Here is a 49,771-nt window from a genome sequence, read left to right on the forward strand (position 1 = left end):
TGAAGCCGAAAATCAGGAAGCAAAGAGAAAAATGGTCGCCATGACCGCTTCATGAAGCTGAAAACCAGGAAGCCAGTAGAAAAATGGTCGCCATGAGCACTTCATGAATCCGAAAGTCAGGAAGCAAAGGGAAAAATGGTCGCCATGGACGTTTCATGAAGCCGAAAGTCAGGAAGCAAAGGGAAAAATGGTCGCCATGAGCACTTCAGGAAACCGAAAATCAGGAAGCAAAGGGAAAAATAGTCGCCATGGACGCTTCATGAGCCGCAAATCAGGAAACAAACATGAAAAAGTCGTCATGAATCGCTTCCGCCAGCCAGTATTCTTATTTCTTCCGCTTGAGCAGCTGTAAATCAATGTACAGCTGGCATCTTGTGTTAAAGTCATCAAAGTCGATGGATGTTAAATCAGTAATTTGTTTCATTCGGTATTTTAATGTATTGGTATGGATGAAAAGCTGTTCCGCTGTCGGCTTAAGGCGGCAGTTGTTCAATAAATACACTTCAAGCGTCTTCAGCAGGCTGGTTTGGCTTTCCAGGTCTTTTTTCTGCAGCTTCAAAAGGTCTTCATTTACATATTTAGTCAGGCTGTTATGCTGAGCAATAGGTTCTAAATAACGGAATACCCATAGCTTTTTATATTCATACGGCAATTCTTCAGGTGATCCAATGAATTTGGCGGCTTTGATGACCTCCAGAGCCTCTGCATAGCTTTTGCGCAGTTTTAAGATGGAGGAATATTCTCCTCCGATCCCTGCATACACAGTCTGCGGTCTGAATTGGCTAAGAACGGTATTGGTTAATTCATGTGCGTCTTCTGATAGGCTGCCGGGTGCAGGTGAACTGCTGCCGATCATGACGATAATTTCATGCTGGTTTGTAAATATGTGAGCTGGATGGCTGAGGGCATTTGCAAACAGCCGAACGGTTTCATTCAATTCCGCAAATATCTCTTCATCTGCCTGCACGACAGAAAATACATTGATGATAAAGGCCTCAGGGAGGATGATTTTAACATTGGCCGCCTCCCATTTGATCTGATCTTCCGTCTGATAGGTACGATCAATAATCTTTTGATAAAATTGATGTTTTTCTTCTTCCTTGCGCAGTTTTTTCAGGTTTTTCTGATATAATAGCTTTCCAATATGAAAGGAAACATCATGCAGAAAGTTCATTTCGCTTTCAGATAGAGCGTCTTCTATTTCCTGAACCCAAATAAAACCCAGTATCTGCTCTTTATATTTTGCACTTACAACCACGCGCTGGTTAAGGCCGATTTCTTCCATTTTCTTAATTCTAAAAGGCTCAGGAATTGTCTTTAACTGATCAACAATGCCTTCATCCATAAATTTCTCCAAAATGGGTATGGGCCATCTCTTAGAAAATATGGTCTGCTGGTTCGCCAAATCAAAATGTTCAATATAATACGAGCTATAGGCCAGCAGTGAGAATTGTTCATCCTCGATGACAACAGGCTTCTTTAAAAAAGTACTGACCATTTCTGTAATCTCATCTATATCTGTCATATTAAGGATTTTCTCCAGCGGCTGACTCATTAAGACTCCCTCCTAAACATTGCTGTTCTTATTATAGTGAAAAACAATGGGAGGCACCACTCGAATTTTGCCGAAAGAAAAAGGACCGGGCATTTTCTTGGCCCAGTCCTGAAACGTTTAGGTTATTTTAAGGATTTTTCAAAGTCAGCAAATTGTTTTTCGATTTCTGCAGATGGCTTTGCAGTTAGAAGGCTTACCACTATGATGGCAATTAAGCTGGCAGCAAAGCCTGGAATCATTTCATAAAGTACTTCAGATAATCCGGCTTGAGACCAAATGATGACAGTGCTTGCCCCAACAATCATTCCGGCTAATGCTCCCCATCTTGTCATGCGCTTCCAATATAAGCTAAGAATGATAAGAGGTCCGAAAGCGGATCCGAAACCAGCCCATGCATAACCCACAAGGTCTAGAATCGTTTCATTTTTCTCCCATGAAATAATCAATGCAATGATAGAAACTAGTAATACAGATAATCTTCCTATTGTAACCAATTCTTTATCTGTAGCTGAGCGGCGGAAGAACGTTTTATATAAATCTTCCGTCAATGAGCTTGATGTTACAAGCAGCTGTGATGAAATGGTACTCATAATAGCTGCCAGAATGGCTGAGATTAAGAATCCAGTGATGATCGGGTGGAATAAAACCTCGCCAAGAAGAATGAAAATGGTTTCAGGGTCCGCTATTGAAATGCCTGTATCAGCAACATAAGCAATACCCACAAAACCAGTCAGCATAGCGCCAATACTCGAGAAAATCATCCAGCCCATCCCAATGCGGGTGGCTTTCTTGATTTCTTTAACAGAACTGATAGCCATAAAGCGGACGATAATATGAGGCTGCCCAAAATAGCCAAGTCCCCAAGCAAAAAGGGAAATGATGCCTAAAAGACTTGTTCCTTTAAAGATATCAAGGAAAGCTGGATTGATTGTTCTTGCAGTATCAATTGCCGGCCCAAATCCGCCTACATGGAAAAGTGTTACTAATGGTACAAGAATGAGGGCGATAAACATAATCAAACCTTGAACAAAGTCTGTCCAGCTAACCGCAAGAAATCCACCGAATAGTGTATACGCTACTACTACACCAGTAATGATCCATAAACCTGTGTGGTAATCCAGCCCAAAGGTGCTTTGGAATAATACTCCCCCGGATACCATGCCTGATGATACATAAAAGGTAAAGAAAATTAAGATAACTAATCCTGAAATCAGGCGCAGAATTTTGGAAGCATCCCCGAAACGGTTTTCTAAATAACCAGGGATCGTAATAGAATCATTGGCTACCTCAGTATACGTGCGAAGCCTAGGTGCAACATAAAGCCAGTTCGCCCATGCCCCGAGTGTTAAGCCAAGGACAATCCAGGAAGCGCTTAGGCCAGTGGCATACATGGCTCCCGGGAGTCCCATCAGCAGCCAGCCGCTCATATCGGATGCACCCGCACTTAAAGCGGTTACCGCAGGACCCAGTGTTCGTCCTCCGAGCATGTAGTCTGATAGATTGGAAGTCCTTTTATAGGCATAATAGCCAATCCAAAGCATCCCAATCATATACACGGTAATGGATATAATTAATGCATAATCCATTTGTAAGCCTCCTTTTTGTTAGTTTACAAATATTTAGATAAAATAAGCGATGAGAAAGCAGTGGGCTGCTTTCTCATTACTTAGAAATCACAAATGGTTGGTTATTATTATAGCTGTATTTTATTGTTTTGGAAGAAAAATAATTTTAAAGTTTTACTTTTTGAAAATGCCCTTAAAAGCAAAAGCAATATTAGCAGGGCGTTCAGCGAGCCTTCTCATGAAATATCCATACCAGTCCATTCCGTATGGTACATAGACACGCATCTTATAGCCTTGCTTCGCCAGTTCCAGCTGTGTTTTATTCCTCATGCCATAGAGCATTTGGAATTCAAAGCGATCGTTTGGAATGTTATGCTTCTTTGCCAATTCTTTTGTGTACTCAATGATCTGATCATCGTGGGAAGCTATTGCTGTATAATTTCCGTTTAACAGACTTTGCTCAATTAATTTCTTATAGTTTTCATCTACATCTGTCTTTTCAGGAAAAGCATGCTCCGGTGATTCTTTATAAGCACCTTTTACCATTCTTAAAAAAGGCTGATATTTCCCCAAATCCTCGAGGTCCTTTTCAGTCCGATACAGGTAAGCCTGCAGAACTGTACTTACACAGCTGTACTTCTCTTTAAACTGCTTAAACAAATCGATAGTGGCCTGGCAGCGCGGTACATCCTCCATATCAATTGTCACCATAATTTTATGCTTCTCGGCAGTATCAAGAATTCTTGTCATGTTTTTCACAACAAGATCACAATCGATATCCAGACCAAGAGAGGTCATTTTTAGGGATACCTGTGAATCAAGTCCTTCTTTGCTGATCATTTCAATGGTTGAAATACATTCCTCTGTCCGTTCATTAGCCACTTCAACAGAATCAACAAATTCTCCCAAATGGTCCACTGTTACAGAAAGTCCTTGATTATTCAGATCTCTGATAAAGCGGACGCTGCTTTTGAAATCACCCCCGCCAATTAATTTACCTGCCGCAAAACTTCCGCCTCTGTTCTGGGCAATTTTATTCAGTAAGCTATTTTTTGATAAATATAGAAAAAAGTCTCTTGTAATCGCTTCCATTTCTTCGGGCACCTCCAATGGTTATATCTTTAGATTAATCTTACAATTCTGTGACAAGTTACGACAATGTTCATAAAAAACAAAGATTCTATATTTCTATTGTTGACAGAAGACAATGAAAGGCTGCATTTTCCAGACGATGAAACATCTGCTTCAGTTCCAGGCAACTTCCGCTTTCCGTTGTCAATTAATATGTAAGAAAAGTTTCCATATTATTGTTTACATTGACAAGCATTTGTATTTAAATAGTAATATAGTTTTGAATATTTACTTATTTCTGATAACGGGGGTTAGAGAAAATGAGAAAGCAGTTAAAGAAATTTGCGCAATTTACAGCATTGTCCAGTTTGCTTGTCCTCTCTGCATGCGGCGGCAATCAGGCAGCAGGGGATGAGGATGGGGAAAGCAGCGGAGGAGCAGTTAAAGCCGATATTGGAGTTATTTCTTATATCAGCGGGCCGGGTGCAGCTTATGGCGAAGCAATCACAAATGGCTTAAAGCTCGCACAGGAAGAAATCAACGGCAAGGGTGAAGTCGAGATAAACCTTGTTATAGAAGATTCCGCCGGCAAGCAGGATCAGGCATTGACAGCAGCACAAAAGCTTATGAATTCAGAGAATGTGACAGGCATTATCGGGCCTACATTAAGTACAGAAATGAATGTAGTTGGTCCAGAAGCCGATCTGAACGGGGTACCGATTATGGGGACTTCAACAACTGCAGAAGGGATTCCGCAAATTGGGGACTATGTCTTCCGAAACTCGCTGCCTGAAGCATTGGCGATTCCTGCTTCAATAGATAAAGCCATTGAGAAATATGATGCTAAAAAAGTAGCAATTCTATATGGAAATGATGATGTTTTTACAAAATCCGGCTTTGACACGATGAAAAAAGCAGCAGAAGAGAAGGGGCTTGAAATCTTAACGATTGAAACGTTCCAAAAAGGACAATCAGACTATAATGCGCAATTGACGAAAATTAAAGGTTTAAAGCCAGACCTTATTCTGGCCTCGGCTCTATACAATGAAGGTGCAGTCATAATGGATCAGGCAAGGAAAATGGGCATTGATGTCCCGTTTGTAGGAGGAAACGGCTTCAATTCTCCTGAGGTCATCAATATCGCAGGGGATGCAGCAAATGGACTGATTGTGGCAACTCCATGGTATGGTGAAAAAGAAGATGATAAGGTCAAGGAATTTGTCGGTAAGTATGAGGAAGAATACGGCAAAAAGCCTGACCAATTTGCAGCACAGGCTTACGATGCACTATACATTATGGCTGAGGCATTAAAAAATGCGGGTGAAGCTGATCGTGATGCACTTCGTGATGCTTTGGCCGAAATCCAAGGCTTTAATGGAATCCTTGGGGAGTTCTCTTTTGATGAAGAAGGGGATGTCGTAATGGATCCGACCGTTTTGGTTATCGAAGGCGGGGCATTTAAGGAATTTAATTAAGAAAGCTGCAAAAGTGAAGCTCTGGCGCTATCAGTGCCAGAGCTTACTTTTAAGAAAATGATTCATATAAATAAAGTTAGTAGGTGAATACCGTGTTAATTGAACAATTAATAAACGGAATTACCCTTGGCAGCATTTATGCCATCGTTGCACTTGGGTTTACATTGGTTTTCGGGGTGCTTGGCATTATCAATATGGCACACGGAGAAATCTTTATGTTCGGGGCCTTCATTGGTGTTGTTGTCACTTCCACATTCAAAGGGCCGCTTTGGCTGGCCTTTATGGCAGCGATTTTGGTAACTGCCGCAATGGGATATCTGCTTGAGCGATTTGCCCTGAGACCTCTCAGGAATAAACAGGGAGTATCCCATCTGGCGCCATTGATCAGTACCATTGGTGTTTCGATACTGCTGGAGAACCTGTCGCACCATATTTTTGGTCCAGGCAACCATCCTTTCCGTGCTTCTTTTGCGGAAATAAGTTTCCAGATTGGTTCGATAACCGTATATCTTGTGCAGATTGTTATCTTTATCATTTCTGTCCTTCTCATGTACGCCCTTTCTTTTTGGCTAGGCAAAACAAAGGCAGGAAAAGCCTTAAGGGCAACTGCTGAAAATCTTGAAACTGCAAGCCTGCTTGGTGTTGATGTGAAAAGAACGATTACGATGACTGTTATTATCGCATCTGCGATGGGCGGGATTGCCGGGATCCTGGTCGGAATGGCATTTAACTCTGTTACCCCTCAGATGGGATTATCCATTGGGCTAAAAGGACTTGCCATCATCATTCTTGGCGGCATGGGGAATGTCAAGGGAGCGATGGCCGGAGGCCTTATCCTTGGCTTGGCGGAAACCTTTGTCGTTGTTTACGGCAATTCGGGATACAAGGATGCAATAGCTTTTGCGGCAATTATCGTCATCCTTCTCATCAGGCCGCAGGGGTTGTTTGGCCAAAAAATTTCAGCGTAAGAAGGTGAACTCATGCTTGCAGAATTAATAAATCCATATTATTTACAGGTAGCTTCTTTTATATTAATCAACATTATTTTAGGGGTAAGTATATATATTACTCTATCAACTGGTCAGCTCTCGCTTGCCAATGCAGGATTTATGGGGATCGGTGCCTATACATCGGCCCTTCTGACGCTGAACTTTGACCTTCCTATTATTGTGGGGATACTTTCGGGCACTTTATTGGCGGGTTTATTCGGAATCCTTATCGGGATACCGACATTAAGGCTTCAGGGGGTTTATCTCGCCATTGTGACTCTCGGGTTTGGAGAGGTTATCCGGGTTATTTTTGTAAACTGGGAGTCTATGACAAAGGGAGCTGTAGGTTTATCAGGCATTCCTCATATGGGCCGTGAACTGCTGAATACTTTAAAAGAATTTGGCTTTGATCCGAAAATACTTGGACTCCAAAATAACCAGTTTGTATTTCTCGCTATTTTCCTCATTTTGTTAGGGGTTACAATCAGCATAATCACGTTTTTCAGAAGGCAGAACCGCTCCAGAGTGGGACGGGCTTTCGCAGCGATTAAGCTGGATGAAAAAGCAGCAGAGTCAATGGGAATCAATATTACTTATTATAAAGTCCTGGCATTTGCACAGGGGGCACTGGTAGCCGGATTTGCAGGTGCATTATTTGCACATGTTCTTGCCTACATAAGTCCGGCCGATTTTGCCTATCACCGTGCGGTTGAGATACTGATTTTCGCAGTTTTCGGAGGAAGCGAAGTAATTTGGGGACCGGTGTTTGGAGCGCTCTTCTTAACTGTAATGCCCGAAGTGCTCAGGTTTATAAGCGAATACCGCTACATGATTTACGGTCTGATCATTATTATTATGATGGCTGTCCGGCCACAGGGATTAATTGATGTAAATATTTTAAATTGGCTCAAACTTAAAGCATCAAAGAGGAGGCAAAAGCATGGTACTTCAAATCAAAAAAGCATGTAAAAACTTTGGCGGGCTGAGTGCCCTGTCTGATGTCTCGTTCTCTATTAACCGGGGAGAGATCTTTGGGCTGATCGGTCCAAACGGAGCCGGGAAGACAACGATGTTCAATCTGATTACATCGATGTTTACGCCTACCTCAGGCGAGATTATCTTTAATGAAGACAATATCAATGGCTTAAAGCCGCACCTTATCACGAAAAAAGGCATTTGCAGAACATTCCAGAATATTCGCTTGTTTCCCCAGATGACAGCAGAAGAAAATGTGATGGTTGGGGAGCATTGCCGGAGTAAATCCGGGGTGTTCAGCAGTGTATTCAGGACAAAATCACAGCGGAAAGAAGAAGAAAGAATCCGCAGCAAAGCGAATGAACTATTAGAGTTTGTTGGGCTGGGAGGTTTTGCGGATATTGTTTCTGACAGCCTGGCATACGGCCAGCAAAGAAGGCTGGAAATTGCCAGGGCACTGGCAAGCTCTCCTCAGCTGCTGCTTCTGGATGAACCGGCAGCCGGAATGAACGAAACAGAAACAAGCGAATTATTTCATCTCATCAAAAAAATTCAGGAACAAGGCGTTACCGTCCTGCTGATTGAGCATGATATGCCGCTTGTCATGAAATTATGCGACCGTATTGCCGTGCTAAACTTCGGCAAGAAGATTGCTGAAGGAACACCTGCTGAAATCCAAAATAATTCGGATGTCATCGAAGCCTATCTCGGCAGTGAGGAGGAAGATTTGTATGCTTAAGGTAAACGGGATTAACGCCTTTTATGGAAAAATCCAGGTTCTGAAAAGCATCAGCCTCGAAGTGGAAGAAGGCAGTATTGTTACGATACTTGGCGCAAACGGAGCAGGAAAGACAACGACTATGAAGACCATTTCCGGATTGCTCAAGCCTCAAGCCGGCAGCATTCAATTTCAGGGGCAGGATGTAACGGGACTGCGGCCGGACCAGCTGCTGCGCAAAGGGATTGCCCTTGTTCCGGAAGGCCGCCAGATTCTTTCAGGAATGACAGTGCTTGAAAATCTTGAGATGGGAGCGTACCATCGGAAGGACAATGAAATTGACCAGGATATTAAGAATGTAATGGAACGTTTCCCAATCCTTGAAGAAAGACAGAAGCAGCTTGGAGGAACATTATCCGGGGGCCAGCAGCAGATGCTGGCCATTGCGAGAGCGATCCTCAGCAAACCAAAGCTGCTTCTTCTTGACGAACCTTCAATGGGGCTGGCCCCTCTAATAGTGGCAGATATCTTTAAAATTATTAAAGAAATTAACGAAGCAGGCACAACTGTTCTTCTGGTGGAGCAGAATGCAAGACAGGCACTAAAAATATCCGATTATGGGTATGTCCTGGAAACAGGGAAAATGGTTGCTGAGGGAAGCTCACAAAAGCTCCTGAATGATCCTAGAATCATGGAAGCTTACCTGGGGCGGAAATCAAGCTAACAATAAAAGGCCGAATCTTTAGATTTGGCCTTTTATATTTTTACCAATTGTGCATTATGGTAAAATCGGATGAGAAAAGAATTATTTGTGCAAAAACCGGAGGACAAATGAAAAAGGTAAAGAAGATTTTAAAACGGCTGATCATAATCTTATTAATTCTCGGCGCATTTATGTTTTTAAACAACACCTCCCTGCTTACAAAAGAAAGAAATGATAAGCCGCTGCTTCTCGCCCATAGAGGAATGGCCCAGACCTTTCATATGGAAGGGATAACAGGGGAGACCTGTACGGCTGAAAGAATTTACGAGCCTGAGCATTCCTTTCTTGAGAATACGATTCCTTCCATGGAAGCAGCTTTTGCGGCAGGTGCAGATGCAGTTGAACTGGATATTCAGCTTACAAAGGATGGACAGTTTGCGGTGTTCCATGATTGGACGCTGGAATGCCGGACAAATGCAAAGGGAAATACCAGAGATTATACAATGAAGGAATTAAAAAAGCTGGACATTGGATATGGCTACACAGCTGATAATGGAAAAACCTATCCGTTTCGCGGTAAAGGAATCGGGATGATGCCAAGCCTTGATGAAGTCATGAAAGAGTTTCCGGAAGGAGATTTCTTAATCCATATTAAAAGCAACGATCCCCAAGAAGGAGAAAAGCTTGCTGAATACCTGTCCATGTTTTCAGAAGACAGATTGGAGAAAATATCTGTTTATGGAGGAGACGAACCTATTGCTGCTCTGATAGAAGAAATGCCTGCAATGAGGGTGATGTCCAAGGCAACTTTGAAAGAATGCCTTCTCCCTTATTTAGGAACGGGGTGGACAGGATATGTTCCAAACTCCTGCCATAACACACAGCTTCATATTCCTGAATCATATACAAAGCTGTTATGGGGCTGGCCAAATAAGTTCTTGAATCGAATGGATGATGCAGGCACAAGAGTTATTGTGGTTGCAGGGGACGGGAGCTGGTCGGAAGGATTTGACAGACCGGAAGACATGGAACGGCTGCCTGATGATTATTCAGGAGGCATATGGACAAACAGGATCGACCTGATTGCCCCCATATATAAGAATGAATAGGCGCTTGGTCTGATCCAGGCGTTTTTTAATTTTTTTAATGGAATTATTTAAAAATTTTGTAAAAAGGATTATGATATTAATAGGTTTATTTAGTTTGCCGAAGGATTTTAGTTGTCTTATTATACATATATTATAAATTGCAATTACAGCTTGGGGGACTATAAATGGCGAAAGTTTTAGCATTTCTTAAGCCTTACCGGATAGCGGTGGCAATAGCATTATTCTTAATGCTGACGGAGCTTGCTGTTGAGCTTATTCAGCCATTGCTAATGGCAAAGATCATAGATGAAGGCATCCTTCAGAATAATCTTCAGGAGGTAGTGAAGTGGGGAGGGATTATGCTGGCTGCCTCTTTTGCCGCCTTTGCGGCTGGAGTCATTAATTCCTTTTATGCTGCCCATGTCAGCCAAAGCTTTGGTTTTGATGTAAGGAAAAGATTATATGACAAGGTACAATCCTTCTCTTTTGCCAACTTTAATCTTTTTCCGACATCTTCATTAATTACCCGAATGACTAATGATATTACGCAGCTTCAAAATACCGTTTTTATGAGTCTTCGAATCATGATGAGAGCCCCTCTATTAATAATTGGCGGCCTTATAATGGCTTTTGTGGTAAATGTGAAACTTGCTCTTATCTTATCAGCTGTGGCCCCATTCCTTTTTCTATTTCTGTTTTGGGTAATGGGAAAAGGAGGCGTGCTCTTTAAAGCAGTCCAGGAAAAGCTGGACTCTGTGAACAGCGTCATGCAGGAGAATCTGACAGGGATTCGGCTAATTAAAGCGTTTGTCCGCAGAAATCATGAAGTGAAACGATTTACGCGCACGAATGAGGATCTTAGAGATGGAACGGTTAAAGCATTGCGCCTAATGGAAGTGACCATGCCTGTTTTGCTCTTAATCATGAATCTTAGTATTCTTGGCGTGCTTTGGTTTGGCAGCATACAGGTAAATACAGGGGATGTAAAGGTTGGAGAGATTGTTGCAATTGTTAACTATGCTACCAGGATAACGGCCGCTTTCTCCATTTTTTCCTGGATTATCATGGCATTCTCAAGGGCGCGGGCCTCTGCGAATCGTGTTGCAGAGGTGCTGGAGACTGATGTGGATTTAACAGACAGCTCAGAATCCAGGAATGCCCTTACAGTAAGTCAGGGCAAAATTCTATTTAATAATGTATCTTTTCATTACCCAGGCACTTCTGAGAAGGTACTGGACGGCATCAGCTTTACAATATATCCCGGGGAAACAGTAGCGATATTAGGTGCAACAGGCTCAGGGAAGACCTCTTTATTTCAGCTCATCCCCCGGCTATATGATGTGACCGGAGGAAAAGTTGAAATTGATGGGCATGATGTCAGGGAAATGAAAATGGAGAATCTCCGCAGGAAAATTGGCTTTGTACCTCAGGAAGCCCTGCTTTTTACAGGCAGTGTGAAAGAGAACATTTCATGGGGCAAGGAAGATGCAGTGATGGAGGAAATAACTGAAGCAGCTGTCAATGCACAAATACATGAAACGATTATGAAGCTGCCACGAGGTTATGAAACAAAAGTGGGACAAAAGGGTGTTAATTTATCGGGCGGGCAAAAACAGCGTCTATCCATTGCCCGGGCGCTAGTAAGAATGCCGAAAATCCTTCTGCTTGATGACAGTACAAGTGCACTGGATATGAAAACAGAGGCAAAACTTTTGAGTTCTTTAAAAAAATATACCTGTACAACACTGATTATCACACAGAAAATCAGTACAGCAATGGAAGCAGACAGAATCTTATTGCTTGAAGATGGAAGGCTTCTGGCTGAGGGAGACCACGAGAATCTCCTTAAAACATCGGGATTGTATAAGCGGATTTTTCAATCCCAATCTGGAGAGGAGAACAGAAATTATGCTTAAACAGCTCAAAGAACCTTTCCAATATAAAAAGATACCTCTCGACTTGAATGGTGAATTTACTAAAGGGAAAAAGCCGAAATCTGAGAACATTAATTTCACATTAGAAAGAATCTGGACATACTTGGCCTACAATAAAGGGTTGTTATCTCTTGTTCTATTAATGGTGGTTATCAGCTCAGCAATGGGGCTGCTTGGTCCTTATTTAGTCGGGATGGCGATCGACGAGTATATTGTCACAAAGAACAGCAATGGATTTATTGCCTTACTGATCTGGCTTGGAGTCATATATGTGCTGAACTCGCTTGCACTTTGGTTTCAGAATTATTGGATGATCGGCATCGCACAGGATACTGTATTTACAATGAGAACGAAGCTTTTCAAACATTTGCATAAGCTCCCTATTCCGTTCTTTGACAAGCGGCAGCAGGGGGAACTGATGAGCAGGGTAACAAACGATATTGAAAATGTCAGCTCGACTCTGAACAGTTCAGTGATCCAGGTCTTTTCCAGCCTGCTGACTTTGATTGGCACAGTTTCCGTTATGCTTTGGCTCAGTCCTTTGCTGACGATCATTACTCTGATCATTGTGCCGCTGATGTTTTTTGGAATGAAATGGATTACAGCACGGACAGGAAGGTTATTCAAAGAGCAGCAAAAGAATCTTGGAGAGCTGAACGGTTTTATTGAAGAGACCATATCAGGACAGAGGATCATCAAGACCTTTTCACAGGAAAAGAAAGTTATAGCCGAGTTTCGGGAAAAAGGAGAAAAACTTAGGGGGGCAGGGTTCTGGGCTCAGACATATTCCGGATTTATCCCGAAGCTGATGAATGTTCTGAACAACATGAGCTTTGCCATTATTGCCGGGGTTGGAGGCATTTTTGCCCTGAATGGTATGATTTCAATCGGTGTCATTGTCATATTCACGGAGTATTCCCGGCAATTCACACGTCCGCTTAATGACCTGGCAAACCAGTTTAACACACTTTTATCAGCGATTGCAGGAGCAGAGCGGGTATTTGACATTATGGATGAAGATGAAGAATTCAGAAATGAAGAGCAGCTAAAAGAACTTACCGGAGTAAAAGGCGAGGTAGAGTTCCATAATGTATCTTTTTCTTATGAGGAAGATGGAAATACGGTAAGGGATGTAAACCTTCATGTAAAAGCAGGACAGACTGCTGCTTTAGTTGGTCCGACAGGTGCAGGGAAGACAACAATGATCAATTTGCTCTCACGGTTTTATGAACGGGACTCAGGCCTTATATTAATTGACGGTGGAGATATAGCCAATGTGAAAAAAGAAAGCCTGAGGAAGCATATGGGTTTTGTGCTGCAGGATTCCTTTCTATTCCGCGGCACTGTGCGCGAAAATATCCGCTACGGCAGGCTGGAAGCCTCAGATGATGAAGTGGTGGAAGCGGCTAAGCTTGCCAATGCCCATTCCTTTATCATGAAACTTCCTCAGCGGTATGAGACAGTGCTGAGTCAGGACGGAAATGGCATAAGTCAGGGGCAGAAGCAGCTTCTTTCCATTGCACGTGCATTTCTGGCTAACCCGGGCATTTTAATTTTGGATGAAGCAACAAGCAGCATTGATACAGTGACAGAGCTTAAGATTCAGGATGCCCTTCAGGAACTGATGAAAGGCAGGACCAGTTTTGTCATTGCCCACCGTCTGAATACGATTCAGAAAGCGGATAAAATTTTTGTTCTTGAAGAGGGCAGGATTATTGAGGAAGGTACTCATGATTCTCTGCTTGAACAGGAAGGCTTTTACTATCGGCTTCACGGTAAAGCGGCAGTGGGTGCTAATGCTTGAAATGACAGTTGGATGCAAAATGGGTATATGGCCAGCAGGGATGCAAAAGGCGGACTTGATTAATATCAAATCCGCCTTTTTGCTTATCTATAAAATGACATTCTTTTCCTTAGCTTCTTTTAGCCAGTCAGGGAATTCATTCAGCAAGAGGTCATAAAGTTCGTTATCAGAAATGGTCTCGATATCTTTAATGTGGAAAAAGTTTGCGTTATCGATATAGCGGCCATCCATTTCATCCAATTTTTCCAGTACTTCAAAGTTTGAATCGCCTATGCCGACAAACTGCCAAAATAATGGTTTATCAGAGGATGCTGTAACCGGCTTTTTGATCGTTCTTTTACAGCCCCCATCATTAATGAAAACAATGAAGGCAGGGTCTTTACTAGGATCTTCTGTGGTATATTTCTGAATGACATCCTCCATTACTGGCGGTTCATCATTTCTTCCGAATTTGTGAATCAGATCATTATTTAATATATATTGATCCACATATCCTTCAAAGTCATGTTCTGTTACCGGCTTCAGCCTGGAAAATTCATTATCATAGACCCAAATATCAAGTGCACCGTCATCATCAAATTGGCTGGCAACTGCTAAGATTCTCTCCACAACCCTTTGGACAGTCCCGTTTTTATATAACTTGCGCATGGAGCCGGAAATGTCCAGTACAAGTCCAACTCTGGCAGTAACATTTGTCAGGTTCTTTTTCTGCAGCACAATTCCAGCAGATTTTTTCAATAAACTAATAGAGCTCATTACTCTGAATCCCCCTTTAATCATATACCGAAAATTTACCATATTGGGAGACTATTAGCATTTAATTTGCATCTTAATTCGAGAATTTCATGGCAAAGTCGATGAGCATTTTTTCATATAAATGAATGGAATGCGGCAGGACATATTCATTATCACCGTGCCAGTTCATGCCGGTTGGGCCAAACTCGATAGCTGGTATCCCGTAATTGGCAAAGAACACAGTATCAGCAGAACCATGCTGTCCAAAGAAAACGGCTTTATCTTCTGTGTGTTTTTCAACAATAGGTTCAAGCATTAAGATGAAAGGATTGTCTCTGGCTGTCACAAGCGGCTTGCTGAACATATTCATAATTATTTCTCCATCTGTGATATTCTCGATTTGTTTGATGATCTCTTCATGATCCTGTTCAGGCAAGTACCGGATATCATACGACATGATACATTTTTCAGGCACCTTATTATAAACATCTCCTCCAGTTATTTTTGCCAGATTAATCGAAGGCTGCGGAAAGAATTCAGACGCTTCTTTTGCAAAAGGCAATTTTAATAGTTTTTGATGTACTTCGAAAGCCTTTTCAATGGCATTGACTCCTTCCCATGGACGGCTGCCGTGGGCCGGATCTCCGTCTATCTGGATGTCCAGCCTGATAACTCCTTTTGCTTCCAGCGCAATTCCGAGCTGAGTCGGTTCAGAACAAATGACAAAATCCCCGCGATACCCCTGTTCTGCTAAATACCCGGAACAATTAAAACCGCCGATTTCTTCATCTGATACAATTTGAAGCTGAATTTTTACGCCAATTGGCTTATTGCAGAGTTCTTTTACTGCACACATCATGGCCGCAACCCCGGCTTTCATATCTGCTGCCCCGCGTCCATATATTTTATCGCGGAGTTCTACAGGAATGAACTGTTCATCCTTTCCTGAGACAACATCCACATGCCCATTAAAAATAACGGTCTGATCACCGCTTCCAATTTCACAGACTGCCATTTTATATCCATTATTTTCAATTATTCTAGAAGGAAGGTCGTGACCCGACAGCCATTGATGACAATATTCAATAGCCTGGTTTGCTCCTTCCTTTGAAGAGCTATTAATAGCAATGAGATCTTTCAGCAAGCTTTCAAGCATGTGTCAAAGGTCCTCCTTTAATGCAGCAATAATTTACACAGTACTATTCCTATTCCCGCTTTGGCCGGATGAAAACAGCCTTATTAATGATAGTCCGATATTTTGTGAAGAATTAGTGAAGTATATTGCGAAAAGGGATGGAAAGAAGTATATTATAAGTGAGGAAAGTTAGTGAAGTATTTCACAAATAACTTCACGGCAGCAATCTTTCCTCTCGAGAGCTGGCCGGCTTTTAAATTCCCTGATAGGGAAAAATTTTTAAATGAATATGTGAAATTCCTCACAATAATAACGTGGAGATGATTATCATGAAATGGTGGAAAACTCCTAAGACAGCAGTCGTGTGGACAATATTAAGGGTTTGGCTTGGTATACAATGGCTGGAAGCAGGATGGCATAAGGTAGCAGGCGGATTTAATGCAGGTGGGTTCATGCAGGGGGCCATAGCACAAGCCGCTGGCGACCATCCGGCAGTGCAGGGCTGGTATGCGGGCTTCCTGGAAAATGTAGCATTGCCAAACGCAGATTTATTCAGTACTTTAGTTGCATGGGGTGAAGTCCTCGTTGGAATTGGACTAATACTTGGAGCAGCGACCATTCCGGCATTAATCGCAGGAGCTTTCATGAATCTAAATTTCCTATTAGCAGGAACAACAAGCACTAACCCAATACTATATACAGCAGCAATCATCCTTCTATTTACAGGTGCAGGTGCTTACTGCTGGGGTGTTGACAGATTCGCCATCCCCTATATTAAAACAATGATAAAAGGCGGTCACGGAATAGGCAAAAAAGAAGCACACACTCACTGAGCAGAAATATGAAAAGCAGGAACCTGAGGTTCCTGCTTTTTTTGTCCTTTAATAATAGAAAAGCATAGAATTCTGAATGCCGATAAATGTCTAGCTCCAGTGCCTGCCCCCTCGAGGTCACAAGCTTGTCTAGCTGCGGCTCCTAGGGACGTCATAAGCCATTTCCTTTCAGAAGGAAGAACGCCTTCTTACAGGAACCGATTATGCCTAAGGCCCGCAGGATGCGGGTTATGCAGACGTTGCCACAGGACGTGGCATTCTTAGTCTGCGCTCCTTCATGGGCAAGGCGCTTCCGCTTTTCTATTTAGGCTAGCGTTTTTGTCTGCTCTTTGCCCGCTGATCAGCAGCCTTGGAACGTGCCATTGCCTCGAGATCATCATGATCGGCAAGTTCGCGGTTAAATTCTACGTCGATGCCGTCAGATTTCATGTTTTTTGGTACTTGTGGAAGTGATGATTTGTTTTTATCACGAGTTTTATGTCCATGTGCACGGCCCATTGCAAATAACCCCTTTCAGCAATAAAGGTGCGGAAACTAATTGTTTCCGTACCTTTATCATGTGCCTTTAATAGGGATGGTATGGGTGGAAATTAATGTTTTGACTGTCTGCCTGCAAATCCGCCTGCTTTGTCAGCTCTTTTGAATTCTCTTGAATAAGTTACTTCCTGCATGCTTGATAAAGTGCTTTTGGATTTGTCTTTTTTCTTTTTGTCCACTTTGTATCATCCTTTCAGAATAAGGTTCACACTTCCCTTATTTTTCCCTTATTTGAAAAAAATGATACAAATTTCATTTATAAATATCGCTAAGAGCTGCCTTTAATTCTGGATATAAAAATTCATAACCGAATGACTGCAATTTTTCAGGAAGTACTTTTTGCCCCTCTAATACCAGGGTACTCATCTCTCCAAGAGCTATTTTTAGAGCAAAGCCCGGAGCAGGCATCCAGTGCGGGCGATTAAGGACTTCTCCAAGTATTTGCCCAAATTCCTTCATAGTCACAGGATAGGGCGATGTGAAATTTACGGGACCATGAAGCTGTTCGTGTTCAATGCAAAAAAGGATTCCGCTTACGGCATCATCTAAATGAATCCAGGAAACCCATTGGCTGCCTGATCCGACAGTCCCTCCCGCAAATAATTTATAAGGAAGGGCCATTCGCGGAAGAGCACCATCGTTTTTCTCAAGAATGATTCCAAACCTGCAGAATACTGTCCTGACTTCAAATTCTTCTGCTTTGGCTGCCTCTTCCTCCCAGCGTCTTACTGTTTCAGCCAAAAAATCAGTACCGCTTTTCCTGGAAGATTCGGTGAAAGTTTCAACCTGGGAAGTGCCATAGTAACCAACGGCGCTGGCATTTATAAGTGTATACGGCTTTTCTTCAAGGCGGCTGATAATCCGGCGAACTTCCTTCGTGGCTGTAATGCGGCTGTTTAATATCCGTTTTTTGCGATCTTCCGTCCATCTTCCACTGTTAATGGACTCACCAGCCAGGTTGATAAACACGTCAATGCTTTCCAGAACATCTTCCGGTGAATCATCATCGTTCAGCCATTGTACATAATTCAGATTTTTAGAATGCTGCTTATGAGATATATTTCTCGTTAGAATAAATATTTCATGTTTTTTCTCCAGTAATTTTTTCACCAAGGCGTTTCCAACAAAGCCAGTTCCGCCTGCGATGGCTATTCTCATGGGCGATTCCCCCTTTCAAGTGCAAATACCTTGTTACAGTTTACGACGTTCTCTTTCAAAATCCTTTTTTGATAAGGCTGTTTTCGCAGGGTTTGTTGCTTTTTGTATATTATTTATTGAGTTTATTGCAGCAGGCGGTAAGACCCTGTCGAAGAGACTCACCGCCCGTGCCCCGCAGAAAGCGAGCAGCCTGGAGCGGAAAACAACAATTAATACGAAAAGAGGCTTTGATTATGTTACATTTAAGAAAAGAGGTGGAGAAAATGCCGATCATTACGAAAATCACATTTCAGAAAAAAAACACAGACCGCTACAATATATATATGGATTATGGGAAAGGTGAAGAATATGCATTTAGTGTGGATGAAGATGTATTAATAAAACATCAGCTCAAAAAAGGAATGGAGCTTGATGAATTTTCACTAAATGAAATTGGCTATCAGGATGATATCCGGAAATCCTATAACATGGCTATTCAGTATTTATCCAGAAGGATGCGCTCAGAAACCGAAGTCCGCAAACATTTAGCTGACAAAGAAGTTGAAGAACCGGTTATTCAGGAAGTTGTTCACAAATTGTATGATTACAAATTTTTGAACGATGAAGAATATGCAAAAGCTTTTGTGCGTACACAAATGAACACATCAGATAAAGGGAAAGGTTTAATCCGCACTGAACTAAAGGAGAAAGGGATATCCCCTAAATTAATCGATAAGGCGCTGGAGGTGTATTCAAGGGAAGCTGAATTAAGTACAGCAATAAGGCTGTGTGAAAAGCATGCACAGAAATATGGCCGTGATTCATCAAAGATCCTCAAACAAAAACTGGAGCAGATGTTAATGCGTAAAGGTTTTAATTTTGACATCATTCAAGAAGCAATATCTGAAACGGAGATTGAAAAAGAAGAAGATGAAGAATTGGCTGCCCTAAAGTATCAAGCGGAGAAAGCTAAGAGGAAATATGCTAATCTTCCTGAATTTGAATACAGGCAAAAAATGAAACAAACCTTATTTAGAAAGGGCTTTTCGTTTGATTTAATTGATCGATATTTAAGTGATGAAGAATAACACATGGAAGCCCATGTGTTATTTTTTAGATTCAATTACAATGGACTCTTCATTCAAATTATCCAGAATCATTACTGCCACTTCTTCAGGAGAACGAAGCCTGGATTTGTTTTTGATATGGTCGCTTTCATCCCAGAAAGAGGTATCCATTCCGCCCATATAAACGGCTTTAACTTTAATATCCGTGTCTTCGAGTTCTTTCTGAAGGCTCTCTGTAAACCCTCTTACAGCAAACTTGCTTGCTGCATACACAGATTCATTTACTTTTCCTTTTAAGCCAGCAGTCGAAATGATGTTCATCAGCAAGCCGCCGTTTTTTTCTTTAAAATAAGGCAGAACAGCCTGAGTCATATAAATAGTGCCCAGCACGTTTGTTTGAAGCATTTCCTGTATTTCCTGCTCTCCAAGACGTTCAAATGGCCCAAAGTGTCCAACTCCAGCATTGTTAATTAAGCCGAAAAGTTCATGGCTTTGGATTTGCGTCATCAAGCTGCTGATCTCCTGGAGTTTTGCAATATCTAATGTAAAGGATTGAGCGCTTCCGCCAGCTTCATGAATCTCCTTTTCCACGCTTTGCAGTTTGTCCAAAGTCCTTCCTGTTAAAATAATATGGAATCCTTGTCTGGCAAATAATAAAGCAAGCTCTTTGCCTAATCCGGACCCCGCGCCGGTAATGATGACGGACTTCATATGTTTCCCTCCTTTGAAGGTCTTTTAAACACCATTTTAACAAAAAAGTTCAATACTTGTGAAATAGCATCAAAACAAAAGGCAGGACCCTTTTCTAAACAGGCATTTTCTCATATACTTAGTTATGTCGAACCGGAAATCAACGGGCACATTAAAAGACTAAACAGAAGTTTCAAGAATTAACCAAAACAATATACGATTATCTAGAGAAAGTAAGAGGGGTTAATATGCAGGAGAAAAGGTACAGTACAATGACTACGTATGAGCTTCAGCAAGAAATTGCCAGCTTAAATGAAAAAGCAAGGAAAGCGGAACAGATGGGTATGGTAAATGAGTTTGCCGTACTTGAGCGCAAAGTAATAATGGCGAAATCCTACCTGCTCAATCCTGATGATTTTTCCCCTGGTGAAATTTATGAAATCGATGGAGATCCAGGAGTTTACTTTAAAATTGAATATATGAATGGCGTGTTTGCCTGGGGATTCCGGCTAAATGGAAGCAAAGGTGAAGAAGCTTTGCCGATCTCCATGCTGAAAAAACTGGAAGAAAGAGGATGAAGTAAACCATCCTCTTTCTGATTTTAGTGCAGTCTAACTCACTTTATGAATTTTTGCGAATCTGCCGTTTTAAAATAATGAGGTCTTGAGTTTGCTGGGTCTCACCATTTACTTGTGAATGTGCACGTTTAGGCCTAAAGTGCGGTGAAGTAAATGGACTGGAATAAGGGTTATCCCCAAAAAAGTTTTTGCTGTTTCCCATAACCAAGCCCTCCTCGTATTTTAAAATTCTGGTGTGTCACTTTCGCGGTTTGATGAAGCTCTCATTCGTTCCTGAGGGTGCGTATTAATTGTGCCATCAGCCCGGCGTGAAGCATATTCTGCTTTAGCCCGCGGCTCCCCCTCCAATTTTATATTGTTTTGATTTGGGAAATTTCTCGCTTTATTGCGCATAAGCAGCCTCCTAAACCGGAATAAGAGCGTGAACGGCAACTTAGCCAATCACGTAATACTATTATTTGTTTTTTTCGAAAGGCTATGATGGATACTGGTTATTAATAAATGGTAATGAGGTGACTTTTATGAATGAGTACCAGCAAAAGCTTTATGAGCTTTTATTGGAAAAAAACAAAATGCTTTCAGCAAGCCAGGCCCAGACATGGATTGAACTGCTATGGGAAGATTTTGAAGCAACTTATGCCAAGGCTGGCAGAGAATATAAAGGTGCTGAAATGACAGAAAGAATCGTAAGGCAATGGGTAGAAAACCACGGAAGCAGGCTCCATGAATTTGTTGCCAATAATCCTAAATACAAACATTTACTCGAACAGGACAAAAATGCGCTGAATTGAAAACAGGCTGCCTATTTAGCAGCCTGTTTTCATTAGCCAGGAATGATATCCAGTTTTTTTCGAAGTTTTTCCTCACTGAAAATCCAGCCTGTATAGGATGATTGAATGTTAAACTCCCGATCGAGCTGGACCACGGCTACAAATGGATAATGTCCATTGCTCCGGTAGCGGAGGTCAATGAATCGAACTTCATAATAATCATCATATTCATCCACTTCCCAGCGGTAAACAGGTGAGAAGGATAGGAATGCTGATAGATTTTTGTCTTTCTTCGCGGCTTCAATTACAGGTGTTTCAGGAACAGGAACGCGGTTAAATTGATCGAGAATCCTCACATGGTTTTTAACAGCACGCCCAACGAAAAATTGCTGCTTGCTCATCACGGCAACTCGCCATTGATTGAATTTCATAGTTGGGGCAATGATGATTTCTGTGGCATCCGGTATAATTACTTTTACAGCTCTCAGCACACTTCTCTGAGCTGCGAATCGAAGAAGATAATACACGACAATAATGCCATAGATAATTAAAAATGTATAACCAGGATGAGCCCCGAAGGCCCAGATAAATAATCCTGCGACATGGATCCCAAAAATAAATGGGTCAAATGTGTTAATGATTCCCAAAGCTACCCATTTGGAAGAAAAGGGCCGAAGTGCCTGAGTTCCATAAGCATTAAATATGTCTACAAAAACATGCAGGAAAACAGCCAAAAAAGTCCACAGCCATAAATGAAGCAAATCTGCTGTTGGAAAAAATGGGTAAACAACTGCAAGTATGGCAAGAGGCCAAAGCAGCACAGCCGGTATGGAGTGGGTAATTCCCCTGTGATTGCGAATATAAACGGCATTATTTCTTAGTTTTAAAACAGTATCTATATCTGGTATTTGTGAACCGACTATGGCTCCAATCATGACACTTGTTGCTGTAGCAGAACTTTCAGCAACAACGGGGTCAAGAGTGGCAATGCCGCCAATCGCCAGCCCCATAACTACATGTGTGCCGGTATCCAAGAGGAAAATACCTCCTTCCTTGGGACATGATTCTTGTGTTTGATTTAATCTATAGCGGACTTGATGCCGCTTTTTTAGTGTACCAGCAAATTTCTTGTATTAACAGCTGAATATGGGTACCTTTAAAGGAGTTGATGAATAATGTTCAATCATCAAGAACTAAGGATTAAAGAAGCGACTGTACTAATATATTCCCATATTTTCCGATTGTTTAACATCAGGAGGATTAAAAATTGAAAGAAGTTAATCAAAATACGATTGAATCAGTTGATATAAATGGTTTTCAAGATGATTTGCTCAGGTGGTTTGAAGCTGAGCAAAGGGATTTGCCATGGAGAAAGGACCAGGATCCTTACAAGGTTTGGGTTTCCGAGATTATGCTTCAGCAGACGCGGGTGGATACCGTAATTCCTTATTTTCATCGCTTTATTGAACAGTTTCCGACTGTAAAGGATCTATCTGAAGCAGACGAAGAAAAGGTATTAAAAGCCTGGGAGGGTTTGGGCTATTATTCAAGAGCAAGAAACCTTCAGGCGGCCGTCCGGGAAGTCCATGAAAAATATGGCGGAAGAGTTCCAGATACACCAAAAGAAATTTCTTCATTAAAAGGAGTAGGGCCTTATACAGCAGGAGCAATTCTCAGTATTGCTTACGGAATACCGGAACCAGCTGTGGATGGCAATGTCATGCGGGTCCTTTCGCGTATCCTCTCTATCTGGGATGATATCGCCAAGCCTTCTTCCAGGAAGATCTTTGAGTCTTCCGTCCGAAAATTAATTTCACATGAAAATCCGTCCCATTTCAATCAGGCCCTTATGGAGCTTGGCGCATTAATTTGTACACCAACGTCACCTTCATGCTTATTATGCCCGGTGAGAGAACATTGTACTGCTTTTTATGAGGGGACGCAGCATGAGCTGCCCGTAAAAACTAAAACAAAGAAGCAAAGAAATGTCCAGTTAGCAGCAGCTGTCCTCATAGATGATCACGAAAGAATTTTGATACACAAAAGGCCTGAAAAAGGCCTTCTTGCTAATCTCTGGGAATTTCCGATGGCAGAAATCAATATTGCTTATGTAAGCGACAAAGAGCAGATGAAAGATGTGTTCAGCACACAATTTGGCGCCGAAGTGGAAATACAAGAAATGACTGGTCAGATTGAACACGTTTTTTCCCATCTAACATGGAACATAAATGTGTATAAAGGAAAAGTAATAATACTTGAAGAAGAAAAAAATGATTTGAAATTAGTCAGCCTTGAAGAAATTAAAGAATTTCCTTTTCCGGTTTCCCACCAGAAAATATGGAAGCAATATTTGGATAGCAGAGGATAGAAAAAGGAGGCGTGCCCCCTTTTTCTATATGATTAATCGTAGCTTACCCGGGTTCCATGCGTATAATCAGCTTCCTGTCTTTTCAAGCCGCCGCGGTTTTCTATTTCTTCGATGATTTCCCTATGGATGGTTTGGCCCTCAGCATTTAAATAAGGCATGATCTGCTGAAATGAATGATGGTAAAAAGCAAGCTCACTGTCCTTCCAGTCTGATTTTGACATCATAGAGAGCTCTGTCATATCACGTCCGACAAACAATTGCCATCTTCCTTTCCTTATTTGGATTACAAATAGTGTTTTAATTCGAATTGCCATATATACATGGAAAAAGCTAAAATGAAATCGGTAAGGGGTTTTATTTAGGCTGTTTTTTAAAATTTTGGTGCTGTTAAATTCAAACAAAGTTTAACATGCAGAGTTGGTTAGAGCGGAGGACACTTGCACCAAACTAGAGAGAACAGCTTAATTTTTAAATTCCCGTTATAACAATCCCTAAAACAGTTTGGAACAGGAATACATAACAGAAAGGAAACTGAATCATGACACAAAAAGTAGCACTGATAACAGGAAGCAGCAGAGGAATTGGAAAGGCAACGGCCATCAGGCTTGCCAAAGAAGGCTATGACATTGTCATCAATTACGCACGCAGCAAATCGGCTGCAAATGAAACAGCAGCCGAAATTGAGGCACTGGGAAGAAAAGTCCTGGTTGTAAAAGCAAACGTAGGTGACGTAGAAAAAATTAAAGGGCTTTTCCAGGAGATTGAGCGTGAATTTGGAAGGCTGGATGTGTTTGTAAACAATGCAGCATCCGGTGTACTGCGCCCGGCAATGGAACTGGAAGAATCCCATTGGGACTGGACAATGAATATTAACAGCAAAGCTCTGCTTTTCTGCGGACAGGAAGCTGCAAAGCTGATGGAGAAAAATGGCGGCGGAAAAATAGTAAGCATCAGCTCCCTGGGATCGATCCGCTACCTGGAAAACTATACGACTGTGGGGGTTTCAAAAGCCGCATTAGAAGCATTGACACGCTACTTGGCTATTGAACTGGCTCCCAAAAATATCGTCGTAAACGCTGTTTCAGGTGGTGCAGTTGATACTGAAGCTTTAAAACATTTCCCTAACCGTGCAGAGCTTCTCGAAGAAGCAAAGACCAAAACTCCTGCAGGGCGTATGGTGGAAATTGAAGATATGGTTAATACAGTAATGTTTTTGATAAGTGAGGATTCCAGCATGATCCGCGGCCAAACGATTATTGTGGATGGAGGCATTTCACTGCTTGTTTAATGAGAAAATGGATATATTTGGTATTTAAAAAAGTTGGATAGTTTCCTCCGCTCTCGGTTAAATTAATGAGCGTGGAGGTGATTATAATGGCTAAACAACCAAACCAAACTCAAGCTGGAACTAACGTTCAAGAAGTGAGACAACAAAACGCACAATCTGCTGGACAAGGCCAATTCGGAACTGAATTTGCCAGCGAAACAAACGCTGCTGAAGTAAGACAGCAAAACCAGCAAGCTGAAGCTCGTAAAGGTCAAAATGCCGGCAAACAAAGCCGCTAATAACATTTAAAGAAAGAAACCGCCTTTTAAATGGAAAGGGCGGTTTCTTCTTTTTTGTGCGGATTAGAATTAAAGTCCCCAGTCAATTTTTTATCTCTGATCATCACTTCGACAAAACTTCCATAAAGTCAACATAACTAGTCAAAGGGTTAAAAAAAGGTGCATCGAAATATAAAGATAGGAAAAATAATGGGGACGGTGAAACAAACATGGAGAACTTTAACAGTTTAGTTTCAGAACAGATGAAAACGATGGAAAAGCTTCTTTATCTTCAAAGTGAATTGGAACGCTGCCAAGAGATTGAAGAAGAATTGAAGGCAATTCAGCAGGAAACGGAGCTTGAAAGTGTACAGTATGAGATTGCAAGGATGAAAGAAGAACTGAAAGAAATTCATCGTATATTTGAGGAACAGACCGAAGAGGTCATCCGCTCCTATCAGGAAGTAAATGTAACTGTTTAAAAATAACTTTCCTTCCCTAAATCCATCTGTTCTTCTATACCTATAAAATCAGCTATATATCCTTTTTTTAAAGCCGTTGATACATTTCAATGGCTCTTTGTTTTAAAAATTTCCTTTTACCGTTATAATAGTAGAAAACAGGAATCGTACTTTGTTGCCTTTTTCTTTTGGATAGTATTGAGTCATGCTGTGCAGTAAACGCCGGCATGAAGGGGAGGACGCCTATTAAATGGCGCCAAAAAAAGTATTTTCAGGTTGCAAAGCTTCCGGAATGGAAAGTAGGGGAAAAAAATGGCGGTACCCATCGAAGGCGAACCAATGCAAATACACAGCTATAAACATAATGGGCATATCCACCGCGTCTGGGAGGAAACAACCGTATTAAAAGGGACACAAAATTTAGTGATTGGCGGAAATGACCGGACAATCGTAACAGAATCTGACGGAAGAACATGGGTGACAAGAGAGCCAGCCATTTGTTATTTCCATTCACAGCACTGGTTTAATGTGATTGGAATGATTCGGGAAGATGGTGTTTATTATTACTGCAATATCAGTTCACCATTTATTTTTGACGGAGAAGCGTTAAAGTATATTGATTATGATCTTGATATTAAAGTGTATCCGGATATGACATTCAATCTGCTTGACGAAGATGAGTATGAACGGCACCGTCAGGAGATGAATTATCCCGATGTAATTGACAGCATCCTTAAATCGAATGTTGACAATCTCATCCATTGGATCCGTCAGAGAAAAGGACCTTTTGCACCCGACTTTATTGATATATGGTATGAACGTTATCTTACTTACAGACGCTAAAAAATGGCTGAATGCCGAAAAAACGCCTGTTGGACCTTGAGTCAGCAGGTTTTTATTTTTGTCCAGATCTGCATGATTACCAGGTTTAGGGGTAAGTTTAAAAAAATAATTGGAAATATCGGCTGATAGTCCAATATAAAAAAGCTGCATGATGAAGAGAGGGGGAGCGATCCGGTTGGACAGTATAAAGAGATATTTGAAATTCGTAAAGCCGTATCGGCTTCAGATTATCGGAACCATTATAATAGGCATCATTAAATTTGCCATTCCACTTTTGATTCCGCTTCTGATTAAGTATGTAATTGATGATATTATTGGCAATGAGGCATTAAGCCAAAGCGATAAGACCAGCACACTTTTAATGGTTATGGCTGTAATGATTGCTTTATTTGTCATCGCCCGTCCGCCAATTGAGTATTACCGCCAATACTTTGCCCAATGGGTGGCAAGCAAAATTCTATATGATATCCGGGATAAGCTTTTTACCCACATTCAAAAGCTAAGCTTCCGGTTCTATGCAAATACAAGAACAGGGGAAGTCATCTCCAGGGTCATAAATGATGTTGAGCAAACCAAAACATTCGTAGTAACCGGTTTAATGAATTTATGGCTTGATGTGGCAACTATTTTAATAGCAGTTGTCATTATGCTGAATATGGATGTTACGTTGACGATTGTGTCTCTGCTTTTATTTCCATTTTATGCTTTTTCAGTCAAATACTTTTTTGGGAACCTCAGAAAGCTGACAAGGGCCCGTTCTCAGGCTCTTGCAGAAGTACAGGGCTATCTGCATGAACGTGTTCAGGGGATGGCAGTTGTTAAAAGCTTTGCAATTGAAGATTATGAGCAAACCCAATTTGATGCGCAAAATAAAAATTTCCTGACAAAAGCGATCGACCATACGAAGTGGAACGCAAAGGCATTTGCAGTTGTTAACACCATTACAGATATTTCACCGCTTTTAGTAATTGGCTATTCAGGATACCAGGTTATCCAGGGGGAAATTTCTCTCGGTGTCATGATGGCGTTTGTCGCTTATATAGATAGATTGTACGGCCCGCTGAGACGGCTTGTTAACTCATCAACAACCTTAACTCAATCGATAGCATCCATGGATCGAGTATTCGAATTAATTGATGAGAAATATGATATAGACGATTCTTCTGATGCAATCCAATGCCGGAATGTTAAAGGGCATATCCAATTTGAAGAAGTAAGCTTTTCTTACAATGAGAATGAGCCTCCAGTATTAAAGAAAATAAATCTTGATGTATCAGCAGGGGAGACAATTGCCCTTGTTGGGATGAGCGGAGGAGGGAAATCCTCATTAGTAGGACTGATTCCGCGTTTTTATGATGTCAACGAAGGCAGAATCCTGCTTGATGGCACTGATATCCGTTCATTTAAGGTAAGGAGCCTTCGCGATAAAATTGGCATGGTGCTTCAGGATAATATTTTGTTCAGCGAATCGGTTAAAACAAACATTCTTCTCGGCAAACCCGGTGCCAACGAGGATGAAGTAATTGAAGCTGCCAAGGCTGCCAATGCCCACGAATTTATTATGAATTTGCCTGAAGGTTATGATACCAAGGTAGGCGAGCGCGGTGTGAAGCTCTCGGGAGGGCAAAAGCAGCGGATCGCCATTGCGAGAATTTTTTTGAAAAACCCGCCGATCCTTGTGCTGGATGAAGCCACTTCAGCCCTTGATTTAGAGAGTGAACATCTGATACAGGAAGCATTAGAAAAATTGGCTAAAGACCGCACGACTTTTATCGTGGCTCATCGCCTTTCCACCATCACTCATGCGGATAGAATTATCCTGATAGAGCATGGTGAAATTTCTGAAGCTGGAAGCCATGAGGAATTAATGAAAAAACAAGGTAATTATTATAAGCTTTTTCAAGTTCAGCAGCTTGAAAATTAGGTTTAAAAGCCGGCTCTATTACAGGGCCGGCTTTATTGTGCGCTTTTTTATAGCAATGCGTTAAATTACTATAGTGTTAAAACAGCTGCCGGCAAATAACGGTCATTAATCTCCATCTTTTTCATAAATATTAGTAGGATATTACTTACAAAATCATGTCTAAAAATATATAATGTTTACTATATTTAAATAATTTAGAAAAATAAGTAGACTTAACCAATCTTTTTTTATAGAATGAAAAAAAGATAGTGACCTAAGGTCCAATATTGTTAAAAATGTCCCATTTCATAGAAAAGGACGTTCAAGAAAGGAGTATCCGTGTGACTCAAGCTCCAGTTTTAGATGTAAAGCAGCTGAGGACTTCCTTTTTTTCTTCAGATGGAGAAGTTCCCGCCGTTGACGATATCAGCTTCTCGGTTAACAAGGGTGAAATTCTTGGAATTGTAGGTGAATCGGGCTGTGGAAAGAGTGTTACATCACTCTCCATTATGAAGCTGATTCCACAGCCCCCGGGAAAAATTACGGGCGGCGAAATCCTCTTGGATGGAGAAGATCTTGTTAATGCATCAGAAAAAAGAATGCGTGAATTAAGAGGCAATGAAGTGGCTATGATTTTCCAGGAGCCGATGACTTCATTAAATCCTTTATTTACAATTGGAGATCAGCTGGTAGAAGGAATCAAATTACATAAAAAACTAAAAAAGAAAGCCGCGAGCCAGCAGGCAGTTGAAATGCTGAAGCTTGTTGGACTGCCAAGGGCAGAGCAGATTATGAAGGAATACCCCCATCAGCTCTCAGGGGGAATGAGGCAAAGGGTAATGATTGCCATGGCTTTGTCCTGCCATCCGCGCCTTTTGATCGCGGATGAGCCGACGACCGCTTTAGACGTTACAATCCAGGCCCAGATTCTATCTTTAATGAAGGATCTAAATGAAAAACTGGATACAGCTATTATTATGATCACACATGATTTAGGGGTAGTAGCTGAAGTCTGTGAACGGGTAATTGTTATGTATGCAGGGAAAATAGTGGAAGAGGCTCCGGTAGAAGAAATATTCAAAAACCCAAAGCACCCTTATACCCAGGGACTACTTCAATCAGTGCCTGATGTAAGAGAAAAGAAGGAGCGACTATATTCCATACCGGGAAATGTCCCAAAACCGGGCTCCATCAAGACTGGATGCCGTTTTGCAGCGCGCTGTGAATTTGTCCATGACCGCTGCATGACGGAAAGTCCTCCGCTTTACAATGTCGAAAAAGCAGAACAGCATACGGTGCGCTGTTTCCTGCATGAGTCTGGGGGTGTCATTAATGACCGAAGTGCTGTTGGAAGTTAATCAGTTAAAAAAGTATTTTCCAGTATCCGGCGGTCTGTTTGGAAGAAAACAAGGCGATGTGAAAGCGGTTGACGATATCAGCTTCTTCGTCAATAAAGGTGAAACGCTTGGATTGGTCGGTGAATCAGGATGCGGCAAATCAACCACGGGCAGAATGCTGATGCGCCTGATAGAACCAACAGAGGGAAAAGTAGTTTTTGAAGGCAAGGATCTGACTGCCCTCAACTCGGCGGAAATGCGCAAAATGAGAAAGGAAATGCAGATGGTATTCCAGGATCCTTTTGCTTCCTTAAATCCGCGCCATACAGTTGAGCAGATTTTGGAGGAGCCTCTCATTGTCCACGGAATCGGCAATAAGGAAGAGCGTAAACGGAGGGTAAGGGAGATGCTTGAGGTTGTCGGCCTCAGCAGCTACCATGCCAAGCGCTATCCGCATCAATTCAGCGGCGGCCAAAGACAGAGGATTGGAATTGCAAGAGCATTGATGACCAAGCCTAAGCTGATCATTGCAGATGAGCCTGTTTCAGCTCTTGATGTATCCATTCAATCACAGGTGCTCAACCTGCTGGAAGATCTGCAAAAGGAATTCCAGCTGACGTATATATTCATTGCCCATGATCTCGGGGTTGTTAAACATATCAGTGATAGAGTTGGTGTTATGTATCTTGGAAGATTAGTAGAGATCACAACATCTGACCAGCTCTACGATAAACCGCTGCACCCGTATACAAAGGCTTTGCTTGGTGCAGTTCCCATCCCTGATCCGACTTTAAAGAAAGACAGGGAGCTATTGACTGGGGACATTCCAAGTCCGCAGAATCCGCCAACAGGATGTGCATTCCATACAAGATGCAAAGAATGCATGGAGATCTGCAAAACAGAGAGGCCGCAGCTGAAGGAAATAGAACCAGGTCACTTTGCAGCCTGCCATCTTTATAGCTGAGCTATAAAAAGGGCAGAACTGCATGGATGATAAATAGGTTAATAGCCGATACCGGCAAAAGAAAAAAGGGGGAAAACAATGAAAAAGCGCAATGGCATTTGGTTTCTTGTTGCAGCTTTGCTTCTGTCACTGGCTCTTGCCGGCTGCAGCAGCAACTCAAGCAGCGGAACGAAAGACGAAAAGGATAAAGAGAAAGGTACAGATACAGAAGAAACGTCTTCAGGCGGCACATTAGTATTTGGCCGAGGCGGTGACTCTACTTCGCTTGATCCCGCTATCACAACAGAAGGTGAGTCATTTAAAGTTACAAAAAACATCTATGAAACTCTGATTGAATTTGGTGAGCAGGATACAGAAATTCAGCCTGGCCTTGCTACTGAATGGGAAGCAAGTGAAGACGGGCTAAAGCATACATTAAAGCTTCGTGAAGGCGTAAAGTTCCACGATGGAACTGATTTTAATGCCGAAGCGGTTGTCTTCAACTTTGAAAGATGGAAAGCTGGAAACGCTGAACAGTTCTATTACTATAACTCTCAGTTCGGAGACAAGATCTCTGAAGTAAAAGCTGTAGATGATTACACAGTTGAATTTACTTTAAACAAGCCAATTGCACCATTCTTAAAGAACCTTGCAATGTCACCATTTGGAATTGCCAGCCCGGCTGCTATTGAAAAGCACGGTGAAAAGTTCCTTCACAACCCGGTTGGGACAGGACCATTTGTATTTAAGGAATACAAAGCAAACGATCGCATTACTCTTGTGAAAAATGAAGAATACTGGCAGGAAGGTCTTCCAAAGCTTGATGAGGTTATCTTCCGTGTTATTCCAGAAAACTCTGCGCGTCTAAATGCATTGGCTACAGGTGAAGTAGACTTAATCGATGGTGTTAACTTCAGTGATGTTGGCCAAATCGAAGGAAACCCGGACCTTCAAACTTTTGAACGTCCATCATTAAACGTAGCTTACCTTGGATTGACAAGCACCCGTGGACCATTAAAAGATAAGAAAGTCCGCCAGGCATTGAACTATGCTGTTGATAAGCAAGCTCTAATTGATGCTTTCTATGCTGGTGCAGCTGAGCCTGCGAAAAACCCAATGCCTTCAGTTGTAGCTGGCTATAACGATGATGTTGTAGATTATGAATACGATCCTGAAAAGGCTAAAGAACTTTTAAAAGAAGCAGGATATGAAAATGGATTTGAAATGGAACTATGGGCAATGCCGGTTCCTAGACCATATATGCCGGATGGACAAAAAGTGGCTGAAGCACTTCAAGCCAACTTTGATGCAATCGGTGTTAAAGCAAAAATCGTTACTTATGAGTGGGGTACTTACCTGGATAAAGCCAAGAATGGTGAAGCTGATACATTCCTATTAGGATGGACTGGCGACAATGGGGATGCTGATAACTTCCTATATGTGCTTCTTGACCAGGACAGCATCGGCTCCAACAACTACACTTACTATGAAAACCCTGAGGTGCATGAATTGCTTGTAAAGGCTCAGGCTAGTGCGGATCAGGCAGAGCGTGAAGAGCTTTACAAACAGGCTCAGGTTCTGATCAAAGAAGATGCTCCATGGATTCCGCTTGTCCACTCAAGGCCAATCCTTGCGGGCAAGGCTGATATCACAGGCTTCAAGCCGCATCCAACAGGTTCTGATTTACTGGCAACTGTAGAATTTAAATAAGATGCTTTTCAAGTGAGATAAGTATACTTCTTATATTCAAGGAAAAGGGAGTACAGTTCTGTAGCTCCCTTTTCTATTCCAACAAATTTTAGACAACCTTCAAGAGAGGTGAAATGGCAATGCTGTCCTATACACTAAAACGTTTGTTTTCCCTTATTCCAGTTTTGCTGGGGCTTTCCCTTATCGTCTTTTTTATGATTCGGGCAATTCCTGGTAATCCGGCACAGATTATCTTGGGACAATTGGCAACAAAAGAAGCAGTAGAGGAATTAACGAAGCAGCTGGGGCTTGATCAGCCTTGGTACCTTCAATATTTTACATACCTTGGCGGGCTCTTCACGGGGGACCTTGGAGAATCACTCCGTACGAAAACAGAAATTAGCCAGGAAATTTGGCCGTATCTGGCTGCAACAATTGAACTTACATTCGTTGCCATGTTAATTGCTGTTTTTATCGGTGTGAATGCCGGAATCATCAGTGCATGGTATCAGAATTCCTGGTTTGATTATGTGGCAATGGTGCTTGCACTTATTGGTGTTTCCATGCCAATCTTCTGGCTTGGTTTAATGGAGCAGTGGGCATTTGCCATTAAGCTGGACTGGCTTCCTACCTCAGGAAGGGAAGAAGTAAGAAATCCGATTACGGCCATTACGAACATATATATGATTGATACCCTCCTGCAGGGAAGAATGGATCAATTCTGGGATGTTATCAGACACTTGATTCTGCCGGCATTTGCCCTGGCGACAATTCCAATGGCGATCATTGCGAGAATTACACGTTCTACGATGCTTGAAGTAATGAGATCTGATTTTGTCAGGACGGCGAGGGCAAAAGGCTTAAGAATGTTCTGGGTCGTTTATAAGCACTCGTTAAAGAATGCCATCATTCCAGTTCTTACAATTATCGGTCTTCAAATGGGACTATTGCTTGGAGGAGCGATTTTAACAGAGACGATTTTCAGCTGGCCGGGTATCGGACGTTATATTTATGAGGCTATCAATTATCGCGACTATCCTGTTATCCAGTCAGGCATACTTGTCATTGCATTTATCTTTGTCATGATCAATCTAATTGTGGACTTGCTGTATGCAGCAATCGATCCGCGCATTAAATATAATTAAGGAGGGGGAACGGACTTGGAACTTTCAACACAAAAAGACCTTCAGCCGCCTATTATGCCAGCTGAAGAAAAAGCAGTTTCCCCCTGGGTGGAAGCATGGAGGAGCTTTAGAAAAAATAAACTGGCTTTAATTGGCACCATTATTGTATTATTTTTCATTCTTCTGGCTGTATTTGCACCGCTTATTGCGCCGCAGGGAATTAATGAGCAAATGCTGTCAAAAAGGCTTCAGGCACCATCAGGCGAGCATTGGTTTGGAACGGATGACTTCGGCAGGGATATCTTCTCAAGAGTTGTTTATGGGGCAAGGATCTCCTTATGGGTAGGGTTTCTGGCCGTAATCGGATCTATTGTAGTTGGCTGCCTTTTAGGTGTAGTAGCAGGGTATTATGGCAAATGGGTTGATACAATTATCTCCCGCATTTTCGATATCATGCTGGCTTTCCCAAGCATCTTGCTGGCCATTGCGATTGTGGCAGTGCTTGGCCCATCATTGAGAAATGCCCTGATTGCCATTGCGGTAATCAATATTCCTAACTTTGGCAGACTTATTCGTTCAAGGGTGCTGAGTGTAAAACAGGAAGAATATATAATGGCCGCAAAAGCGATCGGAATGAGCAACAGCCGGATTCTCTTCAGGCATGTGCTCCCAAATAGCATGGCTCCGATTATTGTACAGGGAACACTTGCCATCGCAACAGCAATCATTGAATGTGCTGCCCTTGGATTTCTTGGCCTTGGTGCAGAGGCGCCAAATCCTGAATGGGGAAAAATGCTTTCTGATGCTAAGGCATATCTAATACAGGCTCCATGGACGATGATTTTCCCTGGGCTTGCGATTATGCTTACGGTTCTAGGTTTTAACTTAATGGGTGATGGATTAAGGGATGCACTTGACCCAAGAATGAAGAACTAACAAAAAAAGCAGCTGAAAACAGCTGCTTTTTTCCTATGATTGTTAGTTTATATCCCCAGGCTATTCGGAGTTCTCCGGTATTGAAACCTCATTTTCCTCTTTATGATATGCTTGAAAACTGGAAATAAGCTTATCAAGGTGTTCCACATGTTCATCATAATCAACAATAGCTGATACAACTTGCATGATATGAGGGAGAATGGACTCTTCATCATGCTCATACTCTTTATGCTGAGCCAGGAAAAGGTTCACCAGTTCCTTTCTGCTCAGGCTGAAGTCGCCTTCCTCAAAAACTACATTCGGCCGGACTTTTCCAATAAATTTAAGCATGACGTGTTCATGATAATGGATAAGGATATCAAGCTGCTGCTGAACTGCATGCTGAAATTCTTCTGGCATTTGCAGCAGATCATTTTCATAGCGGTGAAGCTTTTTTAACGTTTCCAGTGAGCGTTTAACAGTCGATATCATTTGCCTATATATAACGAGTTTTCTGGATTTAACCTGATCATTGCGTTTAAAATAATTTCTTTCCTCTTTATACATTAAGTACAGCTGATCAAGCTTCACATTGCTTTCTTTCATTTTATCAATATCGTTTTTGAGCAGTTTGTGTTCAGACGCATGCCGTATATTTAGCCTGATCCATTTGGTAATTTCCTCTGTGCTATTGGATATTTTAAAGTAAAGTTTATTTTCGTATTTAGGAGGAAGAAATACAAGGTTAACGATAAAAGCCGATAATACACCAAGCATAATGGTTGAAAAACGAATAAGTGCAAACTGCAAAAAGGTATCGCCAGGTGTTTCCATAATGGCAATCAGGGTTACAAGTGACAGTCCAATCGTGTTTTCGATTTTAAGCTTTAGATTAATCGTGATAACAATAATAGCTGCCAGACCTATAATGAAGACATCGTTGCCGAATAATAGCACGAAAATCACGGCAATTACTGCACCGATCGCATTACCCTGGATCTGTTCAACAATAGATAGATAAGATCTGTAAATAGTCGGCTGAACAGCAAAGATAGCTGCAATTCCTGCAAAGATTGGAGCAGGCAGATGAAAGAGTTCCGATAATAAAAGAGCTAGAATGATTGCGATTCCCGTCTTAAGTATGCGGGCGCCAAGTTTCATACAATAAATGTCCTTTCTTTCTTTAAGATTTTTTATCTTGTGGTTCATTAAAAAGCAAGTTGAATTAAACCGTAATTACAGTAATTATACATACTTTAAACGGTTTTGCTCATTATTAAACAATATTGTACTATACAGGGATATGGAAAGAAGTTCAAGGGGCATTTTCATGAAATTTTTATTAAAAGTTGTAAAAAAGATAAAGGTGCCTAAACGATGTGAAAAGTTTAAGAGAACGGAGAATAGTGCGGCTGGCGAAGCACGGAAACAGTGATGGAAATCATGTGGTGGAATATTGCCGCTGGGGGAGCACTGAAACAGCGGAACTCAAGGAGCGTAATAGTGCCGCTTGGCGAAGTGGGGAAGTAGCGAAAGGAACTCAAGGAGCGGAACGCTGGACGAAGCACAGAAGCAGTGAAAGAAACTGGGAGTTGTGCCAAAACAGAATAAAAAAGCCAAACTAAGACTAAAAGCCCCATCCGCTGAAACGGATGGGGCTTGGTTGGTCATCACTCTGTGGAAACAGAAGGATCTGCCTGTTCTTTGACCGGAATGACTTGAACGAAGTGGTCTTCCGGATGATTAAGAAGGGAAGCAAGCTTTGAGGCTTCTTCTTCCTGGCCTTGATCGTTCAACAGTGCAACGTATTGGCCAAGCAGGTCTTTTACATCTTCCTTTCCTTTATCGGAAAGAGGAGTAACAGAGACTTTTGCTCCCTTGGCAATTCTGCGCTGGATGGCTTCTTTTGTTAAGCCCATTTCCGGCTGGTGTCTTAGGTAAACAACACCGCCTGTCATTCCTGCGCAGATCCATGGACCAGCATCACCCAGAACCAGGCCTCGGCCATTAGTCATATACTCAAAGGCAAACCCTTTAATATTTGCATTTGAACCGATATTGCCGTATTCCTTTTCAGGCAGCGGCTTTTGCAGCTGGCCGCCGATAATCATGTCTGCTCCAGATAATCTGATTCCGGCACGGGCGTCAGCATTTCCTTGTGCCACAAGCAAACCTTGCTGAGCGCCATAACCAAAGCCTTTACCAACAGAGCCATTATAAAACTTACCATTCTTGCCTTTTGCTTTAAAGATTTTAATTTGTCCGCCGAAAGAAGTTTTTCCGATGCCATCCTGTGCTCCTCCAGCAACTTCGATGTTGATGCCGAAACTGTTGTAAGCTCCAAGGCCATTGCCCGGGATGGATCCGCCTTTGTATTTCAAATCAACTTGCGGAAGAGTTTTATAAGAACCGTCGAGTCTGTCTCTTACACGGTGGCAGGATACTCGGCTTCCCAGTACTCGCTGCTCGGAAGTGATGCTATGGAACTCACGTGACTGATGTAATTCTTCCACACTTGCATCAAGATACTCTGCTCCAACAGCCACCTGCAGCTGGGCTTCCTTTAGTGCTTCAGGTGTTTCCTGGACTGAGAATTGGCCGATTTCAAGTGTTTTCAGAAGGTGAGTCAGATCAAGCTGATCCTGGCCCTTAATCTGTACAAGCAGGTCAGAACGCCCTACTGCATCCTGCAGGTTTTTTACACCAATTGAAGCTGCCAGTGCTTTCAGTTCGTTGCCAAAAGCAGTAAACAGGTTCATGATGCCTTGGACAGCAAGGTCGAATTGACGAGGAACAAACCTTCTTAAACCATGTTCCTTCGCCTGTGCTTCTGAATCAATTTGTGTTGCAATACCAACATGGCAAGTATCAAGATGGCAGCCGCGGCATGTTGTACAGCCGATAGCAAGCATGGAAAGTGTACCAAAGCCTACACGGTTAGCACCTAGCAGCATAACCTTCAATACGTCTGCTGCACTCTTGATTCCGCCATCAGCCCAAAGCTCCACATTATCGCGGATTCCTGCTTCCAGCAGGGCATTGTGGGCTGCCTTAACACCAATTTCAACCGGAAGGCCTACATGCTGCAAGGCATGAATTCTTGCTGCCCCTGTACCTCCGTCAAAACCGCTCAGTGTGATTATATCGGCACCAGCTTTTGCAATCCCGACTGCAATGGTTCCAATATTCGGCACAACTGGCACCTTTACCGCAACTTTAGCTTTGTCATTGGCTGTTTTAAGCTCGTGAATCATCTGTGCCAAATCTTCAATCGAGTAGATGTCATGATTGTTGGAAGGTGAAATCAAATCCGATCCAATTGTTGCATTACGTGCCTCGGCAATTTTTGCAGTTACCTTGGATCCAGGAAGGTGACCTCCTTCACCAGGCTTTGCACCCTGCCCTATTTTTATTTCCAGCAGGTTGGATGAATTAAGGAGCTCGGCATTAACACCGAAGCGTCCTGATGCCACTTGTTGTCCGCGGGTTCTCGGATATTTTCCAAGCATATCCTTGATTTCTCCGCCTTCGCCATTCAGGCTGACCATGTTCAAGCGGTCAGCACCTTCAGCATAGGCTCTGAAGGCTGTTTCATTCTGAGATCCAAATGACATGGAGGAAATGACAAATGGCAGGTCATGCTCGCCCACATGCAGGCTGATATCCTCAGGATTTAAATGAGAAGCAGTTTCCTTAAATCCGGTTAAATGACGGATTGTTGTTGGATTCTGGTCTTCCTGTTCTGTGATTTTTTCCTTATATGCATTGTAGTCACCAGTTGAGGCAACTTCGCCGATCGCTTTCCAGATTCGGGGGAAAAGGCTGAATGTTTTTCCGATCCGTTCTTTTTCATTCTGGTAATCTTCTGCTCTTGCAAATGCATCTTCCTTTAAAGCACTAAAGCTAAATGAAAGCTCCTTAGATCCGAAGAAATTCACTATATTCAGGTATTCGGCTAATTCTTCGTGAAGACCAATGGCAGAGAATAAACGTCCATAGCCTCTTAATTCATGAATGCCGATTGTTGAAATGACTTTTTCCAGTCCTTTAGTCAGAGCTGAATATAAATTCTTCAGCGGTGTTTCAGATTCGCCAAGAACTGTCATAAACATATAGTAAGGACTTATAATATCAGCGCCTAAACCGAATGCTGTGATGATATCATGAAGCGATCTGATTGAAGCTGAGCGCAGCAATAGGGAACATTCACGGCGCACAGCCTCTTTTACAAGAGCTTGATCGATCGCAGAGACCGCAAGGTGCGGATCAATCCAGTAAGCGTTCTCCTGATGAGCATTGGCGTCGTCTAGTACAAGCAGGGTTTTGCCATTTTTGACAGCATCAACTGCTTCTGCAGATAAACGGTCTAAAGCTTCTTTTACCGTTTCATCTTTCGTAAATGTGGTAGACAAATAAGATATCAGCTTTTGTTCCTGATAGAAGCAGGTTACCTGATCGTAGCTCGGCTGATTAAGTTCAACGGAACATTCAAAGCCTGCTTTGCCTTCTATTAAAATAGGAGTCTGCAATTCAATTACGGCCCCTGGCTCCTGTTTTTCAAATAAAGAAGGACGCTGGCCGATAATCGTGCGGGTTGAGAAATGCTCAGTTTCCCGGTCACGGTCAATGGCAGGGTTTGTAACGACAGCAACACTTTCCTTAATAAAATCTGCGATGTTTTTCCGCTGAGGATTTAGTGCTGCTAAAGGGGAGTCGTGTCCAAGAGAACGAATTGGCTCCGCTCCTTTTTCTGCCATTTGCTCTACCAGCTGGACATGGTCTCTCTCCCAGCCGAAAGCTTTATACTGCCCGTTATGAATCTTATCCGGATAGTTTACAGAGACGGTTTTCTCCAGTTTAGGAGATTGCAGGCGAATCCGGAAGTTATCAGTGTTCACACGCTTTGAAAATCTGTCAAAAACTTCAGCCTGATAATGGCTGTGTTCGTATACTGCAAGTGTATCTCCGTCCCATTTTAAACCAACCTTTTCACCCGGTGAAAGCGGCTTAGGTTCATTTACATATTCACTGGATGGGATGATACCAGGCTCAGAAGAGAACAGATAAGAACTTTCAGTTTCCAGCATCCAAAGCGGGCGGAGACCCAGCGCATCGACACTGAAAACAGCTTCATCGGCAAAACGGGAAATAATTCCTGCTGGACCTTGAGCAAAATGTCCCCATGCTTCACGGATATAGGCGTACATATCCTGAAGGTGATCAGGGTATGATTTGATTTCATTCACGATAGGCGGGAACATAACATCCATTGCTTCAAACAGGGTAAAGCCATCCCTGCAGATAAATGTTTCAAGTGTTCTGCTCAAATCCTGAGAATCACTGCCGTCTTTTACAAGTGGAACGCCAACCATTTTGGCTTCATCCCTAAGCTTGGCAATCGTGTTGATTTCTCCGTTATGTCCTAACACACTAAAAGGCTGCACGCGGAAAAAGCTTGATAATGTGTTAGTGGAATAGCGATTGTGCCCAAGCGTCATTGTTGAAGCAACAAGCGGGCTTGCTAAATCATGATAGTATTTAGGCAGAATGTCTCCCGCTCCCATTACTTTGTATACAGCATGATGCTGGCTAAGGGAAGCGACATGAACATGTTCGTCTTCTTCAAAGTCAACAATCAATTCAAAGAGCTTCTTGGAAAGCTCTCCGCCAGTCTCCTCTGCTAAACAGGCAAACTGCCAGAATACAGGATTCTCCTGAATGGCAATGGGACCTAAAGCTGAGGACTCGGTTACTTCATCAGATGCATAAATAACCATTAGATTTGCGTCAGCAAGCTTTTGCAGCAAAATGGCTTTAAGTGATTCAGTATCCTGCTTTCTGGACATGAACACATGTCCAACGACAAATCCTTCCTTTTCTGCTGCTTTAGGATCTGCTCCTGCTTGTTTTAACTTTTCTTTCCATAGCTCTCTTGGGATATCAATATGAATCCCTACGCCGTCGCCTTCTCCATTTATAAAACCGGCACGGTGATTCATCGTAACGAGTGCATTGATACAGCTGAAAATATTCTCGCGGGTTGGGACTTTCTTTTTCTCCATTGCAGAAACAATGCCGCACGCATCGTGCTCCTGGCGGTGAAACTCTTTAAAAAGTGAAGGACTCCATTGCTGTAATGTCATAAAATTCGGCTGAAAATAAGGCTGTGCCTTAAAGCCGTTCACCTCCTGAAAAATAGTAATCTATAAAAATTTAGTGTTTACGGGTTTTAAATGAGGCTGCTGCAAAGTTAATCTTGTTTTGAAAGGATAAATGCATAGGCATTTATTAAATGAATAGTTCGATTATTCGGGACAGTCTAATAATATATTAAACTCTTTATGCCAGCGAAATCCGCTCTTACACAAAAGATTTCTCCCATCATATCATATGAATTTTCAGAAATCAATTATTTATACAAAAAGTTGGATATGATTAGAAGGGGGACATTAGTTTGTGTATAAAAAATCGCCTTGTTTGTAAACGTTTTCATTACTGGAGTTAAAGAAAACGGAAGCATTTCTGCTCCCGTTAATGTATAAAAATATGAATATTTATTAGCCTTTTAATTGCTGAAATGCGTTTTGAACCGCATGAATTGTTGCGTGGATATCTTCCTCGGTATGCGCAATTGTCATAAACCATGCTTCATATTTTGATGGAGCCAGGTTTATTCCCTGATTGAGCATCAGCTTGAAGAATTTTGCAAACATTTCTCCATCTGTATTTTCCGCCTGTTCATAATTCACAACTTTTTCTTCCGTAAAGTAGATTGTCAGGGCGCCTTTTAATCGGTTAATTGTTATGGGAATGTTATGCTCTTCAGCAGCTGCACTAATGCCTTTTTCAAGCAATTCGCCAAGCCGGTCCAGATATTCATAGACACCAGGCTGTTTCAATACTTCGAGACATGCAATTCCTGACAGAATCGAAGCTGGATTACCAGCCATTGTACCTGCTTGATATGCAGGACCTAACGGAGCTACTGTTTCCATGATTTCCTTCTTCCCGCCATACGCACCGATTGGAAGGCCGCCGCCTATGATTTTCCCCATAGCTGTCAAGTCTGGTTTTACCCCTAGCAGGTCTTGGGCACCGCCATACATAAACCGGAATGCTGTGATGACTTCATCATAAATGACTAGTGCCCCGGCTGCATGTGTTAATTCATTAATCTGTTCCAAAAAACCTGGTTTGGGTTCAACAATTCCAAAGTTGCCGACAATCGGTTCCACCAGGACGGCAGCGATTTGGTCGCCCCATTTTTCCAGCGCTTCCTTATATGGTTCGATTTCATTGAAAGGAACTGTGATCACTTCCTGGGCAATGCTCTTTGGAACCCCGGCAGAGTCAGGAGTTCCAAGTGTTGACGGCCCTGACCCTGCAGCAACCAGTACAAGATCGGAATGGCCGTGATAGCAGCCTGCAAACTTAATGATTTTGTCCCTGCCCGTATAGGCTCTTGCAACACGGATCGTGGTCATGACCGCTTCAGTTCCTGAGTTCACAAAGCGGACTTTATCCAAATTAGGCATTGCTTCCTTTAGCATTTCTGCGAATTTCACTTCATGTGGTGTAGGAGTTCCATATAATACTCCGCGCTCAGCTGCTGTTTTTATTGCTTCTGTAATATGGGGGTGGGCATGCCCGGTAATGATGGGACCGTATGCAGCCAGATAATCAATATATTGATTTCCGTCCACATCCCAGAAATAAGCGCCCTGTGCACGTTCCATTGCAACCGGCGAGCCGCCTCCAACTGCTTTATAGGAGCGGGAAGGACTGTTCACCCCGCCGACAATATGTTCTAAAGCCTGTTTATGCAGCCGTTCAGAATTAGTAAATTGCATGTTAATCCTCCTGATAAAATCCAATTATACGTTCATCATTATTTTAACATGTTTGGAAGGGGCTTCGTCCAATCTAAGGGGAAGGCGGACTATTCTGTATTTTAGAAAGCGGAAATGGAGCAATCTAGTTGTGAAGAATGCGCTGTTTGTCTAAACTATTTCATTAGGGCATTAATTGGCAGGAGGAGTAATGATGAATGATGCAATAACAGTACGCAACTTAAAGAAGGAGTTTAAAGCATATTCAAGCCGCTCAGGATTAAAAGGTGCTTTTCGTGATTTGCTTACAAGGAATTATAAGATTGTGCCAGCGGTTAACAATATCAGTTTTAATGTAAAGCAAGGGGAGATGGTTGGGTATATTGGTGAAAATGGGGCGGGGAAATCAACCACCATAAAAATGCTGACAGGGATTCTAACCCCAACCAGCGGTGAAGTGATTGTGAATGGAATGAACCCTCATAAAGACCGTGAAAAATTCGTCAGCACGATTGGAGTTGTCTTCGGCCAGAGATCTCAGCTTTGGTGGGATATTGCTGTACAGGAATCCTTCAGGCTGCTCAAGAAGGTGTACAAGGTTACTGATGAGCAATACGACAGCCATATGGCGCATGTTATCAAAACCTTAGATATTGAACCTTTGCTCGATAAACCGGTCCGGAAGCTCTCACTCGGGCAGAGAATGAGGTGTGAGCTGGCAGCAGCACTCATCCATAATCCTCCGCTGCTGTTTTTAGACGAGCCCACTATTGGGCTAGATGTGCTTGTAAAATTGAAAATCAGGGAGTTCTTAAAGGAAATAAATGAAAAATATAATACAACTATTCTCCTGACCACTCATGATCTTTCGGATATTGAGGCGTTATGCGAACGAGTTGTTATGTTAGATGACGGTAAAATCATTTATGATGGAGCATTAAAAAGCCTGAAGGAAAAATGGGGAGAAGGGAAGGAAATAGAATTTCAATTTCTTGAAGAAGTGGGCCTTGCTGATTTAAACAAGATTACGGCATCATCTGAAGTAAAATGGGAAAAGGATGAGAAAGAAGCGATCTTTACCGCCTTTGTGGAGGATAATGATGAACTGATTTCCCTGCTTATCGCTAAAGTCGTGGCGGATTTGAAAGTGAAAGACATCAATATTAAAGAAACTTCAACAGAGGAAATAATTAGAAATATTTATGACCGGGGGATCTCTTAATGAAAGGATTTATTTATAACCGGGGGTGTTCCTGTGGATAAATATATAGAAATGATTCGGATCCGCTTTTTGATGATGCTTGCCTACCGGACGAATTACTATACAGGCATTCTGATATACAGTATTAATATTGGCGCTTACTATTTCCTGTGGAGCGCCATTTATGGAGAAAAAGATGCGATTGAGGGAATGTCTGTGATCCAGATGTCGACATATGTGGCTGTAGCGTGGATGGCAAGGGCATTTTACTTTAATAATATAGACAGGGAAATGGCTGCTGAGATTAAAGAAGGAAAAGTAGCGGTGGAACTGATCCGCCCATATAATTATTTGGGCATGAAAACGATGCAGGGATTGGGTGAAGGGATATTCCGTCTCTTCTTTTTCTCGGTTCCGGGAATGGCAATTGTCTCGTTCATTTTTCCGCTCCAATTTTCTGCGGATTGGACTACCTGGATTTTCTTTGCGGTATCGATTTTATTAAGTTTTCTTATAAATACGCAAATTAATTTATTGACAGGTATTACCACTTTCTTCTTATTTAATAATACTGGGCTTATCCGGGCGAAAAGAGTTGTGATTGATCTCTTTTCCGGTCTTCTGATTCCTATCAGCTTTTTTCCGGTCTGGGCACAGGATATATTAAGATTTCTGCCCTTTCAGGGTATTAGCTATGTGCCGAGCATGATCTTTACAAATAGCTTTTCAAATAACGAAGCTATACAAGCTATCATTATGCAGGGGATCTGGGTTCTTATTCTGATAATGCCAATTCAGGTTCTGTGGATCATAGCGAAAAAACAGCTCATTATTCAAGGAGGGTGACAGATGTTTTATATAGCCATTTTCTTTCAATATGTCGCCCAATATATGAAAACAAGAATGCAGTACCGTGCAGATTTATTTGTAGAGATCCTTTCAGATCTATTATTTCAGGCAGTCAATTTAATTTTTATCTTAGTCGTCTTTGGCCATACAACTCTCCTTGGGGGCTGGACAAGGGATGAAATTATCTTTATTTACGGATTTTTCCTTGTGCCCTATGCACTGTTTTCATCATTCTTTAATATTTGGGATTTTAATGAGAGATATATTGTAAAAGGAGAACTCGATAGGATTTTGACCCGGCCGATCCATAGTCTGTTCCAAATCGTTTTAGAACGGATGGAACTTGAATCTCTTTTTGGGGCTGTTACTGGAATTGCGGTTATGATTTACGCCGGAAACAGTCTTGGTTTAGAGATATCCTGGACAGATCCATTCTTATTCTTCTTATTTGTGATAGGTGGAATGCTTGTGTACGGTGGCATCTTTGTCATGATTGCCTGCATCAGCTTTTGGGCGGATGCCAGAACATCAATCATGCCGATGATGTACAACATCGGGAATTATGGCAGGTATCCGGTTGATATTTATAATAGTGTCATACGCTTCGTCCTAACCTGGGTGCTTCCGTTTGCCTTTGTTGGTGTATATCCAGCTTCATACTTTTTGGGGAAAGAGGAATGGTTTTTGTATTCCTTTTTAACGCCTGTAATCGGTATAGTATTCTTTAGCATTTCGATTCTGGCTTGGAATTCAGGTGTTAAGCGCTATCGCGGTGCGGGCAATTAAAGACGGGTTAAATCCCTGGCTTTTTTTATGGGAGGAAATTCTGAGTATAAGCAGAAAGACGTTTCAGAGACAGGCTGTCATACAGGACTGGCTATAAGCGTATAAATGAATTGATAAGCATTTCGAAATGAGGTGCAGTATGGCATTTTATTTATCGCTGATTTTAATCGTGCTGTGTATGATCATGAGTCTGCAGACTCTTTTCTCATCCGCCAAGATAAAGGGAAGATGGGTTTCTGTGGAGAATTTCCTTTATCTGATAAGTTTGTATGCAACGATTATGATTGGGTTTGGCCTTATATATATATGGCTTGATTTACATGGGCTGGTGGTTTTAATGGACGGCACTGACTATATGGAAACTGGTTTCCTCGAGAGACTGGAGACGGGTTTCTATTTTAGTGCGGTAACACTTTTTTCAGTTGGGTATGGAGATATCAGTCCTGTTGGTATAGGCAGGCTTATTGCCGTACTGGAAGCGTTAATCGGTTATGTGATCCCGGCAGCATTTGTTGCCAGGGTAGTATTTGATGCAGGTGACCGGGTTTCATAATGCTATCAGTTGTTTTTGACCACAAAGTTGGATAGGCTTAGAGTAAGAAACCTATTCAACAGGAGGAATTAAAATGGCAATTGATATCGGTAAAGCAGCTCCGGATTTTGAGCTCGAGGCCAGTAATGGTGAAAAGGTAAAGTTATCAGATTACCGCGGGAAAAATATTGTTCTTTATTTTTACCCGAAAGACATGACGCCTGGCTGCACAACCCAGGCATGTGATTTCAGGGACAATCATGATAATTTTGCAGATGTGAATGCTGTCGTTTTGGGAATAAGCCCCGATCCGCTCAGCAGGCATGAGAAGTTTATTGAAAAGCATGGATTGCCTTTCCTGCTGCTTGCGGATGAGGAGCATAAAGCGGCAGATGCCTATGATGTCTGGAAACTGAAAAAGAACTTCGGGAAAGAATACATGGGAATTGAACGTTCCACTTTTATTATTGACAAGGAAGGCAAACTGGTTAAAGAGTGGCGCAAGGTTAAGGTAAAAGGGCATGTCGAGGAGACACTGGAATATATAAAGGAGAATTTGTCCTAGCCGCAAATGGGTTGCCTATTTTTTAACGGAACAAGGCTTTTGTCCATTCCGAAGAACAAGTTTTGCATATCATTTTATTAGGGCATACCTCCTCAGATACTTTTTCGAAACGGACCTGAACAGGTTCGTTTTTTTTATGTTTATTATTTTTGCCAAGCGGCATGGGGTGAAACGGTGAATTAAAATAAGATGGAGTGGTAGTTATGAAAATTGTTTCTTCCATTTTGCCTCCCCCAAGAGCTGCAGGAAGAGGCAATACTGGATTTTCCTTAAGGGGATTTTCTATTTATTGACGGATTTGAAGCTGCGGGGAATCCTTTATGATGCTAAGTATTTATTACACATGGGTAAGAATTAATAAGATAAAAAAATTAAAGTGGATTATGGTGATGTCATCAGGAATAGATGAAATGCATTTCAAAACATGCAATGGGAATGAAATTCTTATGGCTGAGTTTACGCTTGGTACTTTGTTAGGGCATGTTAAATAAACTGCCGGCTGAAAATGAAAAGGTCCAAGTCTGGTTAAATTTTTAAGCATAACCTTCATACATATATATAAAATAACAAAGATTATTAATGCGATCGATTTTGAAAGAGGGTATTAAGATGAGGATTTATACAAAAACGGGAGATAAGGGGACAACGTCATTAATATACGGGCAGAGAGTCAGTAAAAATGACATTCGCGTTGAGGCATACGGTGCATGTGATGAGGCTAATTCTATGATTGGAATGGCCTTAAGCCATTTAAGAAGTGAGTATTTCAGCGGAAAAGAAAAAGTGGAGCAGGTGTTTCATAAAGTGCAGACAGACCTGTTTCATGCAGGAGCAGAGCTGGCAACGCCTGCAGGAAAAGAAGTTAAATGGACGATAAAGCAAGAGGATATCACCTTCATGGAAAAGCAAATTGATGAGTGGGAAGCTGACCTTGGAGCGCTTAATAACTTTATATTACCCGGCGGTCACCCTTCGGGAGCTGCATTCCATGTAGCTAGAACGGTGGTGAGAAGAGCGGAACGATGTGCGGTCTCGCTCGGTGAAGAAGTGAATCCGATCGTTTTAGTTTATCTGAACCGATTGTCAGATCTGCTGTTTGTTGCTGCCCGGTTTGTCAATCACCATTTAGGCTCCGGTGAGCAATCGCTTCACGCTGAAAAGAGTTGATTCCCTCTATTAAGGAGTTTGTAATATTGACAAATGTGGTAAAAAATTAGTACACTATTTATAAAGATTATAAAGTAAGAATATTTGTTGGAAAAGAGGTGCATGGCGGTGGCGCATATGGAATTAAAAGAGGCGCTGGATACTTTAAAAGATACTGGAGTCCGTATCACTCCGCAGCGTCATGTGATACTTGAATATTTAATAAACTCCATGTCACACCCTACTGCTGACGATATATACAAAGCATTAGAGGGTAAATTTCCAAATATGAGTGTGGCAACAGTTTACAATAATTTACGAGTATTCCGTGAGGTTGGCCTGGTAAAGGAACTGACATATGGTGACGCATCTAGCCGCTTCGATTTTGTAACCACTCATCATTATCATGTCATTTGTGAAAGCTGCGGCAAGATTGTAGACTTCCACTATCCTGGTCTTGATGAAGTAGAGCACCTTGCTTCACATGTTACAGGTTTTAAAATCAGCCATCATAGAATGGAGATTTACGGAACGTGTCCGGATTGTGCAAGTAAAGAAGCTCACTAATAAATTATTTAAAGCTGCCGGCTGTGTGCTGTCAGCTTTTTATTTTTCCATAAAAAAACCGGCTTTCAGTTAGCCGGTCATTCTTAAAACTTGAATATGAAGCAAGAGATAAATCAGCTCTGCTTCGTATTTTTTTTGTTGTATTTTTCATCAAATTCAACGCCCTCAAGTTTTGGATCGAGCGTTAAAGGTTCATTACAGTACATGCACATATCAACTCGGCCAAGCATCTTTGTATGTTTTCCACAATTTGGGCAAACCACCTGCACGGTTTTTGTTGAAAGCATGCCGATCCAAAAATATACACCGGTGCTAGCAAGAATGCAGAGCATTCCAAGAAGCATAAATATTGTCATGAGAAGAGCGGAATTCCTAAAGAATATTCCGAGATACATAACGATAAATCCGATAAAAATTAAACTAAGGGCAAATGTACGAATCTTATTGATTTTATTTGAGTACTTAGCCATTCTGCTCCCTCCTAAAAACTAACTATACCATACTCCTTTTGCGTAAATAAATATTAATATAGAATGGTGTCGAAAAATGTCTCACATTTAGGAAGGATTTCATTTATAATTGTCGAAGATATACGCTATCAATAAAATGGAGGAATTATGATGGAAGATATTCTCCGTCCTATATATCAAGAACGGGCAAGCCAGACGAACACTCTTGGCGTGATTATGACCGAAAAACTGCAAAAAGCTATTCCTGCTACTGATACATTTGATGCTGTACTGCTGATCCTTGTAGAGGAAGCAGATGAACCTGTGTTTGTTAAACATTACACATATAAAGATAAAAAAGCTGCTCTTCATATTGTGACAGACAAGCAGCTTCGCGAATGGATCCTGCTGGGGTCGAACCGAAAGATCTTTGATTGGCTCTATAATGGGAAAGTTTTATTCGATCGAAATGAATATATTCATAACCTGAAGGTGGAATTAAGAGAATTTCCGTTCTATGGGCGAAAATTAAAAATGGGTCTTGAGTTTGCCAAGCTGATCAGAAGATATATGGATGGCAAAGCTTTTTTTGAAAATCGCCATTATTTTGATGCCTATAACCATATTGTTCATTCCCTTCATCACCTAGCCAGGCTGGCTGTTATTGAAAATGGATTCCATCCTGAGGTAACTGTCTGGAACCAGGTAAAGCAAATTGAACCTGAAATAATGAAGCTATATGAAGAATTGGTGAATAGCCAGGAGCCTCTTGAAAAAAGACTGGAGCTTCTGTTTCTTGCAAGTGAATTTTTAATTCATTCAAGAACTAAGCAAGGAATCAGCCATCTTGCAGATGTGCTTGCTGAGAAAGATGAATGGTCCATCCACGATATTATGAACCATGAAGAGCTTTATCTATATGCAGTTGACTTAAGCATGCTTCTTGAGTATTTGATTGATAAGCATTTTATCGAAACAGTAAATGTTGAAACAAAAGGGCAAGGAATTTATCACAGGTATTACAAACTCAAAAAAAAATTATCGTAAAAAAACTTTAAAAGTTATTGACCTTTATTTAAATCCTTGTTATATTTATATCCGTCGCTGCGATATGAATGAAAAACATTTTCACAGACGACGGATAACTTATAAAAAAAAGTGTTGACAACTAAATTCAACACATGTTATATTGATAAAGTCGCTTCTGAGCGATTAGGTAAAATATAACAAAGAGAAATTGGTCTTTGAAAACTGAACGAACAAAAACGTCAACGTTAATTCTTTAGTCTTTTTTGAAAAGACAACTTATGAGCTTAATCAACTCTTATATGGAGAGTTTGATCCTGGCTCAGGACGAACG

At 41.7% G+C, this 49,771-nt stretch carries 51 protein-coding genes; 33 read left to right on the plus strand and 18 right to left on the minus strand.

What is annotated here, in order from left to right:
• The first annotated feature begins 103 nt into the window (after window positions 1-103).
• Window positions 104-352 (plus strand): hypothetical protein, encoded by a 249-nt coding sequence (locus tag NR125_RS24090; RefSeq protein ID WP_192908297.1) that lies wholly within the window; start codon window positions 104-106, stop codon window positions 350-352.
• On the opposite strand, the gene NR125_RS24095 is transcribed toward NR125_RS24090, so the two are convergent.
• The 3 genes from NR125_RS24095 to NR125_RS24105 all read right to left on the minus strand — a co-directional run bounded on the left by NR125_RS24095 (window position 326) and on the right by NR125_RS24105 (window position 4,212).
• Window positions 326-1,555: a PucR family transcriptional regulator gene (locus NR125_RS24095; protein ID WP_019383490.1), complete on the minus strand. Its 1,230-nt coding sequence runs from the start codon at window positions 1,553-1,555 to the stop codon at window positions 326-328. The genes NR125_RS24090 and NR125_RS24095 overlap by 27 nt on opposite strands.
• A 122-nt stretch (window positions 1,556-1,677) precedes the next feature.
• Window positions 1,678-3,141 carry a sodium/proline symporter PutP gene (gene putP / locus NR125_RS24100; RefSeq protein ID WP_071155941.1) on the minus strand — a complete coding sequence of 488 codons (1,464 nt, stop codon included), beginning with the start codon at window positions 3,139-3,141 and terminating at the stop codon, window positions 1,678-1,680.
• A gap of 153 nt (window positions 3,142-3,294) precedes the next feature.
• Complete coding sequence (locus tag NR125_RS24105) at window positions 3,295-4,212, minus strand: proline dehydrogenase family protein (protein ID WP_256816268.1); 918 nt, start codon at window positions 4,210-4,212, stop codon at window positions 3,295-3,297.
• Between the two features lie 299 nt (window positions 4,213-4,511).
• Here NR125_RS24105 and NR125_RS24110 point away from each other — a divergent pair, with 299 nt between their 5' ends.
• The 8 genes from NR125_RS24110 (at window position 4,512) to NR125_RS24145 (ending at window position 13,877) form a co-directional block, all read left to right on the plus strand.
• On the plus strand, window positions 4,512-5,666 hold the full coding sequence (locus tag NR125_RS24110) for an ABC transporter substrate-binding protein (RefSeq protein ID WP_009335815.1): 1,155 nt from the start codon (window positions 4,512-4,514) through the stop codon (window positions 5,664-5,666).
• A gap of 92 nt (window positions 5,667-5,758) precedes the next feature.
• A complete protein-coding gene (locus tag NR125_RS24115) occupies window positions 5,759-6,634 on the plus strand; it encodes a branched-chain amino acid ABC transporter permease (RefSeq protein WP_009335816.1) in 876 nt (291 codons plus the stop codon).
• A gap of 12 nt (window positions 6,635-6,646) precedes the next feature.
• Window positions 6,647-7,624: a branched-chain amino acid ABC transporter permease gene (locus NR125_RS24120; RefSeq protein ID WP_009335817.1), complete on the plus strand. Its 978-nt coding sequence runs from the start codon at window positions 6,647-6,649 to the stop codon at window positions 7,622-7,624.
• Window positions 7,596-8,369, plus strand: coding sequence for an ABC transporter ATP-binding protein (locus tag NR125_RS24125; RefSeq protein WP_009335818.1), 774 nt, complete (start codon window positions 7,596-7,598; stop codon window positions 8,367-8,369). The genes NR125_RS24120 and NR125_RS24125 overlap by 29 nt, the downstream gene beginning before the upstream one ends.
• Window positions 8,362-9,072, plus strand: a complete 711-nt coding sequence (locus NR125_RS24130; RefSeq protein ID WP_009335819.1) for an ABC transporter ATP-binding protein — start codon at window positions 8,362-8,364, stop codon at window positions 9,070-9,072. Before NR125_RS24125 ends, NR125_RS24130 begins: the two co-directional genes overlap by 8 nt.
• A 107-nt stretch (window positions 9,073-9,179) precedes the next feature.
• Window positions 9,180-10,160, plus strand: coding sequence for a glycerophosphodiester phosphodiesterase family protein (locus tag NR125_RS24135; RefSeq protein ID WP_019383492.1), 981 nt, complete (start codon window positions 9,180-9,182; stop codon window positions 10,158-10,160).
• A gap of 164 nt (window positions 10,161-10,324) precedes the next feature.
• The gene (locus NR125_RS24140; protein ID WP_009335821.1) at window positions 10,325-12,055 is read left to right on the plus strand and encodes an ABC transporter ATP-binding protein; all 1,731 of its coding nucleotides are present in this window, start codon (window positions 10,325-10,327) and stop codon (window positions 12,053-12,055) included.
• Window positions 12,048-13,877 (plus strand): ABC transporter ATP-binding protein, encoded by a 1,830-nt coding sequence (locus NR125_RS24145; protein WP_192908298.1) that lies wholly within the window; start codon window positions 12,048-12,050, stop codon window positions 13,875-13,877. Before NR125_RS24140 ends, NR125_RS24145 begins: the two co-directional genes overlap by 8 nt.
• Window positions 13,878-13,964: 87 nt before the next feature.
• Here NR125_RS24145 and NR125_RS24150 read toward each other — a convergent pair whose 3' ends face one another.
• Both NR125_RS24150 and NR125_RS24155 read right to left on the minus strand, forming a co-directional pair.
• Window positions 13,965-14,633, minus strand: a complete 669-nt coding sequence (locus NR125_RS24150; protein ID WP_071155947.1) for a vWA domain-containing protein — start codon at window positions 14,631-14,633, stop codon at window positions 13,965-13,967.
• Between the two features lie 73 nt (window positions 14,634-14,706).
• Window positions 14,707-15,768 (minus strand): M20 family metallopeptidase, encoded by a 1,062-nt coding sequence (locus NR125_RS24155; protein ID WP_192908299.1) that lies wholly within the window; start codon window positions 15,766-15,768, stop codon window positions 14,707-14,709.
• A 308-nt stretch (window positions 15,769-16,076) separates the two neighbouring features.
• On the opposite strand from NR125_RS24155, the gene NR125_RS24160 reads away from it, so the two are divergent.
• A complete protein-coding gene (locus NR125_RS24160) occupies window positions 16,077-16,580 on the plus strand; it encodes a DoxX family protein (RefSeq protein WP_019383496.1) in 504 nt (167 codons plus the stop codon).
• A gap of 309 nt (window positions 16,581-16,889) precedes the next feature.
• Here the strand turns inward: NR125_RS24160 and NR125_RS24165 are convergent, their stop codons facing one another.
• The 3 genes from NR125_RS24165 to NR125_RS24175 all read right to left on the minus strand — a co-directional run bounded on the left by NR125_RS24165 (window position 16,890) and on the right by NR125_RS24175 (window position 18,275).
• Window positions 16,890-17,078 (minus strand): YfhD family protein, encoded by a 189-nt coding sequence (locus NR125_RS24165; protein WP_009335826.1) that lies wholly within the window; start codon window positions 17,076-17,078, stop codon window positions 16,890-16,892.
• A gap of 92 nt (window positions 17,079-17,170) precedes the next feature.
• Window positions 17,171-17,296: a YfhE family protein gene (locus NR125_RS24170; protein WP_081757217.1), complete on the minus strand. Its 126-nt coding sequence runs from the start codon at window positions 17,294-17,296 to the stop codon at window positions 17,171-17,173.
• A 73-nt stretch (window positions 17,297-17,369) separates the two neighbouring features.
• The gene (locus NR125_RS24175) at window positions 17,370-18,275 is read right to left on the minus strand and encodes a TIGR01777 family oxidoreductase (RefSeq protein WP_009335827.1); all 906 of its coding nucleotides are present in this window, start codon (window positions 18,273-18,275) and stop codon (window positions 17,370-17,372) included.
• A 263-nt stretch (window positions 18,276-18,538) separates the two neighbouring features.
• Between NR125_RS24175 and recX the strand changes: the two genes are divergently transcribed.
• Window positions 18,539-19,342: a recombination regulator RecX gene (recX, locus tag NR125_RS24180; protein ID WP_009335828.1), complete on the plus strand. Its 804-nt coding sequence runs from the start codon at window positions 18,539-18,541 to the stop codon at window positions 19,340-19,342.
• An 18-nt stretch (window positions 19,343-19,360) separates the two neighbouring features.
• On the opposite strand, the gene NR125_RS24185 is transcribed toward recX, so the two are convergent.
• A complete protein-coding gene (locus NR125_RS24185) occupies window positions 19,361-20,032 on the minus strand; it encodes an SDR family NAD(P)-dependent oxidoreductase (protein ID WP_071155949.1) in 672 nt (223 codons plus the stop codon).
• Window positions 20,033-20,259: 227 nt separating this feature from the next.
• On the opposite strand from NR125_RS24185, the gene NR125_RS24190 reads away from it, so the two are divergent.
• Window positions 20,260-20,589 (plus strand): YfhH family protein, encoded by a 330-nt coding sequence (locus tag NR125_RS24190; protein ID WP_009335830.1) that lies wholly within the window; start codon window positions 20,260-20,262, stop codon window positions 20,587-20,589.
• 43 nt (window positions 20,590-20,632) lie between these two features.
• Here NR125_RS24190 and NR125_RS24195 read toward each other — a convergent pair whose 3' ends face one another.
• Complete coding sequence (locus tag NR125_RS24195) at window positions 20,633-20,791, minus strand: YpzG family protein (protein ID WP_009335831.1); 159 nt, start codon at window positions 20,789-20,791, stop codon at window positions 20,633-20,635.
• Window positions 20,792-20,811: 20 nt separating this feature from the next.
• Window positions 20,812-20,982 (minus strand): small, acid-soluble spore protein K, encoded by a 171-nt coding sequence (locus tag NR125_RS24200; RefSeq protein WP_009335832.1) that lies wholly within the window; start codon window positions 20,980-20,982, stop codon window positions 20,812-20,814.
• Between the two features lie 128 nt (window positions 20,983-21,110).
• Between NR125_RS24200 and NR125_RS24205 the strand changes: the two genes are divergently transcribed.
• A complete protein-coding gene (locus NR125_RS24205) occupies window positions 21,111-21,380 on the plus strand; it encodes a YfhJ family protein (RefSeq protein WP_009335833.1) in 270 nt (89 codons plus the stop codon).
• A 32-nt stretch (window positions 21,381-21,412) separates the two neighbouring features.
• Here the strand turns inward: NR125_RS24205 and NR125_RS24210 are convergent, their stop codons facing one another.
• A complete protein-coding gene (locus NR125_RS24210; RefSeq protein WP_009335834.1) occupies window positions 21,413-22,393 on the minus strand; it encodes a metal-dependent hydrolase in 981 nt (326 codons plus the stop codon).
• A gap of 233 nt (window positions 22,394-22,626) precedes the next feature.
• Between NR125_RS24210 and mutY the strand changes: the two genes are divergently transcribed.
• The gene (mutY, locus tag NR125_RS24215; protein ID WP_071155951.1) at window positions 22,627-23,727 is read left to right on the plus strand and encodes an A/G-specific adenine glycosylase; all 1,101 of its coding nucleotides are present in this window, start codon (window positions 22,627-22,629) and stop codon (window positions 23,725-23,727) included.
• 32 nt (window positions 23,728-23,759) lie between these two features.
• On the opposite strand, the gene NR125_RS24220 is transcribed toward mutY, so the two are convergent.
• Window positions 23,760-23,984, minus strand: a complete 225-nt coding sequence (locus tag NR125_RS24220) for a hypothetical protein (RefSeq protein WP_019383506.1) — start codon at window positions 23,982-23,984, stop codon at window positions 23,760-23,762.
• A 281-nt stretch (window positions 23,985-24,265) separates the two neighbouring features.
• Here NR125_RS24220 and fabL point away from each other — a divergent pair, with 281 nt between their 5' ends.
• The 10 genes from fabL (at window position 24,266) to nikC (ending at window position 34,508) form a co-directional block, all read left to right on the plus strand.
• The gene (fabL, locus tag NR125_RS24225) at window positions 24,266-25,015 is read left to right on the plus strand and encodes an enoyl-[acyl-carrier-protein] reductase FabL (RefSeq protein ID WP_009335837.1); all 750 of its coding nucleotides are present in this window, start codon (window positions 24,266-24,268) and stop codon (window positions 25,013-25,015) included.
• An 86-nt stretch (window positions 25,016-25,101) separates the two neighbouring features.
• Window positions 25,102-25,293, plus strand: a complete 192-nt coding sequence (locus NR125_RS24230) for a gamma-type small acid-soluble spore protein (RefSeq protein ID WP_009335838.1) — start codon at window positions 25,102-25,104, stop codon at window positions 25,291-25,293.
• A gap of 209 nt (window positions 25,294-25,502) precedes the next feature.
• On the plus strand, window positions 25,503-25,754 hold the full coding sequence (locus NR125_RS24235; protein WP_009335839.1) for a YgaB family protein: 252 nt from the start codon (window positions 25,503-25,505) through the stop codon (window positions 25,752-25,754).
• 291 nt (window positions 25,755-26,045) lie between these two features.
• Window positions 26,046-26,576: a nucleoside tri-diphosphate phosphatase gene (ntdP, locus tag NR125_RS24240; protein ID WP_009335840.1), complete on the plus strand. Its 531-nt coding sequence runs from the start codon at window positions 26,046-26,048 to the stop codon at window positions 26,574-26,576.
• Window positions 26,577-26,751: 175 nt separating this feature from the next.
• Complete coding sequence (locus tag NR125_RS24245) at window positions 26,752-28,500, plus strand: ABC transporter ATP-binding protein (RefSeq protein WP_071155953.1); 1,749 nt, start codon at window positions 26,752-26,754, stop codon at window positions 28,498-28,500.
• A 320-nt stretch (window positions 28,501-28,820) separates the two neighbouring features.
• Window positions 28,821-29,837 carry an ABC transporter ATP-binding protein gene (locus NR125_RS24250; protein ID WP_009335842.1) on the plus strand — a complete coding sequence of 339 codons (1,017 nt, stop codon included), beginning with the start codon at window positions 28,821-28,823 and terminating at the stop codon, window positions 29,835-29,837.
• Window positions 29,812-30,780: an ABC transporter ATP-binding protein gene (locus tag NR125_RS24255; RefSeq protein ID WP_009335843.1), complete on the plus strand. Its 969-nt coding sequence runs from the start codon at window positions 29,812-29,814 to the stop codon at window positions 30,778-30,780. The genes NR125_RS24250 and NR125_RS24255 overlap by 26 nt, the downstream gene beginning before the upstream one ends.
• A gap of 78 nt (window positions 30,781-30,858) precedes the next feature.
• Window positions 30,859-32,469: an ABC transporter substrate-binding protein gene (locus NR125_RS24260; RefSeq protein ID WP_009335844.1), complete on the plus strand. Its 1,611-nt coding sequence runs from the start codon at window positions 30,859-30,861 to the stop codon at window positions 32,467-32,469.
• A gap of 119 nt (window positions 32,470-32,588) precedes the next feature.
• On the plus strand, window positions 32,589-33,593 hold the full coding sequence (locus NR125_RS24265; RefSeq protein WP_009335845.1) for an ABC transporter permease: 1,005 nt from the start codon (window positions 32,589-32,591) through the stop codon (window positions 33,591-33,593).
• A 54-nt stretch (window positions 33,594-33,647) separates the two neighbouring features.
• Window positions 33,648-34,508, plus strand: coding sequence for a nickel transporter permease (gene nikC / locus NR125_RS24270; RefSeq protein ID WP_050807843.1), 861 nt, complete (start codon window positions 33,648-33,650; stop codon window positions 34,506-34,508).
• A 60-nt stretch (window positions 34,509-34,568) separates the two neighbouring features.
• Here the strand turns inward: nikC and NR125_RS24275 are convergent, their stop codons facing one another.
• A complete protein-coding gene (locus tag NR125_RS24275) occupies window positions 34,569-35,648 on the minus strand; it encodes an FUSC family protein (protein ID WP_009335847.1) in 1,080 nt (359 codons plus the stop codon).
• 218 nt (window positions 35,649-35,866) lie between these two features.
• Here NR125_RS24275 and NR125_RS24280 point away from each other — a divergent pair, with 218 nt between their 5' ends.
• Complete coding sequence (locus tag NR125_RS24280; RefSeq protein WP_256816273.1) at window positions 35,867-36,112, plus strand: hypothetical protein; 246 nt, start codon at window positions 35,867-35,869, stop codon at window positions 36,110-36,112.
• A 45-nt stretch (window positions 36,113-36,157) separates the two neighbouring features.
• Here the strand turns inward: NR125_RS24280 and NR125_RS24285 are convergent, their stop codons facing one another.
• Both NR125_RS24285 and NR125_RS24290 read right to left on the minus strand, forming a co-directional pair.
• Window positions 36,158-40,630 (minus strand): glutamate synthase-related protein, encoded by a 4,473-nt coding sequence (locus tag NR125_RS24285; RefSeq protein ID WP_034297723.1) that lies wholly within the window; start codon window positions 40,628-40,630, stop codon window positions 36,158-36,160.
• Window positions 40,631-41,044: 414 nt separating this feature from the next.
• Window positions 41,045-42,337 (minus strand): glutamate-1-semialdehyde 2,1-aminomutase, encoded by a 1,293-nt coding sequence (locus tag NR125_RS24290; protein WP_009335850.1) that lies wholly within the window; start codon window positions 42,335-42,337, stop codon window positions 41,045-41,047.
• A gap of 193 nt (window positions 42,338-42,530) precedes the next feature.
• Here NR125_RS24290 and NR125_RS24295 point away from each other — a divergent pair, with 193 nt between their 5' ends.
• From NR125_RS24295 to bcp, 5 genes are all read left to right on the plus strand, one after another.
• The gene (locus NR125_RS24295) at window positions 42,531-43,538 is read left to right on the plus strand and encodes an ABC transporter ATP-binding protein (protein WP_009335851.1); all 1,008 of its coding nucleotides are present in this window, start codon (window positions 42,531-42,533) and stop codon (window positions 43,536-43,538) included.
• 33 nt (window positions 43,539-43,571) lie between these two features.
• A complete protein-coding gene (locus NR125_RS24300; RefSeq protein ID WP_009335852.1) occupies window positions 43,572-44,363 on the plus strand; it encodes an ABC transporter permease in 792 nt (263 codons plus the stop codon).
• Window positions 44,364-44,366: 3 nt separating this feature from the next.
• Entirely contained in the window at window positions 44,367-45,152 is a 786-nt protein-coding gene (locus NR125_RS24305) for an ABC transporter permease (protein ID WP_009335853.1), read from the plus strand.
• Between the two features lie 139 nt (window positions 45,153-45,291).
• Window positions 45,292-45,705: a potassium channel family protein gene (locus tag NR125_RS24310; RefSeq protein ID WP_009335854.1), complete on the plus strand. Its 414-nt coding sequence runs from the start codon at window positions 45,292-45,294 to the stop codon at window positions 45,703-45,705.
• Window positions 45,706-45,778: 73 nt separating this feature from the next.
• Entirely contained in the window at window positions 45,779-46,249 is a 471-nt protein-coding gene (gene bcp, locus NR125_RS24315) for a thioredoxin-dependent thiol peroxidase (protein ID WP_071155957.1), read from the plus strand.
• A gap of 22 nt (window positions 46,250-46,271) precedes the next feature.
• Here the strand turns inward: bcp and NR125_RS24320 are convergent, their stop codons facing one another.
• Entirely contained in the window at window positions 46,272-46,472 is a 201-nt protein-coding gene (locus NR125_RS24320; protein WP_139266800.1) for a hypothetical protein, read from the minus strand.
• A gap of 386 nt (window positions 46,473-46,858) precedes the next feature.
• Here NR125_RS24320 and NR125_RS24325 point away from each other — a divergent pair, with 386 nt between their 5' ends.
• Together NR125_RS24325 and perR are read left to right on the plus strand one after the other, a co-directional pair.
• Entirely contained in the window at window positions 46,859-47,416 is a 558-nt protein-coding gene (locus NR125_RS24325; protein WP_034297709.1) for a cob(I)yrinic acid a,c-diamide adenosyltransferase, read from the plus strand.
• Window positions 47,417-47,524: 108 nt separating this feature from the next.
• Window positions 47,525-47,962: a peroxide-responsive transcriptional repressor PerR gene (gene perR, locus NR125_RS24330; RefSeq protein WP_256816276.1), complete on the plus strand. Its 438-nt coding sequence runs from the start codon at window positions 47,525-47,527 to the stop codon at window positions 47,960-47,962.
• A 113-nt stretch (window positions 47,963-48,075) separates the two neighbouring features.
• Here the strand turns inward: perR and NR125_RS24335 are convergent, their stop codons facing one another.
• Window positions 48,076-48,432: a YgzB family protein gene (locus NR125_RS24335; protein WP_009335859.1), complete on the minus strand. Its 357-nt coding sequence runs from the start codon at window positions 48,430-48,432 to the stop codon at window positions 48,076-48,078.
• 150 nt (window positions 48,433-48,582) lie between these two features.
• Between NR125_RS24335 and NR125_RS24340 the strand changes: the two genes are divergently transcribed.
• A complete protein-coding gene (locus tag NR125_RS24340) occupies window positions 48,583-49,458 on the plus strand; it encodes a nucleotidyltransferase-like protein (protein ID WP_071155959.1) in 876 nt (291 codons plus the stop codon).
• Window positions 49,459-49,771: the final 313 nt, after the last annotated feature.

The sequence above is a fragment of the Cytobacillus sp. Bac17 genome (assembly GCF_024519925.1).
Lineage (GTDB): Bacteria > Bacillota > Bacilli > Bacillales > Cytobacillaceae > Cytobacillus > Cytobacillus pseudoceanisediminis.

What these genes read in the sequence shown, in the direction of transcription:
- NR125_RS24205 (WP_009335833.1), top strand. Translation starts at nt 21,111, where the DNA reads ATGAATGAGTACCAGCAAAAGCTTTATGAGCTTTTATTGGAAAAAAAC.
- NR125_RS24150 (WP_071155947.1), bottom strand. Translation starts at nt 14,633, where the DNA reads ATGAGCTCTATTAGTTTATTGAAAAAATCTGCTGGAATTGTGCTGCAG.
- NR125_RS24105 (WP_256816268.1), bottom strand. Translation starts at nt 4,212, where the DNA reads ATGGAAGCGATTACAAGAGACTTTTTTCTATATTTATCAAAAAATAGC.
- NR125_RS24285 (WP_034297723.1), bottom strand. Translation starts at nt 40,630, where the DNA reads ATGACATTACAGCAATGGAGTCCTTCACTTTTTAAAGAGTTTCACCGC.
- NR125_RS24140 (WP_009335821.1), top strand. Translation starts at nt 10,325, where the DNA reads ATGGCGAAAGTTTTAGCATTTCTTAAGCCTTACCGGATAGCGGTGGCA.
- NR125_RS24195 (WP_009335831.1), bottom strand. Translation starts at nt 20,791, where the DNA reads ATGGGAAACAGCAAAAACTTTTTTGGGGATAACCCTTATTCCAGTCCA.
- NR125_RS24190 (WP_009335830.1), top strand. Translation starts at nt 20,260, where the DNA reads ATGCAGGAGAAAAGGTACAGTACAATGACTACGTATGAGCTTCAGCAA.
- NR125_RS24185 (WP_071155949.1), bottom strand. Translation starts at nt 20,032, where the DNA reads ATGAAGTCCGTCATCATTACCGGCGCGGGGTCCGGATTAGGCAAAGAG.
- NR125_RS24230 (WP_009335838.1), top strand. Translation starts at nt 25,102, where the DNA reads ATGGCTAAACAACCAAACCAAACTCAAGCTGGAACTAACGTTCAAGAA.
- NR125_RS24320 (WP_139266800.1), bottom strand. Translation starts at nt 46,472, where the DNA reads ATGGAAGAAACAATTTTCATAACTACCACTCCATCTTATTTTAATTCA.
- NR125_RS24275 (WP_009335847.1), bottom strand. Translation starts at nt 35,648, where the DNA reads ATGAAACTTGGCGCCCGCATACTTAAGACGGGAATCGCAATCATTCTA.
- NR125_RS24260 (WP_009335844.1), top strand. Translation starts at nt 30,859, where the DNA reads ATGAAAAAGCGCAATGGCATTTGGTTTCTTGTTGCAGCTTTGCTTCTG.
- fabL (WP_009335837.1), top strand. Translation starts at nt 24,266, where the DNA reads ATGACACAAAAAGTAGCACTGATAACAGGAAGCAGCAGAGGAATTGGA.
- NR125_RS24310 (WP_009335854.1), top strand. Translation starts at nt 45,292, where the DNA reads ATGGCATTTTATTTATCGCTGATTTTAATCGTGCTGTGTATGATCATG.
- NR125_RS24110 (WP_009335815.1), top strand. Translation starts at nt 4,512, where the DNA reads ATGAGAAAGCAGTTAAAGAAATTTGCGCAATTTACAGCATTGTCCAGT.
- recX (WP_009335828.1), top strand. Translation starts at nt 18,539, where the DNA reads ATGCCGATCATTACGAAAATCACATTTCAGAAAAAAAACACAGACCGC.
- NR125_RS24120 (WP_009335817.1), top strand. Translation starts at nt 6,647, where the DNA reads ATGCTTGCAGAATTAATAAATCCATATTATTTACAGGTAGCTTCTTTT.
- NR125_RS24295 (WP_009335851.1), top strand. Translation starts at nt 42,531, where the DNA reads ATGAATGATGCAATAACAGTACGCAACTTAAAGAAGGAGTTTAAAGCA.
- NR125_RS24165 (WP_009335826.1), bottom strand. Translation starts at nt 17,078, where the DNA reads ATGGGCCGTGCACATGGACATAAAACTCGTGATAAAAACAAATCATCA.
- nikC (WP_050807843.1), top strand. Translation starts at nt 33,648, where the DNA reads ATGCCAGCTGAAGAAAAAGCAGTTTCCCCCTGGGTGGAAGCATGGAGG.
- NR125_RS24235 (WP_009335839.1), top strand. Translation starts at nt 25,503, where the DNA reads ATGGAGAACTTTAACAGTTTAGTTTCAGAACAGATGAAAACGATGGAA.
- ntdP (WP_009335840.1), top strand. Translation starts at nt 26,046, where the DNA reads ATGGCGGTACCCATCGAAGGCGAACCAATGCAAATACACAGCTATAAA.
- NR125_RS24290 (WP_009335850.1), bottom strand. Translation starts at nt 42,337, where the DNA reads ATGCAATTTACTAATTCTGAACGGCTGCATAAACAGGCTTTAGAACAT.
- NR125_RS24135 (WP_019383492.1), top strand. Translation starts at nt 9,180, where the DNA reads ATGAAAAAGGTAAAGAAGATTTTAAAACGGCTGATCATAATCTTATTA.
- NR125_RS24305 (WP_009335853.1), top strand. Translation starts at nt 44,367, where the DNA reads ATGTTTTATATAGCCATTTTCTTTCAATATGTCGCCCAATATATGAAA.
- NR125_RS24340 (WP_071155959.1), top strand. Translation starts at nt 48,583, where the DNA reads ATGGAAGATATTCTCCGTCCTATATATCAAGAACGGGCAAGCCAGACG.
- NR125_RS24145 (WP_192908298.1), top strand. Translation starts at nt 12,048, where the DNA reads ATGCTTAAACAGCTCAAAGAACCTTTCCAATATAAAAAGATACCTCTC.
- NR125_RS24255 (WP_009335843.1), top strand. Translation starts at nt 29,812, where the DNA reads ATGACCGAAGTGCTGTTGGAAGTTAATCAGTTAAAAAAGTATTTTCCA.
- bcp (WP_071155957.1), top strand. Translation starts at nt 45,779, where the DNA reads ATGGCAATTGATATCGGTAAAGCAGCTCCGGATTTTGAGCTCGAGGCC.
- NR125_RS24335 (WP_009335859.1), bottom strand. Translation starts at nt 48,432, where the DNA reads ATGGCTAAGTACTCAAATAAAATCAATAAGATTCGTACATTTGCCCTT.
- NR125_RS24130 (WP_009335819.1), top strand. Translation starts at nt 8,362, where the DNA reads ATGCTTAAGGTAAACGGGATTAACGCCTTTTATGGAAAAATCCAGGTT.
- NR125_RS24175 (WP_009335827.1), bottom strand. Translation starts at nt 18,275, where the DNA reads ATGAGAATAGCCATCGCAGGCGGAACTGGCTTTGTTGGAAACGCCTTG.
- NR125_RS24265 (WP_009335845.1), top strand. Translation starts at nt 32,589, where the DNA reads ATGCTGTCCTATACACTAAAACGTTTGTTTTCCCTTATTCCAGTTTTG.
- NR125_RS24325 (WP_034297709.1), top strand. Translation starts at nt 46,859, where the DNA reads ATGAGGATTTATACAAAAACGGGAGATAAGGGGACAACGTCATTAATA.
- putP (WP_071155941.1), bottom strand. Translation starts at nt 3,141, where the DNA reads ATGGATTATGCATTAATTATATCCATTACCGTGTATATGATTGGGATG.
- NR125_RS24090 (WP_192908297.1), top strand. Translation starts at nt 104, where the DNA reads ATGAATCCGAAAGTCAGGAAGCAAAGGGAAAAATGGTCGCCATGGACG.
- NR125_RS24155 (WP_192908299.1), bottom strand. Translation starts at nt 15,768, where the DNA reads ATGCTTGAAAGCTTGCTGAAAGATCTCATTGCTATTAATAGCTCTTCA.
- NR125_RS24200 (WP_009335832.1), bottom strand. Translation starts at nt 20,982, where the DNA reads ATGCGCAATAAAGCGAGAAATTTCCCAAATCAAAACAATATAAAATTG.
- NR125_RS24160 (WP_019383496.1), top strand. Translation starts at nt 16,077, where the DNA reads ATGAAATGGTGGAAAACTCCTAAGACAGCAGTCGTGTGGACAATATTA.
- NR125_RS24095 (WP_019383490.1), bottom strand. Translation starts at nt 1,555, where the DNA reads ATGAGTCAGCCGCTGGAGAAAATCCTTAATATGACAGATATAGATGAG.
- NR125_RS24125 (WP_009335818.1), top strand. Translation starts at nt 7,596, where the DNA reads ATGGTACTTCAAATCAAAAAAGCATGTAAAAACTTTGGCGGGCTGAGT.